38 protein-coding genes and 2 pseudogenes are annotated in these 46,462 nt (G+C 61.2%); 9 read left to right on the plus strand and 31 right to left on the minus strand.

The features are described from left to right. The 11 genes and pseudogenes from ACPYOJ_RS21035 to ACPYOJ_RS21085 form a co-directional block, all read right to left on the minus strand. A partial coding sequence (locus ACPYOJ_RS21035; protein ID WP_481417970.1) for a GMC family oxidoreductase occupies window positions 1–993 on the minus strand: 993 nt, incomplete at its 3' end. Between the two features lie 14 nt (window positions 994–1,007). After that, a complete protein-coding gene (locus ACPYOJ_RS21040) occupies window positions 1,008–1,784 on the minus strand; it encodes a 3-ketoacyl-ACP reductase (RefSeq protein ID WP_481417971.1) in 777 nt (258 codons plus the stop codon). Then, complete coding sequence (locus ACPYOJ_RS21045; protein WP_481417972.1) at window positions 1,784–3,286, minus strand: GMC oxidoreductase; 1,503 nt, start codon at window positions 3,284–3,286, stop codon at window positions 1,784–1,786. Before ACPYOJ_RS21045 ends, ACPYOJ_RS21040 begins: the two co-directional genes overlap by 1 nt. A 33-nt stretch (window positions 3,287–3,319) precedes the next feature. Then, a complete protein-coding gene (locus ACPYOJ_RS21050) occupies window positions 3,320–4,828 on the minus strand; it encodes an aldehyde dehydrogenase family protein (protein ID WP_481417973.1) in 1,509 nt (502 codons plus the stop codon). After that, a pseudogene (locus ACPYOJ_RS21055) lies at window positions 4,828–5,331 on the minus strand (enoyl-CoA hydratase/isomerase family protein); the annotation flags it as partial. The gene ACPYOJ_RS21050 and the pseudogene ACPYOJ_RS21055, both read right to left, overlap by 1 nt. Before the next feature lie 55 nt (window positions 5,332–5,386). Further along, window positions 5,387–6,388: a Gfo/Idh/MocA family protein gene (locus ACPYOJ_RS21060; RefSeq protein ID WP_481417974.1), complete on the minus strand. Its 1,002-nt coding sequence runs from the start codon at window positions 6,386–6,388 to the stop codon at window positions 5,387–5,389. Further along, window positions 6,370–7,422, minus strand: coding sequence for a LacI family DNA-binding transcriptional regulator (locus ACPYOJ_RS21065; RefSeq protein WP_481417975.1), 1,053 nt, complete (start codon window positions 7,420–7,422; stop codon window positions 6,370–6,372). The genes ACPYOJ_RS21060 and ACPYOJ_RS21065 overlap by 19 nt, the downstream gene beginning before the upstream one ends. 422 nt (window positions 7,423–7,844) lie before the next feature. Continuing rightward, window positions 7,845–8,162, minus strand: a complete 318-nt coding sequence (locus tag ACPYOJ_RS21070; protein ID WP_481417976.1) for a hypothetical protein — start codon at window positions 8,160–8,162, stop codon at window positions 7,845–7,847. A gap of 107 nt (window positions 8,163–8,269) precedes the next feature. Continuing rightward, complete coding sequence (locus ACPYOJ_RS21075; protein WP_481417977.1) at window positions 8,270–8,692, minus strand: secondary thiamine-phosphate synthase enzyme YjbQ; 423 nt, start codon at window positions 8,690–8,692, stop codon at window positions 8,270–8,272. Window positions 8,693–8,704: 12 nt separating this feature from the next. Continuing rightward, window positions 8,705–9,058, minus strand: coding sequence for a DUF1428 domain-containing protein (locus tag ACPYOJ_RS21080; RefSeq protein ID WP_481417978.1), 354 nt, complete (start codon window positions 9,056–9,058; stop codon window positions 8,705–8,707). 110 nt (window positions 9,059–9,168) lie between these two features. Next, window positions 9,169–10,392 carry an MFS transporter gene (locus ACPYOJ_RS21085; protein ID WP_481417979.1) on the minus strand — a complete coding sequence of 408 codons (1,224 nt, stop codon included), beginning with the start codon at window positions 10,390–10,392 and terminating at the stop codon, window positions 9,169–9,171. Between the two features lie 353 nt (window positions 10,393–10,745). On the opposite strand from ACPYOJ_RS21085, the gene ACPYOJ_RS21090 reads away from it, so the two are divergent. The 3 genes from ACPYOJ_RS21090 (at window position 10,746) to ACPYOJ_RS21100 (ending at window position 13,775) form a co-directional block, all read left to right on the plus strand. Next, window positions 10,746–11,744, plus strand: a complete 999-nt coding sequence (locus ACPYOJ_RS21090; RefSeq protein ID WP_481417980.1) for an ABC transporter substrate-binding protein — start codon at window positions 10,746–10,748, stop codon at window positions 11,742–11,744. 119 nt (window positions 11,745–11,863) lie between these two features. Next, window positions 11,864–12,751: an ABC transporter permease gene (locus ACPYOJ_RS21095; RefSeq protein ID WP_481417981.1), complete on the plus strand. Its 888-nt coding sequence runs from the start codon at window positions 11,864–11,866 to the stop codon at window positions 12,749–12,751. Beyond that, window positions 12,744–13,775 (plus strand): quaternary amine ABC transporter ATP-binding protein, encoded by a 1,032-nt coding sequence (locus ACPYOJ_RS21100; protein ID WP_481417982.1) that lies wholly within the window; start codon window positions 12,744–12,746, stop codon window positions 13,773–13,775. Before ACPYOJ_RS21095 ends, ACPYOJ_RS21100 begins: the two co-directional genes overlap by 8 nt. On the opposite strand, the gene ACPYOJ_RS21105 is transcribed toward ACPYOJ_RS21100, so the two are convergent. From ACPYOJ_RS21105 to dnaG, 14 genes are all read right to left on the minus strand, one after another. Next, complete coding sequence (locus tag ACPYOJ_RS21105; protein ID WP_168830566.1) at window positions 13,772–14,170, minus strand: DUF427 domain-containing protein; 399 nt, start codon at window positions 14,168–14,170, stop codon at window positions 13,772–13,774. The two genes, ACPYOJ_RS21100 and ACPYOJ_RS21105, sit on opposite strands and share 4 nt — an antisense overlap. Before the next feature lie 90 nt (window positions 14,171–14,260). Further along, window positions 14,261–15,151 carry a DMT family transporter gene (locus ACPYOJ_RS21110; protein ID WP_481417983.1) on the minus strand — a complete coding sequence of 297 codons (891 nt, stop codon included), beginning with the start codon at window positions 15,149–15,151 and terminating at the stop codon, window positions 14,261–14,263. A 71-nt stretch (window positions 15,152–15,222) separates the two neighbouring features. Next, window positions 15,223–16,029 (minus strand): AraC family transcriptional regulator, encoded by an 807-nt coding sequence (locus ACPYOJ_RS21115; protein ID WP_481417984.1) that lies wholly within the window; start codon window positions 16,027–16,029, stop codon window positions 15,223–15,225. Window positions 16,030–16,098: 69 nt separating this feature from the next. Beyond that, window positions 16,099–16,896, minus strand: coding sequence for an APH(3') family aminoglycoside O-phosphotransferase (locus ACPYOJ_RS21120; RefSeq protein ID WP_481417985.1), 798 nt, complete (start codon window positions 16,894–16,896; stop codon window positions 16,099–16,101). A gap of 109 nt (window positions 16,897–17,005) precedes the next feature. Continuing rightward, window positions 17,006–17,167, minus strand: coding sequence for a hypothetical protein (locus ACPYOJ_RS21125; RefSeq protein WP_481417986.1), 162 nt, complete (start codon window positions 17,165–17,167; stop codon window positions 17,006–17,008). A gap of 89 nt (window positions 17,168–17,256) precedes the next feature. Then, entirely contained in the window at window positions 17,257–18,357 is a 1,101-nt protein-coding gene (locus ACPYOJ_RS21130; protein WP_481418003.1) for a DUF930 domain-containing protein, read from the minus strand. Between the two features lie 153 nt (window positions 18,358–18,510). Continuing rightward, window positions 18,511–18,804, minus strand: a complete 294-nt coding sequence (locus ACPYOJ_RS21135) for a GYD domain-containing protein (RefSeq protein ID WP_168830562.1) — start codon at window positions 18,802–18,804, stop codon at window positions 18,511–18,513. A 215-nt stretch (window positions 18,805–19,019) separates the two neighbouring features. Beyond that, window positions 19,020–21,074 carry an RNA polymerase sigma factor RpoD gene (gene rpoD, locus ACPYOJ_RS21140; RefSeq protein WP_168830561.1) on the minus strand — a complete coding sequence of 685 codons (2,055 nt, stop codon included), beginning with the start codon at window positions 21,072–21,074 and terminating at the stop codon, window positions 19,020–19,022. A 458-nt stretch (window positions 21,075–21,532) separates the two neighbouring features. Beyond that, the gene (locus ACPYOJ_RS21145; protein ID WP_481417987.1) at window positions 21,533–21,880 is read right to left on the minus strand and encodes a GFA family protein; all 348 of its coding nucleotides are present in this window, start codon (window positions 21,878–21,880) and stop codon (window positions 21,533–21,535) included. Between the two features lie 13 nt (window positions 21,881–21,893). Next, a complete protein-coding gene (gene tdh / locus ACPYOJ_RS21150; protein ID WP_481417988.1) occupies window positions 21,894–22,931 on the minus strand; it encodes an L-threonine 3-dehydrogenase in 1,038 nt (345 codons plus the stop codon). 194 nt (window positions 22,932–23,125) lie between these two features. Continuing rightward, window positions 23,126–24,313 carry a glycine C-acetyltransferase gene (locus tag ACPYOJ_RS21155; RefSeq protein WP_481417989.1) on the minus strand — a complete coding sequence of 396 codons (1,188 nt, stop codon included), beginning with the start codon at window positions 24,311–24,313 and terminating at the stop codon, window positions 23,126–23,128. A 154-nt stretch (window positions 24,314–24,467) separates the two neighbouring features. Then, on the minus strand, window positions 24,468–24,950 hold the full coding sequence (locus ACPYOJ_RS21160) for an NUDIX hydrolase (protein WP_481417990.1): 483 nt from the start codon (window positions 24,948–24,950) through the stop codon (window positions 24,468–24,470). Between the two features lie 324 nt (window positions 24,951–25,274). Beyond that, the gene (gene recQ / locus ACPYOJ_RS21165; RefSeq protein ID WP_481417991.1) at window positions 25,275–27,131 is read right to left on the minus strand and encodes a DNA helicase RecQ; all 1,857 of its coding nucleotides are present in this window, start codon (window positions 27,129–27,131) and stop codon (window positions 25,275–25,277) included. After that, window positions 27,131–29,116 (minus strand): DNA primase, encoded by a 1,986-nt coding sequence (gene dnaG / locus ACPYOJ_RS21170; protein WP_481417992.1) that lies wholly within the window; start codon window positions 29,114–29,116, stop codon window positions 27,131–27,133. The genes recQ and dnaG overlap by 1 nt, the downstream gene beginning before the upstream one ends. A 659-nt stretch (window positions 29,117–29,775) precedes the next feature. On the opposite strand from dnaG, the gene ACPYOJ_RS21175 reads away from it, so the two are divergent. Continuing rightward, window positions 29,776–30,627 (plus strand): hypothetical protein, encoded by an 852-nt coding sequence (locus tag ACPYOJ_RS21175; RefSeq protein WP_481417993.1) that lies wholly within the window; start codon window positions 29,776–29,778, stop codon window positions 30,625–30,627. A 12-nt stretch (window positions 30,628–30,639) separates the two neighbouring features. Here the strand turns inward: ACPYOJ_RS21175 and ACPYOJ_RS21180 are convergent, their stop codons facing one another. Next, window positions 30,640–31,092, minus strand: a complete 453-nt coding sequence (locus ACPYOJ_RS21180; RefSeq protein WP_481417994.1) for a GatB/YqeY domain-containing protein — start codon at window positions 31,090–31,092, stop codon at window positions 30,640–30,642. Window positions 31,093–31,368: 276 nt separating this feature from the next. Here ACPYOJ_RS21180 and carA point away from each other — a divergent pair, with 276 nt between their 5' ends. Then, window positions 31,369–32,574 carry a glutamine-hydrolyzing carbamoyl-phosphate synthase small subunit gene (gene carA / locus ACPYOJ_RS21185; RefSeq protein WP_481417995.1) on the plus strand — a complete coding sequence of 402 codons (1,206 nt, stop codon included), beginning with the start codon at window positions 31,369–31,371 and terminating at the stop codon, window positions 32,572–32,574. A gap of 139 nt (window positions 32,575–32,713) precedes the next feature. Then, entirely contained in the window at window positions 32,714–33,823 is a 1,110-nt protein-coding gene (locus ACPYOJ_RS21190; RefSeq protein ID WP_481417996.1) for an acyltransferase family protein, read from the plus strand. A gap of 18 nt (window positions 33,824–33,841) precedes the next feature. Here the strand turns inward: ACPYOJ_RS21190 and ACPYOJ_RS21195 are convergent, their stop codons facing one another. Continuing rightward, window positions 33,842–35,230, minus strand: a complete 1,389-nt coding sequence (locus ACPYOJ_RS21195) for an MATE family efflux transporter (protein ID WP_481417997.1) — start codon at window positions 35,228–35,230, stop codon at window positions 33,842–33,844. A gap of 146 nt (window positions 35,231–35,376) precedes the next feature. After that, window positions 35,377–36,625, minus strand: a pseudogene (locus tag ACPYOJ_RS21200) (TCR/Tet family MFS transporter). Window positions 36,626–36,960: 335 nt separating this feature from the next. Between ACPYOJ_RS21200 and olsE the strand changes: the two are divergent. Continuing rightward, on the plus strand, window positions 36,961–37,914 hold the full coding sequence (olsE, locus tag ACPYOJ_RS21205; protein ID WP_481417998.1) for an ornithine lipid hydroxylase OlsE: 954 nt from the start codon (window positions 36,961–36,963) through the stop codon (window positions 37,912–37,914). Between the two features lie 6 nt (window positions 37,915–37,920). On the opposite strand, the gene ACPYOJ_RS21210 is transcribed toward olsE, so the two are convergent. Further along, window positions 37,921–38,847: a LysR family transcriptional regulator gene (locus ACPYOJ_RS21210; protein WP_481417999.1), complete on the minus strand. Its 927-nt coding sequence runs from the start codon at window positions 38,845–38,847 to the stop codon at window positions 37,921–37,923. A gap of 110 nt (window positions 38,848–38,957) precedes the next feature. Here ACPYOJ_RS21210 and ACPYOJ_RS21215 point away from each other — a divergent pair, with 110 nt between their 5' ends. Next, window positions 38,958–39,953: an aldo/keto reductase gene (locus ACPYOJ_RS21215; RefSeq protein ID WP_481418000.1), complete on the plus strand. Its 996-nt coding sequence runs from the start codon at window positions 38,958–38,960 to the stop codon at window positions 39,951–39,953. 57 nt (window positions 39,954–40,010) lie between these two features. On the opposite strand, the gene ypfJ is transcribed toward ACPYOJ_RS21215, so the two are convergent. Then, a complete protein-coding gene (gene ypfJ, locus ACPYOJ_RS21220) occupies window positions 40,011–40,943 on the minus strand; it encodes a KPN_02809 family neutral zinc metallopeptidase (protein WP_168830543.1) in 933 nt (310 codons plus the stop codon). A gap of 182 nt (window positions 40,944–41,125) precedes the next feature. Then, window positions 41,126–42,064, minus strand: coding sequence for a phosphatase PAP2 family protein (locus ACPYOJ_RS21225; protein WP_481418001.1), 939 nt, complete (start codon window positions 42,062–42,064; stop codon window positions 41,126–41,128). Between the two features lie 346 nt (window positions 42,065–42,410). Between ACPYOJ_RS21225 and carB the strand changes: the two genes are divergently transcribed. Then, window positions 42,411–45,896, plus strand: a complete 3,486-nt coding sequence (carB, locus tag ACPYOJ_RS21230) for a carbamoyl-phosphate synthase large subunit (protein ID WP_481418002.1) — start codon at window positions 42,411–42,413, stop codon at window positions 45,894–45,896. The last annotated feature ends 566 nt before the right edge of the window (window positions 45,897–46,462 follow it).

The following is a 46,462-nucleotide window of genomic DNA, read 5'->3' on the forward strand; positions in this document are numbered from 1 at the left end:
CACGGGCCCCGAGCGGAAGAGCACATATTGTAGCCCTGCCCAGAGCGTGCGGTGCAGCTTGGCGACGCCGTCATAGGTGTGGTCGCCGGTGCATTCGGAGATGACGAAGAGATCGAGGTGATCCTGCAGATTGCCGCCGACGCCGGGCAGATCATGCTTCACCGCCACGCCCACCGCTCTCAGATGGTCCGCGGGCCCGATGCCGGATTGCAGGAGCAGCTTCGGCGAGCCGATCGCGCCGGCGGAAACAAGCACTTCGCGCTCGGCCCGGATGGTCTCGGTGCCATTTCGGCCGACAACTTCGACGCCGACGGCCTTTCTGCCTTCGAGCACGATCCTCGTCACGCGCGCATTCATCCGGATGGTAAGGTTCTTCCGATCCCTGATCGGCGACAGATAGCCAAGCGAGGCCGACGAACGGCGGCGGTTGCGCTGCGTCAGCTGGTAGAAGCCGACGCCGGCCTGCTGACGGCCGTTGAAATCGTGATTATAGGGAATGCCCAGCTCCTGGCCGGCCCGGATATAGGCGTCGCAGATCGGCAGCGCGGAAACCGGCATCGAGACGCCGAGTGGTCCACCATAGGCGTGGTAGTCATCGGCAAAACGCTGGTTGTCTTCGGCACGTTTGAAATAGGGCAAAACCGAGCGATAGTCCCAGCCCTCACAGCCGTCCTCGCTTGCCCAGAGGTCGTAGTCGGCCGCATTGCCGCGTGTATAAAGCTGCGCATTGATCGACGAGCCCCCGCCGATCACCTTGGCCTGCGTATAGCGAAGCACCCTGCCCTTCATATGCTTCTGCGGCGCCGTCTCCCAGCCCCAGCTGGCGACACCCTTCGTCATTTTCGCAAAGCCGGCCGGCATGTGGAACAGTGGGTTCCAATCGCTGCCGCCCGCTTCCAGAAGCAGCACCTTGACCTCCGGGTCCTCGCTCAGCCGGTTGGCGAGCACGCAGCCGGCAGGTCCGCCACCGGTAATGATGTAGTCATATGCCATCTCAACTCCCCCGCTCAAAGGCGGCCAATCGAAAGCCCGCCGCCCGCCTCGATTACCGAGCCCGTGGCGAAGGCGAAAATCCCGGATGCAAGCGCGGCGACAATCATACCGATGTCCTGGGCCTCCCCCCAACGTTTCATCGGCACCAGCCCAGCTGCGATCAACACATCGTATTTCTCAGAAAACTTCTCCGCCATCGCCGTGCGGATGATGCCCGGCCGCACTTCGAAGACGCCGATGCCGCTGTCCGCAAGCCGCACCGCCAGGCCCTTGGTGAAAGCCGAAAGGCCGGCCTTGCTGATGCAATAGTCAAGGCGCTCCGGGGAAGTCAGTCCCGACGACACGGAGGTGATGTTGATGATCGAGCGGCTTGCTTGCTCTTTCGCGCTCGTTAGCATCGCCTTGGCGACGGCCTGCGTGAAGAAGATCGTTCCGCGCAGATTGGTGTCGAGCACCGTGTCGAAATTCTCCGGCTTCAGCTCGAGGAAGTCGCCGCGGACCACCGAGCCGACGCCGGCATTGTTCACCAGGCAATCGATTCCGCCGAATTTTTGCAGCACTTGCTCGACGGTTGCGGCATGCCCGCCGGTATCGGCCAGATCCGACTTCAGATAGACGGCCTCAGCCCCGGCCGTGTGCAATGTCTCGATCACCTGATCGACCGGCTCGGCATCCTCTATTCCGGTGATCGCGATATCATGTCCCGCCTTCGCCAGCGCCTCGGCGATCGCCAGTCCGATGCCGCGTCTCCCGCCGGTGACAAGTGCGACCGGCCGTCTTTCGCCCGCCATCACGCCAGCTCCTTCTGCAGGATATGATCCCCAACGCGCAGCGCCTGTGCCGCCACCGTCAGCGCCGGGTTGACCGCAGCCGACGTCGGCAGATAACTCGCGTCGACGACGAAGAGGTTCGGGTGGTCGAAGGCGCGGCACCAGATGTCGAGCGGCGCGGTCGCCGGATCATTGCCGATCCGTACCGTGCCGCATTGATGCGACGGCGTCCGCTTGTCGAAGGCACGCGAGAGCACCAGCGGGAAGCCGGCTGCCTTCAGGGCCTGCTTCAGCTTCTTCACCAGCATCAGGTGCGCCGGCCAGTTCGTGCGCACCCACTGCAGCAGAATGCGCTCGTCCTTGACCATGATGCGGCTTTCCGGATGCGGAATGTCCTCGCTCATCGCGTAGAAATCGATCGCATGCGCCGAGAGCTGGTTCAGCATCCATTCCGGCACCGAAGGCATGTTCCCCTTGAGAATCGCGCCCGAGACGCGGCCGAGCAGTTGGACGTTGCCGAGCGGCGGGCCGCCCTCACCGTCCGAGAGGTAATAATCGTTGAAGCCGAATGTCTTCTGATAGATCGAAGTATTCCGAAAGGTCGGCGAGACGGCGATCACGGCGCTCGAATTGTGATTCATGAAATTGCGGCCGACCTGATCCGAGCTGTTGGCGAGCCCGTTCGAATTCCTGTCATCGGCCGAGCGCAGCAACAGCACGGCGGATTGCACCGCGCCCGCGGAAAGGATCACCAGTTTCGGGGATACCGCTTCCTCGGCGCCATTCCTCCGGTAGTAAACCGTCTCGATCCGCCTGCCATCCGGCGCCGCTTGCAGCCGCGTCACCGGCGATCCGGTCTGCAGGCGTACATTCGGATGCTGTAGCGCCAATGCGAGGCCGATCGTCTCGGCATCCATCTTGCCGTCGAAGCTGTTGGGATGGGCGTCCCATGGCGTCTTTGCCTTGGCGAGCCACCGCTCGATATCGATGCCGAGCGGCAGCGAATAGGGATGCAAGCCGTTCCGCTTCATGCGTTCGCGGACAAGGGCGATCGGCGGCTCGTCAGGCACCGGCGGAAAGGCATAGCCTTGGGAATGCGCCGGTTCGGTGGGATCTTCGCCTGTCTGCCCGCGCACCTGATAAAGCTGCTCCGCGTGGCTATACCATGGCTCCAGCTCCTCATAGGGAAACGGCCAGGCTGGCGAGACGCCCTCCAGGTGCTGCATCTCGGCGAAATCCTCGCGACGGTAGCGCACCATGACCGCGCCGAAGAATTTCGAGTTGCCGCCGACATTGTAGTAGTTGCCGGGATTGAACGGCTTGCCGTCCATCTCGTACCAGAATTCCTTGGGCCGAAAGTGGCCGCGCTGGAAGATCGCGCGCTGGTCGCGGTTTTCGGGCCGGTCCTCGATATGACCGCCTGTCTCGAGGATGAGAATGTCGGCGCCCGAGGGCGCCAATGCGGAAGCGATGGTCGCCCCGCCGATTCCAGAACCGATAATGACGATATCCGGCTGCTTCACTACGCGATCCTCCCAGAACGCAATGCCTGCAGCTTAGCGCGGCATCCACCAGCCCGTGCGGGCGCCGATATGCATGTTGAGCGTCTTGGTCTCCGTATAGTCCTCCACCGCATGTCGCCCCAGTTCGCGGCCGAGGCCGGATTGGCGATAGCCGCCGAAGGGCAGTTCCGCCGCGCCATCCATGAAGGTGTTCATCCAGATCGTGCCCGCCCGCACCTTGCGCCCGATCGTCAGGCAGGTGTCGAAGTCGCGGCTCCAGACGCCGGCGGAGAGGCCATATTCCACTGCATTGGCGATGCGGATCGCCTCGTCCACCGTCTCGAAGGTCAACACCGAAAGGACTGGCCCGAAGACTTCCTCGCACGCAACGGCCATGTTCGGCTTGACGCCGGAAAGGATCGTCGGCGCCATGTACTGGCCGAAACCGAAATCGATATGGCTGCCGCCGAGCGCGATATTCGCGCCGCTGCCTGCCGCCGCGGAAACATAACCCTGAACCTTTTCGAGGTGCTGCGGCGTGATGATCGCGCCCACCTGCGTCGACGGATCGAGCGGATCGCCGACCCTGACCTTCTGCGACAGGGCCGCCACCCGAGCGGTGACCTCCTCGGCGATGTCGCGATGCAGGATCAGTCGCGATCCGGCATTGCAGCATTCGCCCGCGTTGAAATAGGCACCGAAGACGGCTGCATCGATGAAGGCATCGAGATCGGCATCCGGGAAGACGATCTGTGGGTTCTTGCCGCCAAGCTCCAGCGACACCTTCTTCAAGGTCTTCGAGGCGTTCTCCATCGTCAGCCGTCCGACACCGGTCGAACCGGTGAAGGAGACCATGTCGACGTCCGGATGGCCGGTCATCGTCGGGCCGACGGCAGCGCCGGTGCCGACGATGATGTTAACGACACCCGCCGGAACACCCGCCTCCATCAGGATCTCGCCAAGCACGAGCGTCGAGCCAGACGTGAGCTCCGACGGCTTGACCACCGCCGTGCAACCCGCCGCAAGCGCGAAAGGCAGTTTCTGGCTGACGATCAGGAACGGGAAGTTCCAAGGGGTGATGATCGAGACGACGCCGACCGCCTCCCGCAGCACGACGCCGAGCGTTCCATCGCCCAGCGTATTGTAACTCTCTCCATGCAGATCGCGGGCCAGTGCTGCCGCATAGCGCCAGATATCGGCGGCTCCCGCGATCTCGCCCTTCACCTGCGTGATCGGTTTGCCCGCCTCGATCGCATCAAGATAAGCGAGTTCATCGGCGCGCGCGGCGATCATGTCCGCCGCCTTGAGCAAAATGCCGGAGCGCTCGGAAGCCGTCATGCGCGGCCAGGGACCGTCATCGAAGGCCTTGCGGGCGGCTGCAATCGCCTTGACCGCATCATCCTTCGTCGCCGCCTTGTAGCGGCTGACGGCAACGCCATGGCTCGGCGCCACGCGCTCGATCGTGCCCGCCTCAACCCCCTCCACCCATTTGCCATCGATCAGCATGCTGAACTCGCGGACCTTCGCGTCCGCCAGCTTCTGTGGCTTCACCAGTACCGTCATCACCATTCTCCCTTGAATTGTGCCGGGCGCTTTTCGGCGAATGCCGCAACGCCCTCTTTGAGATCGCCGGTCTTTGCCGCCAGGATGGACCCCAGCGCCTCAACCGCGGCGCCATTGTCCTCGCCATTGGCCGATGCGATCAGAAGCTTCGAAATCTCCAGCGCCGCCGGGCCGCGCTGCGCGATGCGCGCCGCATAGTCCTTCGCCGCCGCAAGCGAGGTGCCGGTTTCGACCACGGCATCGACAATGCCGTTCGCCCTCGCCTCCTCCGCCGAAAACATCTCGCCGCCGAGCACCATGCGGCGAACGATCTGCGCGCCGAAGCGCTTGACCAGCCGCTGCGTGCCCGACCAGCCGGGGATCATGCCAAGGCCCGTTTCCGGCAGGCCGATCCTGATCTGCGTTTCGGCGATGCGGATATCCGCAGCACCCGCCAGTTCCGGACCGCCGCCCAGCGCGTGGCCGTTCAGCGCCGCAATCAGCGGCATGCGCAGCGTCGCCATCGCGCCATCCGGGATCAGAGCAGCTGCTTCTGCCGGTGTGATGTGCTTGTTCATTTCAAAGTCCCGGTTCGATCTTGACCGACTTGCCGGTCCTTGCGGCTTCGACGACCGCAAGGCCGGTCGCGAGCGACCAGACGCCGTCCTCCCCCGTCGCGGACGGCTTGCCCTTCCCGGCAACGGCATCGTGGAACGCCTGCAGTACCACCTTGTAGAGGTTGGTGCTTTCGAGTTGGAGCTCGGTCTCGCCTTCCGCATTCCGTAGAGTCACGCTGCCGACCGGACGCTGAGTCATGACGTTGCGGGCGACGATCGATCCGTCGGTGCCATGCACCTCCAGCCCGGTCTCGGCGTATTTCGTGGTGAAGCCGTCATGGAACTGGGCGATCACGCCGGATTTGAAGCGCAGCACGCCCATGACGGCGTCCTCCAGGCCGGCCTTGCCCATGCCGCCGCTCTGGCCGAAGGCGATCGCCTCCACGGGATCGTCGCCGAGCACGAAACGCAGCGTATCGGCATCGTGCACGGTAATATCGAGAATGACGCCGCCACCCGCTTCCGGCCGGTCGAGCCGCCACCCCTGCAGATGCGGCGGCAGATAGACCGCATGGAAGACGCGGGCGCCGAGCGGCGTGCCGATCTTGCCGGCGGCAATCGCGTCGCGTATCGCCCGATGCGTGGCGGCATTGCGCAGGTGATGGTTCGTCGCCAACACCACGCCCGCATCGCTGGCAGCCTTCACCATGGCCTTCACGTCGGCCAGACTCATGGCCAGCGGCTTCTCGCACAGCACATGCTTGCCCGCCTGGATGGCCGCCAGCGTCTGATCGCGATGAAGCTCGTTCGTGGTCGATATATAGACGGCCTCGACGTCAGGATCATTGACGAGATCGGCAACGCTCGTCACCGATTTCGCAATCCCGTTCTCGGCCGCATAAGCCTTGCCGCGCGCCGCATCCGTGCTCATCACGGAGACAACCTCGCCCCCGGCTGCGCGGATCGCGCCGATCACCCACTCTCTCGCAATCGTACTTGCGCCGATCAAACCCCACTTTGCCATCGCACTCCTCCTTGAATGCCTGCGCCGGAGCTTTCGCGAACGACGAGACGCACGCTGCTGATCAGCGTCTCCGGCTCGGTCGTCCCCGAATTGATCTGCTTCAGAAGCAGCTGCGCCGTCCGCCGGCCCATGCCTTGCGGATCGACGGAAACGGTCGTCAGCGCAGGGACCGCCGTTTTTGCCTCGATGACGTCGTCGAAACCGACGACAGCGAAATCGGCGCCCGGCTCCATCCGCCTGCTTCGAAGGCCGTCACAGACGCCGAAGGCGACCGCGTCATTGAAACAGACCGCAGCTGTCGGCGGGTCAGCAAGCCGCATCGCCCGCTCTATCGCATCAACGCCGCCTGCCCGCGACGGTGCCGCGTCGACTGCCAGATCCTCGTCGAAATGCAGGCCCGCCCTGCTCAACGCATCGCGATACCCCGCAAGGCGCTCGTGAAACACCGCGGTATCCGGAAAACCGCCCAGAAAGGCGATGCGGCGATGGCCAAGCTCGGCAAGATGCCGAACGGAAGCCGCCGCTCCCGCATGATTATCCGAAGTCAGCGACGAAACCCGCGCACCGGGAACATTGCGAACCGCCACTACCACCGGAATCCCGGCCTGGGCGAGCGCCCGGAAATCGGCAGCTTCGGTGCCGCGTGCCGGCGAGATGATGAGCCCGGAGATCCCGTGTTCGCGCATTGAGGCTATGACCTCACGCTGCCGGTCGATGTTCTCGCCTGTATTGGCGAGAAATTGCACGTAACCAGCCGATTGCATGACGCTGTCGATACCGACAGCGAGTTCGGCAAAGAAACTATTGGTGAGGTCGTTCACCACCATGCCGACGATCTTCGACTTGGCATTTGCCTGTCTCAGATTGGCGGCGCTGCGGTTATAGACATAGCCGAGCTCGCGGATCGCGGAATTCACCTTCGCCCGCGTGCCGTCGTTGACGAGCGAGCTTCCCTGCAGAACGAGTGACACAGTCGACTTCGAAACGCCCGCAGCGTTCGCAATGTCGATCACGGTCACCCGCTCCCTTCCCATGGCGCTCCTCCTCCAAAAGAACGATCAAAATTTATTGGAACGTTCCAAGTATGTCAAGCAAATTAGCTGAAAATGATGGACTACGGCCCTAAGCTGCGGGAGCATACTATTGGAACGGTCCAACAGCCATTGAAATGTGGGCTCGCATGGCGGACCTGTGACGGCCATTAAATTCAACCTTTGACGCAAAGGCGTACCGGAATGGACGAAAGTGAACTTTGCAGCCGTACTCTACGGTACTAGAGACATCGGCGTCGCTTCCGTTTTTCCCCGAAGCGGCGCGAACTCCAGCCTCGCTTACGCGAGGCTTTTTTCTTTTCGCCGCCCGCCTCCTGACAATAAAAAACCGCCCTTGCCATGATCCGAGGAGAAGTGGCAAAGGCGGTTCTTGCGCCATGTCCGAAGACCGGCGGTCTGCTATTCTAGCGGCGGATCAACGGGCAACCGTGCACGTTTGCGAAGGACACCCGGTCCCAGCCACGGCGGGCACGGCCTTCAACGACGACACGACGGGGTGTGACGTTAACGACCTGCACGTCGCGCAGGCCGGACCAGCGAGCCGCACGAAGAGCCTCTCTCGGCGAGCAACCACCCCGCATCGGCGGCGGCGGGCGATGATACTGAACGTCGACAATAACGCCGCGCTCCGGGCTTGCGGCTGCAGCGCTCGACACGGTGGCCGGAATAGAAGCAATGGCAAGCAATGCCGCAAGTGACGCTTTGGCAATAAGATTGGTCATTCAGGGTTTCCTTAGTTTCAATGTGTGCACGAACCGTCCCGTCGGGGATGACTCGACACTAGACGGCTAAAGCTGAATGATGTTCGAATTGCGCATTCAGCCTCGGTTCAGGCGCTGAGATGCAGCAGGATCTCGCGACTGTGAGGACGGTCGCGATGCTCGAAAAGGTAGAGGCCCTGCCAGGTGCCGAGCGCCAGCCTGCCGCTCGTAACGGGTATGCCGATTGAAACCTGCGTCAGCGCCGCCTTGATGTGGGCGGGCATATCGTCTGGTCCCTCTGCCGTATGGACGATCCAGCGCATCGACGGGTCCGATGACGGCGGCACGAGCCGACGGAAAAAGGCGTTGAGGTCCGTCTGCACGTCGGGATCGGCATTCTCCTGGATCAGCAGCGAGCAGGAGGTGTGGCGCACAAAAACAGTAAGCAGACCTTCGTCGGCGCCGCAGGCGCGGACGAAGGCCGCCGCTTGGTCGGTGAATTCATAAAGGCCCTGGCCGCGGGTCGAGATGGAGATAATCCTCTGGGGCATGGGCCTCCTCTGTCAAAGTTCAACGATTGTTTGAAAGCCGCCGTAGATCATGCGCTTGCCGTCGAAAATCGTCTTCCATTCTTCGCCCTTCAGCCGCGGATCGGCCATGACCTTGGCGAGAATGTCGTCGCGCTCTTTTCGCGAAGGATAGGTTACCCACGCGAAGACGACCGTCTCGTCGTCCGTAGCCTGAACGGCGCGCGGGAAGGATGTGAGTTCGCCATAGGGCACGTCGTCAGCGACGCACTCGACATATTTGAGTGCGCCGTACTCCTTCCAGATCGAGCCCGCGAAGGCTGAGAATTCCTTGTAGGCATCCACCTTGTTCTTCGGGACCGCTACGATGAAACCGTCGACATAAGTCATTTTGCATTCTCCCAATTTGCTGTTGGCGCTTCAAGGACGAATGACGGGCGCGAGGCCCGACAGCCTCGACGATAACATAGGCGTGATCCGGCGTTTTTCAGCCGCAGGGGCTAGCCCTGAAGCGTCCTGACCTTGGCGAGATCGGGGAAAAGACGCGTCCACATCAATACGACGGCAATGGTGCCGACGCCGCCGATGATGCCGGCGACGACAGGTCCCATGAAGCCCGCCAGCATGCCGGATTCAAACTCGCCGAGCTGATTGGACGTACCGATGAAGAGCGAATTGACCGCATTTACGCGGCCGCGCATCTCATCCGGCGTCAAAAGCTGGACGAGCGAGCTGCGCACCACGACGCTGACGGTATCGGATGCCCCGACGACGAACAGCGCGCAAACGGACAGCGCGATATTGGTGGAGAGCGAAAAGACGATCGTCGCCACGCCGAAGACCGCGACGGCAGCGAGCATCTTGATTCCGACATGGCTCCTCAGCGGCCGCCGCGCCAGCATGATCGACATGGCGAGGGCACCGATCGCCGGTGCGGCGCGCAGCAATCCCAACCCCCAAGGACCGGCATGCAGGATATCCCGCGCAAACATCGGCAGCAGCGCGGTGGCGCCGCCGAGCAGCACGGCAAAGAGATCGAGCGAGATCGTCCCGAGCACGACCGGACGGCTCCGGATAAACGAGACGCCGGCAAATACCGACGTCAGCGTCACCGGCTCGCGTTTAGCAGGCGTCCACTGCATGCGGATCGAAATCACATTGAAGCTGGCAACGGCAAAGAGCACGGCAGCAACGGCAAAGGGTGCGACCGGATGGACGCCGTAAAGCAGGCCGCCGAGCGACGGACCGACGATGAATGCCGTCTGCTGCATCGAGGTAGTCGTGGCGACCGCCCGCTGCAGCATCGATCCGGGGACGATGTTCGGCAGCAGTGCTGCCATGGTCGGCCGCTCGAAGGCGGTGGTGGCGCCCAGGATCGTGACGGCAACGAGAATACCCGCCGGCGTCAGCCACTGCTGCCAGGTAGCGATCGCAAGCAACAGCGAGGTCGCTGCCTCGATCAGTTGGCAGACAAGGCCGATGCGGCGGCGGTCGAAACGATCGGCGACGTGGCCGACGACGAAGGTCAGCACAACCATCGGCAGGAACTGGCAGAGGCCCACGAGCGCCAGCGCAAACGCGCTGTGCGTCTGGTCGTAGATCATCCAGCCCATCGCGATCGCGACGCATTGGAATGAAAGGGAGGAGAAAACGCGAGAAGCCGCGAAATTGAGGTAACCGGGATGACGAAGAACGCTACCCGGCAGCGCTTGAACAGTATCCATTTGAACACTTCCGGCCGGCGGAACCCGCTGAGCCATTTATAGGATTTTTATAAGTGTCTGTTCTGCCTGGATGGCTGGCTTGTCAACCAATGGCGGAAAATTTAATCATTGCCACTGAAAGAAAAATCACCGCGCCTGCGGCTTGCGCTCGAGCAAATGGGCGCGGGCGCCTCTGTGGCAGGCAGTGCCGCAAGCAATTTCAGCAATCATTGAAAGAAAGCGTCAATGCGCCATTTTCTGACGCAATCGGGATGGCGCATGGCGGATGAAAGCAGGCTCAATAGGCTTGCTGGCGGACGCGGTGCCGCAGGCGCCCGGGTTCACGTTACACCGCGACCAGAGGGAACAAGAAAATGAAAGTACTTTTGGCTTCCACCGTCCTTGCCGCCGGCCTGCTCGGTCTTGGAGGCGCGGCTTCGGCCGCCGAATGCGGCAATGTCACCATCGCGAGCATGAACTGGCAATCTGCCGAAGTTGCAGCCAATCTCGACAAGGTCATCCTCGAGGAAGGCTACGGCTGTACAGCCGAGATCGTCAGCGGCGATACGGTGCCGACGCTGACCTCAATGGCTGAAAAGGGCGAGCCGGATATCGCGCCGGAAGCCTGGGTGAGCCTGCAGCCGGAACTCGTCAAGCGCGGCCTGGAAGGCGGCAAGGTCGTGGCGGCCGCCAAGATCCTCTCCGACGGCGCCATCCAGGGCTGGTGGATTCCGAAGTACATCGCCGAAGCCCATCCCGACATCAAGACGATCCCGGATCTGTTCAAGCATCCGGAACTCTTCCCGGCTCCGGAAGACAAGAGCAAGGGCGCCGTCTTCAACGGCCCGCAGGGCTGGGGTGGCACAGTCGTGACCACGCAGCTCTTCAAGGCGAACGGCGGCGACAAGGCGAATTTTACTCTGGTTGACACCGGCTCGGCAGCCGGCCTTGATGGCTCGATCGCCAAGGCATACGAAGGCAAGCAGGCCTGGGTGGGCTATTATTGGGCTCCGACTTCCCTGCTCGGCAAGTACGAGATGGTGAAGCTCGGCTATGGCGTTGACTATGATGCGGCGGAATGGAAGCGCTGCACCTCCATTGCCGATTGCCCCGATCCGAAGCCGAACGCTTGGCCTGCGGACGACGTTCAGACGCTGGTGAGCAAGACCTTTGCCGATCGCGCGGGCCCGGCCATGGACTATCTCAACAAGCGCGCGTGGACGAACGACACGGTCAACAAGCTCATTGCCTGGATGACCGACAATCAGGCAACCGGCGAAGATGGCGCCAAACACTTCCTCAAGGAAAACGAAGCCCAGTGGAAGGAATGGGTCTCTCCGGAAGTTGCCGAGAAGATCAAGGCCTCACTCTGATCCCTCATGATCTGGAGGCAGGCGGCGCCTTGACATTGAGGCACCGTCAGCCTGATCCTTTTGCGCGACGGCCATGAGAAGACGATGGCCGCCGCTGCTTTTGCCATGGGGAACTCGACATGGACTGGCTCTGGAAATTTCCAACGATGGATGCCGATACGCTGCGTATCTTGAAAAAGAACGTGGACGAAGGCTTTCGCGCTTTCACCCGCGCTTACGGCGATAGCATCGAATCCTTCTTCAGCCCGCTTCAAAGCTTTCTGATCTGGGCTGAAAGGCTGCTCACCGGAATGCCCTGGCCGCTGGTGATCCTGATTATTGCCGGCCTCGCCTGGCTTGCAAGCCGCAACTGGAAGATCGTTGCAAGCTGTATCGTGACGCTTCTCCTGATCGGCTGGTTCGACATGTGGGAAGACACTATGAAGACCGTTTCCATGATCTTCGTCTGCACTGTGCTTTCGATCGCCATCGGGATCCCGATCGGCATCGGCATGTCGCGCTCCAACCGACTGCAGAGCATCGTCAATCCGGTGCTCGACGTCATGCAGACCATGCCGAGCTTCGTCTATCTGATCCCCGTCGTCATGCTGCTCGGCATCGGCCGCGTACCGGGGGTGATTGCCGTCGTCATCTACGCGTTGCCGCCGATGATCCGTCTCACCAATCTCGGCATCCGCCTGGTGGACAAGGACGTGCTCGAAGCGGCCGACGCCTTCGGCTCATCGAGCTGGCAGAAACTGTGCAACGTCCAGCTGCCGCTTGCACTGCCGACCATCATGGCCGGCATCAACCAGACCATCATGATGGCGCTCGCCATGGTCGTCATCGCCTCGATGATCGGCGTCCAGGGCCTCGGCCAGCCGGTGCTCAAGGCCATCGCCAACCAGTACTTCACGCTCGGCGTCTTCAACGGTCTCGCCATTGTCGGCATCGCAATCATCTTCGACCGCATCAGCCAGGCCTATGGTCTGAGGCTGCAGAAGCACCGGGAAGTCGTGCATGGCTAGTCAATCGATCGAAATACGCAATCTCTACAAGATCTTCGGTCCGCGCGGCCGCGATTTTGTCGAGGCGGTCTCCAAGGGCATGTCGAAGACCGAGCTCAACAAGGAGCACGGGCACGTCCTCGGCCTCAAGGACATCAACATCTCGATTCCCGGCGGCAGCATCACCGTCATCATGGGGCTTTCCGGCTCGGGCAAGTCGACCCTGATCCGCCACATCAACCGGTTGATCGACCCGACCGCGGGCGAAGTGCTCTACGGCGGCACCGATGTCTGCAAGATGAACGAGGACGGGCTTCGCGAATTCCGCCGCCGCAGGACGGCGATGGTGTTCCAGAAATTCTGCTTGCTACCGCATCGCAACGTGCTGCAGAACACTGTCTACGGGCTCGAGGTCCAGGGCGTTCCGAAAGCGGAACGCGAAGACCGCGCCAATGTCTGGATCAAGCGCGTCGGGCTCGACGGATTTGGCGGCCACTACCCGAACCAGCTTTCAGGCGGCATGCAACAGCGCGTCGGCCTTGCCCGCGCACTCACCAACGATGCAGAGATCCTGTTGATGGACGAGGCCTATTCGGCCCTCGATCCCCTGATCCGCGTCGACATGCAGACCGTGCTGCTCAACCTGCAGAAAGAGCTGAAGAAGACCGTGGTCTTCATCACCCATGATCTCGATGAAGCATTGCGGCTTGGCGACAAGATCGCCATCCTGCGCGACGGCGAGGTCATCCAGCAGGGAAGCGCCGCCGATATCGTGCTCAACCCGGCAAACGACTACATCGAGGCCTTCGTGAAGGAAGTGAACCGCAGCCGTGTCATCCGGATCGAAGCACTGATGGAGCCATTGAGCAATCCTGCAAGCGAGACCGTCATCCGCATCCCCGGCCAATTGACCGTCGAGGAAGGCATGCGGATAATGACGGAAAGCAACGTGAACCACGCGACCGTCACCAGCGGCGATGGCCTCCCCGCCGGCCGGGTCTCGCTGGAAGGTCTCGTGCGCTGTCTGGTCGGAGCGGAGCGTTAGAACTGGCCGGCCTCGGGCGCCTGCAACTCCTCGATCGAATCCACCCGATCGGGATAGAAGGCCATGTGGTCCTTTATCTCGCGGACGGCGTCGTTCGGCGCCTCATAGGTCCAGATCGCATTCTTGGAGCGCTCTCCGCCCGGCACGATACTGTAATAGGACGCGTCGCCCTTATAGGGACAGCGGGTCGAATGATCGGTGCGCGCGAGCAGCGACATGTCGACGTCCTTGCGCGGAATATACTGCACCGGCGGATAGGAAGCCTCACATAACGTCAGCGCATCGTGCGTATCCGCAATGACCCAGCCGTCGAGCTTGACGACGACGCGGGCTGGATTGTGTTCGATGGTGATTGGATGATCGGGCCCGGGAATCTTGATCGGCTTGTCTGACATGACGTCCGCCTCCGCAAACTTGTCTGCCTCGTACATAGGGCCGTACTAGAGGCTTCCCAAGGGCGGCCGTCGACGTTTTGAACGTGCCAGTCACGCGCGCCGCACGCGGACAAGCGCGGAAAACCCGAGCCCCAGGACGGCGGTGAGCACGCAGGCGATTCCAAGAAGCTGGTTGAGGCGGACGTCTTCGCCAAGCAGAACGAAAGCGAGGATGACGGCGGAGACCGGTGCGATCGCGGTGAACAGAGACGCCTCGCTGCCGCTGACGCGCTCGGAGCCCGCATACCATAGAATGAACCCGCCGACGGTCGGCACGAGCGCATAATAAAGAACGGCGATCAGCGCCGCGGGTGAGAATCCGCTTGCGGCATGGTTTTCGAACAGGGCCGCAATGCCCGCGACGGCCAAACCGATGCCCGTCATCAGCGCCGACTGCGTCAGCGGCGGTATCTCGGTTTGCATGCGCTTGTTGAGGAGGATGAACAGCCCTTCGCAGAAGACCGCCCCAAGGATCAGCGCATTGCCGGCCAGTGAGCCGCCCGCCAATGCGCCGGGCGTTGCGGCGATCGAGAAAACGCCAGAGGCGGCAAGCGCGATCGCAGCCAGCAAAAAGCGATGCGGCCTCTCGCCGAGAATGAGGATCGAGATCGCCGCCGAGACGACCGGCAGCGTACCGATGATGACGCCGGCGTTTGCCGCCGACGTCAGTCGAAGGCCCGAGATCAGCAGCGTCGTGTAGCCGACGCTGCCAGCCCCTGCCTGCGTCAGGAGGATCAACCAGTCGTGGCGGGACAGTCTTGGCAGCCGGGACCGGGTAAGATGCATCAAAAGGAGGAAGAAAGGGAAAGCCATGGCGAAACGCAGCGCCGTTGCCGTAAACGGCGGAAGACCCGACGCGATGACCTTGCTTGCGATGACCGTGCTGCCCACCGTGATCATCGCCAGCGTCAGATAGATGTAGCCTTGAAATGGTCTCGTCATTGCCCTCTCCGTTTTGGTGGACGAAGAGAACCGCGAAGCCAGAGAAACATCTTGAACGAAATTGCAGGCCGTCAGACCAATGCTCTCGCGTAGGTGCGCGGCGACAGACCGTATCTGGCGACGAAGACGCGTGTCATGTGGCTCTGGTCTGCAAACCCGCTGGCGAAGGCAGCCTCGGCAAGCGGCGTCCCGGAAGCGATCAGGCGGCGAGCCAAGTGGATCCGGGATTGGATGACATAGGCGTGCGGCGTCATTCCCGTTGCTTTTGCGAAGCTACGCAGGACCTGAAATCGGCTGAGTCCGCTTTCCCGCGCGAGATCGGCAAGCGAGAGCTTGGCGAGGGGATCATCGTCGATCAGAATTTTTGCCTTGGCGACAGCCCCCGGAGCCGTTCGCGCGGTCTCCGGCATCGGCTGCTCCCGCATGACGTCCGCGACCAGCGCGAGGAGTCGCTCCTCGCGCGCGAGATCGTCCTGCGCGGGTCCGCCGGTGACGGCAGCAAAGAGGCTGGCGAAGCGCCCCGCTAAGGCAACATTGTGGATGACCGGCTGCGGGATTTCGGAGCGCATCGCCCTGCCCTCACCGATATCGTTCGTGAGGTCACCGATGACGGCCGGGTCGAAGTAGAGGATGCGCCACGACCGCCCCTCGCCGATCGGCGCGCCGTCATGGACTTCATTCGGGTTGACGGTGATGAGGTCACCGGCTTGCGCCTCGACCATGCCACGCCCGCTCAGCGACCTCTGAGCTCCAGCGAAAATCAGGCCAATGCCGAATTGCTCATGGGTATGCCGCGGGAAGCTGTGCCGCGTCCGCGCCTCGACCGCTTCGATCCCGGCTATCGCCGAGCGAAGCATCCTGAATTGGCTCGTTGCCATGCCTACTCCGGGCTACGATCAACGCCAGCCACTGTGCCAGCAGCACAGGCTATCTGCAATCACCGGAAGTCAGAAGAACTCGTCAAGGAGCTGGTAATAATCAAGCCGCGCCGGATCGATATCCGCCATTCCGTAGGCATCGAGGAAGGGCCGAACCAAAGCGGCGCCGAGATTGAACTGGATGCTGCGGCAGGCAAGCGCGATGTCCTGATAGCGGTCGGCAACGCCGAGACGGCTGCAGTCGATATAGCCGGAAAAGCCGCCATTCAGCGCGATGAAGTTCGGCAGACAGGCATCGCCATGCGCCACCACAAGATCCTCGCCGCCAGGCCTCATATTCTCGAGATCGGCAAAGAGCGCTGCCGCGCCCCTGCCCATCCGCACCGCATCGAAGTCCATCTCGTCGACGACGCCGGCCTCCATGCGCGCCTTCGCGACCGCGATGCGCCTTTCCAGCCGATGATCGAAAGAGCAGAGACGGACATCAAGGCGATGCAGTTCGACAAGCGCAGCCGCCGTGATCTCGACGCGCTTCAAGGGGGAAAGCGCAGAATTGCTCGCGAGGTCGCAGCCCGGCAGCGCCGTCATCAGCAACCAGTTCCTCGCTCCATCGGCTGTCTGGGCGACGACATCGGGACAGGCAAGGCCCATGGACTTCAGCCAGCCAAGCCGGGCCGCTTCGTCGCTGAGCTCGGAAAAAGGACCTGCTTTTTCGACCTTCAGGTAAAGCGTCGTACGGCCGTCCGCCTCCAGCCTGAAGACATTTGCGGCGGAACGGCCCATCGCATCGCGCAGCAGCCGATAGCCGGAAAGATGTGCGGCAATTGCCAGCGGCATCCCTTCGCGCTCAGGAAGCCAATCGTTCATGGAAAGTCCCCGAGCTCGCTGCGCAGCATCATGGGCTACCGCAATTCATCTCCGCGGACAATTGCGCAGCAAACGGGCGCTCTCGAAATTGAACGCCTGTCCGGTGATGTCAATGCAGCCTTTCAGGGCGGATTTCGTCGGAGAGGATTTTCAAGGCATCTTCGAGTGCGGCGACAAGAATATCGGTCAGCTCGTCACCCTTGTTTTCGAGAAACGCGTGCCTCGCGGCCTCATCTTGCATTTCGAAGAAGCGGTCAATGTCGATCGACATCTCCTGGTCCTTTCAGTCATCGGAACATTCTGCGATGAAAGCGGACTACAGGGGCTCACTTGCGCAAGGCTGACGCAGCACGCCGCCTGTCAGTATTCCGGAAAGCCGCGGGCCCGCCATTGGCTGGGCGGGATCGGATCGCCGACGTCAACGGCGAACGAGACAACCTTGGTGACGCCCTCGTCCACCTCGCAGCGGTATTGAACGTCATACCAGCCGTCGCGCGTGCGAAAAGCGCCGCGGCGGATATCAAGCACCGTGCCGCGCGGCAGAGCATAATTGGGGACCATCACCGGACTGTAGGCAGGCGAGCTGTGAATAAGCTGCTCGCGAAGCTCCGTGCTGCAAAGTTGGGCGGCCCGCCTGCCCCGCGGCAGGTTGCCCATTGCGGTCCGGGCGATCGGATCATCCGTTTCGTTCTGCGAGAACAGCGTTTTGGCTTCTTTCAGCTCACTCGGCTTTTCAGCCTTCGCCATCTCCGTCTGCTTGGTCTTCGGTTTTTCAGACGGCTTCGCGTGTTCGAGCGCGACCTTCGCCTCATCTTGCGCGCCAGCCGCAGGACCGTCCTTCGGCGTGTCGATATTGGCGACATCCACCTGCGGCAAGTCAACGTCCTCCGGTACGGGATTTGCCGGCGGCTTGTCGGTAACGGGCGGCTTTGCCGCAGCCGTCTCGACTGGCTTGGGCTCCTCGGGCTTCGGCTCATCGGGCGGCGTTACCGGCGGCTTGCCGGCCTCCGCCGCAGCATTGCCCGTGTCGGATTTCCGGGGGCCGGTATCCTTGTCGCCGAATTCGAAGACGGGCCTCAGAACAGGCATGGGTTGACCCTTCCCCTCCTTGCCGGAGAGGTCATTCTTCGCCTCGGATTTCGGCGCTTCAGGCGGCTTTTCTTCCGGCTTGGCCTCTGGTGGCGGAGGTGGCGGTGGCGCTGGCGGGGGTGCCGGCGCCTTTTCCGCCTTCTCCTCTATCTTTGGCATCTCTGGCGGCTTTTCAGCCGGCTTCTTCTCTTCCGGCTTTTTCTCTTCGGGCGGCGGCACCAGATCGACGTTTACGGTCTCTTCTTTGGGCGGTTCGGGCGGCCGGTCTGGTAATTTGACGAGGAAGAAGGCGACAACGGCGACGTGCAATGCAATCGAGGCTGCCACGCCCCAACTGATCTGCCCCCAGCGCTTTTTGACGATCTTCTGCATGCCCACGGATGATGCTCACGACAAGCTACCGATGTGGCCTTTTAAGAAGGCATCATCAAGCCATAAAACAAAAAAGTGCTTTCCGCGCGGCCGGTCGAGAGCCGCGCGGCGGATGGTCCATATCTTTTATTGTTCACGCGCCTGCGATTGCAACTAGCTGAGAGAGCCTATGATTTCACGATAGGCAGCCTCGGGGAATGCCTTCAGCGTCCGCGTACGAACATTGCCGCCCGTCGCAAGTTGCAGGGTAAACCGTGCCATCACGGCATCGTCCGGCGCCTCGCATACGGCGACCATGTCGTAGTCGCCCATCGTCAGAAAGAAGTTCTTGAAGGAGCCGCCCATATCGCCGAGCGCCTTCTTGGCCGCGTCCAGCCGTTTTGCCGAGTCGCGTGCAGTGCGAATGCCTTGATCTGTCCAGTTGATAAGCATGACATAAGTGGTCATTGCACACCTCCCCACGGAGGGTTTTGGTCCACGCAGGTATGTGGCGACCTTGCTCACGCGCTGCGGCCGGTCCCTTCCCCCGTGCGCAGACTATACCATTCCGGCCTGCGGAAAGCGAAGGAATGTGTGGAGCCCAAACGCGAAAGAGCCGGACGAACCCGGCTCTTCAATCATCAAATCAGTCGCACGACGGCTGCCGCGCAGCCGGCACGTGCTTAGCTGTCCAGGAAGCTGCGAAGCTTTCTGGAGCGGCTCGGGTGCTTGAGCTTGCGCAGCGCCTTCGCTTCGATCTGGCGGATACGTTCGCGGGTGACCGAGAACTGCTGGCCGACTTCCTCGAGCGTGTGGTCCGTATTCATGCCGATGCCGAAGCGCATGCGCAGCACGCGCTCTTCGCGCGGCGTCAGCGAGGCGAGAACACGGGTCGTCGTCTCGCGCAGGTTCGCCTGGATCGCGGCGTCGATCGGCAGCAGCGCATTCTTGTCCTCGATGAAATCGCCGAGATGCGAATCTTCCTCGTCACCAACAGGGGTTTCGAGCGAGATCGGCTCCTTGGCGATCTTCAGGACCTTGCGGACCTTTTCGAGCGGCATGGCCAGCTTTTCCGCCAGTTCTTCCGGCGTCGGCTCGCGGCCGATCTCGTGCAGCATCTGGCGCGACGTGCGGACGATCTTGTTGATCGTCTCGATCATGTGCACCGGAATGCGGATCGTGCGGGCCTGGTCGGCAATCGAACGGGTGATCGCCTGACGGATCCACCAGGTCGCATAGGTCGAGAACTTGTAGCCGCGACGGTACTCGAACTTGTCGACCGCCTTCATCAGGCCGATGTTGCCTTCCTGAATGAGGTCGAGGAACTGCAGGCCTCGGTTCGTGTACTTCTTGGCGATGGAAATGACGAGGCGAAGGTTCGCTTCGACCATTTCCTTCTTGGCGATGCGCGCTTCGCGCTCGCCCTTCTGCACCATGTGCACGATACGGCGGAATTCCGAAATCGAGATGCCGGTTTCCGTCGCGAGGTTCTGGATCTCCTGGCGGATGTCGCGGATCGTCGTGTTTTCGCCCTTGGCGAATTCCTTCCAGCCGCGCGCCGCCAGATTGCCGATCGACTTCATCCAGTTCGGATCGAGCTCGGCACCCTGATACTGTTCCAGGAACGAGTCGCGCTTGACGCCGTAGGATTCAGCCAGACGCAGCAGGCGGCCTTCGTTCTGAACGAGGCGCTTGTTGATGTCGTAAAGCTGCTCGACGAGCGCTTCGATGCGGTTCTGGTTGAGCGACAGCGACTTGACCGCCTTGATCAGCTCGTCCTTCAGTTCCTTGTAGCGGCGCTCCTGCGCGGAAGACAGCGTGCCGGTGGCGGCAAGGCGCTGCTCGACCTGCTGGTCCTGCAGCTTGCGCAGCTTCTTGTAGGTCTCGGCGATAAGGTCGAGCGTTTCCATGACCTGCGGACGCAGTTCCGCTTCCATAGCGGCCAGCGACAGGTTGGATTCGTCCTCGTCCTCTTCTTCCTCTTCCACAGGCAAGCCTTCGCCGCCGACATCGGTGATGTCGTCGTCGCCGGAACGCGGGCGGCGCGTCCTTTCCTTTTCCTCGGCGGCCTTGCGGTCGGCCTCGATCTTCTCCGGGCTCTGGAACTGCGGCGCAGCCTTGGCTTCCGGACCGGAATAGGTCGTTTCGAGATCGATGATCTCGCGAAGCAGGGTCGTGCCCTCGTTCAGTTCGTCGCGCCAGATGATGAGCGCCTGGAAGGTGAGCGGGCTTTCGCAGAGGCCTGCGATCATCGTTTCGCGGCCGGCCTCGATACGCTTGGCGATGGCGATTTCGCCTTCGCGCGACAGAAGCTCGACGGAACCCATCTCGCGCAGATACATGCGCACCGGGTCGTCGGTACGATCGGTCGGCTCCTTCTTCTTGGCAGTCGCAAGTGCGGTGCCGCTGGAAGGTGCGAGTTCGCCGCCCTCGCTCTCCTCATCGCCGCCGGCGTCGTCGTCGTCGGTGCTGCCCTGGCCCGCCTCTTCGGCTTCCTCGTCTTCGATGACGTTGATGCCCATGTCGGACAGCATCGCCATCGTGTCTTCGATCTGCTCGGACGTCACTTCCTCGGACGGCAGGACGGCGTTCAGCTCGTCCATCGTCACATAGCCGCGCTTCTTCGCGGCCTTGATCATTTTCTTGACCGCGTCATCGGAAAGATCGAGAAGAGGGCCGTCGGATGCGCCGTCGCGTTCGACTTCCGCTTCTTCGTTCTCTTTGACCTTGGTTGCCATTTATATCGTCGCCTTCCTGACGCTATTCAAACTCGCTACGGTGAATGGCCCTCGAAGCCTGAGCGCGCAAACGCAAGCCTCGAATCACCTTTTTACCCACCTAACGGGATGACCTTTAAAGCCCGATTAACCACAATTGCCGGCCCAGAATGACAGAGCTTCCATGCATCGAAATCACCGGCCATGGTTATGTGCGATCCGCCCTGACCCAGTCCACCGCTTTCAAGTCGAACGGTGATTCCCACAATTTTTGTTCTCGTCAAGCTTTTCCACAAAAAAAGCCGTCAAAAACATGGAAAAAGCCTTATCCACAGGCTTGGAACCGCTCAAGCGATCGCTTCGCTTAGATAGGATGTCACCAGGAAAAGACAAGGGCGCAACGCCCTCGCCCCTCATATCGGTGTTGTCTGCGGCTTTATAGTGGCGGCCGCCACCTCTTCTGCAGGCGGCAGCATAACCTAGTGCGACAGTCCGTCGTAATGCGTCACCTTCAATGCCGCGAGATCGATGGCCGGAATGCAGCGGAGGTTGATTGACGCCATTGCCGTGCCGTCGGGAGCGTCGGCCTCGCCGAACGGTGCGATGCCACAATTCGAGCAGAAGTGATGCTTGATGACATGCTTGTTGAACGTATAGGTCGAGAGGTTCTCCTCAGGCGTTTTCAGCGTCAGCTTCGCGCGCGGCACGAAGCCTAGGAGACCGCCTCGACGCCGGCAAAGGGAGCAATTGCAGTCGAGAGCTTCCTTGAAATCGCCCTCCACCTCGAAAGCGACATTGCCGCAATGGCAGCTTCCCTCGTAAATCATCATCCTATCTCCCTCATATCCAATCCATCACGACCTTGCCGGAATTGCCCGAGCGCATCGCCTCAAAGCCATCCCGGAACTCATCGATCTTGATGCGGTGCGTGATGACCGGCGAGAGGTCGAGCCCGCCCTGCACGAAGGCGATCATCTTGTACCATGTCTCGAACATCTCGCGGCCATAGATGCCTTTCAGGTTCAGCATCTTGAAGATGACCTTGTTCCAGTCGATTTCGAAACCGGCCGGCGCAATGCCGAGAATGGCGATCTTGCCACCATTGTTCATCTTGTCGATCATGTCGCGAAAGGCCGGTGCCGCACCCGACATCTCCAGGCCGACATCGAAGCCCTCCGTCATGCCGATCGCCTTCATGACATCGGCCAGATTCTCCTTCGACGCGTCGACGACGTAATCGATGCCGAGTTTGCGCGCGAGGTCCAGCCGATGCGGGTTGATGTCGGTGATGACCACCTTGCGGGCGCCGGAGCGCTTGGCGACGAGCGCCCCCATGATACCGATCGGGCCCGCGCCGGTGACAAGCACGTCTTCACCGACGAGATCGAAGGAAAGCGCGGTATGCACCGCATTACCGAAGGGATCGAAGATCGCAGCGATCTCGTCGGGAATATCATCCGGGATCGGCACGACATTGCTCTCGGGGATGCAGAGGAATTCACCGAAGGAACCGGGGCGGTTGACGCCGACGCCCAGCGTGTTGCGGCAGAGATGGCCCCTTCCCGCTCTGCAGTTACGGCACTTGCCGCAGACGATATGGCCTTCGCCGGAGACCCGCTCGCCGACATGGTACTTGGTGACGGCCGAACCGATCTCGGCGATTTCGCCGCAGAATTCATGGCCGACGACCATCGGCACCGGAATGGTCTTCTGCGCCCACTGGTCCCAATTCCAGATGTGGACGTCCGTGCCGCAGATAGCGGACTTCTTTACGCGGATCAGCACGTCGTTCGGGCCGACCTCCGGAACCGGAACGTTCTCCATCCAGAGCCCGACTTCCGCCTTCGACTTGACCAGCGCCTTCATCATGTTCGACATCGTTTTTTCCTTGCTTGGCGCCCCGGCCTCATCTCCCTTCTCCCCTGGGGGAGAAGGTGCCCGAAGGGCGGATGAGGGGGCCGCAGACGTCCAAATTAATTGCTCGCCGCTTGCGCTTTGAGCCTTGCTTCGCTCGCCCCCTCATCTGTCCTTCCGGACATCTTCTCCCCGCTGGGGAGAAGGGCGAATTGTCTTCAAACAACACCAAGTTCGCGACCGGCCTCGGCAAAGGCTGCGATCGCGCGCTCGACATCCGCCGTGGAATGCGCAGCCGACATCTGGGTGCGGATGCGGGCCTGGCCCTTCGGCACGACCGGGAAGGAGAAGCCGATGACATAGACGCCCTTCTTCAACATCAGCGCCGCCATGTCCTGCGCCAGCTTGGCATCGCCAAGCATGACGGGGATGATCGGATGCCCCTCGCCCGCCAGCGTAAAGCCCAGCTTCGTCATCTCGGAGCGGAAAAGCGCTGCATTGGCGGAAAGCTTCTCGCGCAACACGTTGCCGTTTTCGATGAGGTCGAAGACCTTGAGCGAAGCGGCGGCAATGACCGGAGCGAGCGTGTTGGAGAAGAGATAAGGCCTCGAACGCTGGCGCAGCCAGTCGACGACTTCCGCCTTGGCCGAGGTATAGCCGCCGGAAGCGCCACCCAGCGCCTTGCCGAGCGTGCCCGTGATGATGTCGATTCGGCCTTCAACACCGCAATGTTCCGCCGAGCCACGCCCATGCTTGCCGACGAAGCCGACGGCATGGCTGTCGTCGACCATGACCATCGCGCCGTATTTCTCGGCGAGATCGCAGACGCCCTGCAGATTGGCGATGATGCCATCCATCGAGAAGACGCCGTCGGTGGCGACCATCTTGAAGCGGCTGCCCTCTGCCTTTTTCAGCTCTTCTTCGAGCGCCTTCATGTCATTGTTGGCGTAGCGGAAACGCTTGGCCTTCGAGAGCCGCACGCCGTCGATGATCGAGGCATGGTTGAGCGCATCGGAAATGATCGCATCCTCTTCGCCGAGCAGGGTCTCGAAGAGGCCGCCATTGGCATCGAAACAGGAGGAATAGAGAATCGTATCCTCCATGCCCAGAAACGATGAGATGCGCGCCTCGAGCTGCTTGTGCTCTTCCTGCGTACCGCAGATGAAGCGGACGGAGGCCATGCCGTAGCCATAGCGGTCGAGCGCCTTCTTGCCCGCTTCGGCCAACTCTTCGTTGTCGGCAAGGCCGAGATAGTTGTTGGCGCAGAAATTCAGCACCCGCTCACCGGAGGCGACTGCGATCTCGCCGGCCTGTTTCGAGGTGATGACGCGCTCGGACTTATAAAGTCCGGCGTCCTTCAGCGAGGCGAGTTCGGATGTCAGATGCGAAAGAAACGCTGATGTCATTGGAAACACCGTGTTCGAGAGATTGCTGTGATCGGCAATTAGTACATAACAGGCGGGGATTTCGCGAGAACGCTACGGAATATTTTTGAACCAGGCGACCCTCCGCCCCTTATGAGAAGGGCCGCAGTCACTCTGCTCGTCCTCTATGAAGCCTTCACATCGGATGGTCTGTCGACTGAAGTTGGTCGAGAAGCGCGCCAAGCATCGCCCGTTGCCCCTTGAGCAGCTTGATCTCGGCATCGGCAAGGGCAAACCAGCCAGCCCTGTCCACCTCTGGGAAAGACTGGATCCTCCCTGACTTTGGAGGCCATTCCATCTGAAACATCGAGCTCTTTATCGCGTCCACGTCCAATACCGGATCCGCCTCGACCGCCCAGACGGTCACGACCTTCCCGCCCGGCTGACGGTACTCTCCGAGATGGACGAACGTCCCCTCGATGGCGACGCCCAGTTCCTCCCGAGCCTCGCGGGTCGCGGCAGTCAACTCGTCCCCGCCCGGCTCCACGAGGCCTTTCGGAATGGACCAGGCGCCTTCATCCTTCTTCGCCCAAAAGGGGCCGCCGGGATGCACCAGAAGAATTTCCAGTTGGCTACTTGATCGGCGGTAAATGAGAAGCCCGGCGCTTCGAACCGGCATCGGCTGCTCCCAGGGTTGGTCCGGGTTCAAGGCACTCGTTGCAGATGCCGCAACCGTCCTCATCCATCGAAAGTCTCGAGCGCTGTCGCTGACAACATAGACAGACCATCGTGTCCCGCGAGGAGCTTTCTTCCCGCTCGGGTGGCAGGATCTCCATCCTCGGGTTTGAAGAAAAGTCAGCCGTCAGCTCGCCCATCTCGATGCTCCGCACAAGTACCGCAACTGAGATAGGAGCGGCAACCGGGGGCGGCAAGTCTGACGGCCGGGATGGACACCGTTATTGCAGCGCTCTTACCGCCCTCGGGAGCCGGGATGACGAAGACCCTAGTCGTCGTGGCTCAGGATGACCTCGATAAACGCATCGCCGTAGCGCTCGAGCTTCGACTGGCCGACACCCGAAATGCCGAGCAGCTCCTTGTGTGTCCGCGGCCGCTCTGTCGCGAAGGCAATGAGCGTCGTATCGGGAAAGACGACATAGGGAGGCACGCCGAGCGATCGCGCAATCGCTGTCCGTTCCGCGCGCAAAGCCTCGAAAAGCACCCCGTCCGCGCCCGACAACACGGATCGGCTCTCGGCTTGTGCCGCCTTCTTGGTCCGGCGCTCGGAGGCCGGACGATCCTTGCGGAAGAAGACCTGGCGATCACGCTTGAAGACCGCACGCGCCTCCGCTTCCAGTTTCAGCGCGCCAAACGCATCATGATCGACGCGGATGAGCCCCATGGCCAGCAGCTGGCGGAAGACCGACTGCCATGTCCGCGAAGGAATATCGCTGCCCGCTCCAAAGACCGGCATGGTCGTGTGGCCGAAGCGCTCGGTCTTTTCATTGACGTTGCCGAGAAGCACGTCGACCACATGGCCCGTGCCGAAGCGCTCGCCCGTGCGATAGATGGCGGCCAGCGCCTTGATCGCCGCATCCGTCCCATCCCAGGTCTCGACCGGCTTCAAGCAGGTATCGCAACTGCCGCAATTACCGGCATGCGCCTCGCCGAAATGCGCAAGGATCGCCTGGCGGCGGCACGAAGCCGTTTCGCAGATGGCGAGCAGCGCATTAAGCTTGGATCGCTCGACCCGCTTGATCTCATCGGCGGCGCTGCCTTCGTCGATCATTCGTCGCCGCTGGATGACGTCAGCCATGCCATAGGCCATCCAGACCTCGGACGGCAGCCCGTCACGCCCGGCGCGGCCAGTCTCCTGATAATAGGCTTCGACGGATCCCGGCAGATCGAGATGCGCCACATAGCGCACGTTCGGCTTGTCAATCCCCATCCCGAAGGCAACGGTCGCAACCAGGCACAGCTCGTCTTCTTTCAGGAAGGCATCCTGATTGGCATCGCGAAGCGCGCGATCCATGCCGGCATGATAAGGCAGCGCCCGGATGCCTTGTCCGTTCAGCCACTCGGCCGTGTCCTCGACCTTGGCACGCGACAGGCAGTAGACGATGCCGCTATTGCCCTTGTGACCCGACAGAAACCGGAGCAACTGCTGGCGCGGCTGATCGCGCTCGACGATTTCGTAGCTGATGTTCGGCCGATCGAAGCTGGTCGTGAAAATCTTGGCATTGTTCAGACCAAGCCGTTCCACGATGTCGTCGCGGGTGTGCGGATCGGCAGTCGCCGTCAGCGCAACGCGCGGCACATCGGGAAAGTGCTCCGCAAGCTTGCCGAGCTCGCGATATTCCGGTCGGAAATCATGTCCCCATTGGGAGACGCAATGCGCCTCATCGATGGCGAAGAGCGCGATCTTCGAGTTGCCGATCGTATCGCGGAACCCCTCCATCAGGATGCGCTCCGGCGTCACGTAGAGCAGGTCGAGCTTGCCGACGGAAAGCGCGCGGCGAACCTCGATAAACCCCTCCCGCGACAATGACGAATTCAGCGCGGCGGCGCGAATACCGAGCTGCTTCATCGCTTCCACCTGATCGCGCATCAGCGCAATCAGCGGCGAAACGACGATGCCGACACCCTCGCGGCAGAGCGCAGGGATCTGAAAGCAGAGCGACTTGCCGGCGCCCGTCGGAAAGAGCACGACGGCATCGCCGCCGGAGACGACATGCTCGACCACTTGTTGCTGCTTGCCGCGAAAGGCCGGATAGCCATAGACACGGTTCAGGATGCCGAGGGGCGAGCGCTCCGCGGCGAACAGCGCATCCCCCGCCGAAAATGCTGTATCTCCGCCGTCCATCAATGGCTTGCCGCGCCCTTCACGCGCCCTGAAAGCACGCCGAAGCCGTCGATGATCGCCTCCTGGTTTTCCAGCCGCAGGCCCTCGAAATGAACTTCCTGCAGCGCGCGCATCAACTGGTCGATGACGTCGCCGTCCCCGGCTTCCGTCGCCTCGGCGATCTCGCGTTCGAGTTCGATCTTCTGCCAGCGCAGCGCCTTGGCGCGCTTGTGGAAGGCAAGCGCCTGACGATACCCCTCGCGAGCATCCTCCATAGCGGCTTCCTCCGTCGCGATCCAGAGACGTGCATTGCGGATCTGCTGCTCCAGGCTCTTCAGCAGCGTCCCGAAGCCCTGCTCCTCCAGCCGCTCGATCAGATATTCGCGCGTCAGATGCGGCCCGGCGACGGCCGCCGCAGCACCGAGCACACCGGACCAGAGGCGTTGAAGCTCGCGATTATCGTAGTCGATCGAAGCGATTTCGTCGTATTCGTCCTGCATCAGCGCAGGATGATTGACGATGGTGAGCGCAAGCACGCTTTCCCGCAACGCCGGAATGTCCTGATGTCCATGCACGAGGCCCGAGCGCGCGAGACGCTCGGAAACACCGCCGCCGGCGATGCGCGCGCCACGCGCCTCCTGCTGTCCACCGCGCCTGCCCGGTCCACTGCCACGCTCGAAGCTGCGCCGCTCGCCGCCACGGTTCTGGAACTGCGGCTGAAAGAATGCGTTCAGCCTGTCGCGGATATCCTGCTGATAATGGCGGCGAACATTTTCGTCGGCAATGACGGCAACCATCTGCTTCAGGCGCGCTTCCAGTTCGGCGCGCGCCTCTGGCGTATCGAACTTGCCTGTGTTGAGCTCGCGGCTCCAGAGCATTTCGGCAAGCGGCTTTGCCTGGCTCATCACCTTGTCGAAAGGCGCGCGGCCCTCATGGCGCACCAAGTCGTCCGGATCCTTGCCGTCGGGCAGCAACGCAAAGCGCACGCTACGGCCGGGTTTGAGGTACGGCAGTGCCAGATCCGCCGCCCGGTTTGCGGCGCGGATACCGGCGCCGTCGCCATCGAAGCAGAGCACCGGCTGCGGCGTCATTTTCCAAAGCAGCTCGAGCTGGTTTTCGGTGAGCGCCGTACCGAGCGGCGCCACAGCATTCTCGACGCCTGCCTGATGCAGGGCAATGACATCCATATAGCCTTCGACGGCGATGATCGTCTGCGCACCGTCCGCACCTTGGATGGACCGCCGGGCACGCGCAAAATTGTAGAGCACGTTGCCTTTGTGAAAGAGCTCGGTCTCATTGGAATTGAGGTATTTCGCCGGTGCATCCGGCGACATGGCGCGTCCGCCGAAGGCGATCACCTTCTCTCTTGAAGAGAGGATCGGGAACATGATGCGGTCGCGGAAACGGTCGTAACTGACCGGCACGTCCGGCCCATGAACGACAAGGCCGCAGGCCTCGATCTGCTCCTTGGCGACGCCCTTGCCGGCCAGGAACTCCTTGAGCGCATTGCGGCTGTCCGGCGCAAAGCCTAGACGGAAGGTCTCGATCGTGCGACCCGTCAGCCCACGGTCGCGAAGGTAGGCGCGCGCCCGCGCGCCCGTTGCTGTCTGCAGCTGGTCCTGAAAGAACGTCGTCGCCAGTTCCATGACGTCCAGAAGGGAGCCGCGCTCCTTCTCGCGCCGCTCCATGACAGGATCGGCGATCGGCATTGCAACGCCCGCCATGTCGGCGATCTGCTGCACCGCTTCGGGGAAGCTGAGGCCCTCGAGGTCTGTCAGAAAGCGAAAATGATCGCCTGTGACGCCACAGCCGAAGCAGTGATAACGGCCCTTGCGGTTTTCGCAGTGGAAGCTCGGAGACTTTTCGCCGTGGAAAGGGCAGCAGGCCCAATAATCACCGCGCGATACATTTGTCTTGCGCTTGTCCCAGCTCACGCGCCGGCTGATGACATCCGAAATCTGGACGCGGTCGCGTATCTCGTCGAGAAAGGAATTGGAAAAGCGCATATGAACCTCTTGCAAGCCCAATCATATACGCAGGTTTGCCGCAGCGTGCCATGAACTTTGCCGCGAACGCGCGCTATTCACAGGTGGCTGACGATTGTTTTAAAAAATACAACTCAAGAAAGCGTGAGCATCCGCATGCGCGCGCTGCGACATTTGTGCACGAAGCCGCGAATTGTTTCGTATTTCCACGTTATCGAAGCGAGTATTTTAAAGAGAAATAACAACAAGAATACAAATGCTTACAAAAACAGGTCGCGGGCGGGGACAAATAGCTGCGACGGACTGTTGGCGTCCCTTCCGCCACCTGTGACGGCCGTGCGACCGAAACATTATATTTTTGTAAGTTGAATCCACTGCTGCGGCGCAATACGGTCCATCTCAACAAAGCGATCCCCGAGCGAGGCACCATCCCTACCCCCGGCGCCGCCTCGCAAGGGTGCCTTTGCAAATAAGCCGCTGGCTGGGCCTCAGCCCTGCGTTGCCAGCGACAGCAAAGTGCAAGAAGGCAGGAGCGCCCCCAGCTCCTGCCTTCTTTGATTCTACGCTTTAACCCTGCCGGTTAACTCCAGCTCCGAATTTTACTCATCTTTGTCAAAAGTGACATTGACAGGCGCAAGCTTCGTATCAGATGGAATACGTGTACCCGTCTGGATTGTCCGATGCCTTTTTGCCCCGAAACACTTTCATCCAATGAGCGTTTTTTTGAAGCAGTACTACTGTGCGCAAATGAGATGCTTACGATCTACCGGGACAGTCCGCGTATTGCGTCGATCTTTGCTTCGCAGCAACGATGGCTCATGGCACATGCCGGATTTGGGCTGCATTACGGCTATCCCGATGACACGAAGAAGGGCCTGTATTCCGGCCGCTTTGTCGAATTCGTCGTCGGCAACAAGATCGCCAGCCGCAACACCGCTGCAGCCTTCGTGCAGGAAATGCTGGTCTATCGCTACCTGAGGACGGTCAGCGGACAGAGCGATCGGCGCACAAGGCTGCTTGAACCAACCGAAACGGCTGAGCACCATTTTCTGAAGTGGCTGCACGCCCATCTGCTCGTTCTCGACGGCCTTGATGGCGGAACCCGGCTCGCGCAGGTCGGCTCGGACCCTTCGGTCTTCGGTAAAATTCAACCGATGATCGCCAAGGCGTTCATCGGGACCGAGGCGGTGCGTGACCCCGGCCGGACCTTCAATCTTTTCAACTGGGCGAATTCCGGGGGGCTGATCATGGATTATCTGATGACGCGCCTGCCGGGGTTCGACCGGTCAAAGGAACGCATGTCGGTCGGCCCCGTATCACTCGGCGAAATCCGCGCGCAGTTCATGATTTCGAACACGCACCTGAAGCGCCTGCTTTCGCATGCCGCTGAAATGGGAAGCATTGGCTGGGAAGAGCCGCCGCGCAAAGGCGATCTCTGGCTTTCGCGCGGCTTCATTCTTGAATACGTGAACTATCAGGCCGCGAAATTCGCGATCGTCGATGCCGCGACCGAGACAGTGCTCGGCCGTTAGCGCCTTTCAAGACTATTTCAGCAGTTCCTTGACGGTGCCGGAGGCCTTGGCGAAGTCCATCTGGCCGGCATAACGCTCCTTGAGAACAGCCATCACCTTGCCCATATCCTTCGGGCCTTCCGCACCGGTTTCCGCGATAATGGCAGAGATATTGGCGCGCACTTCCGAATCGGAAAGCTGCCTAGGCAAAAAGTCCTGGATGACCACTACCTCCGCGCGTTCCTTGGCGGCGAGCTCCGGCCGGGCGTTCTCTTCATAGATCTTCGCCGATTCGTCGCGCTGCTTCACCATCTTGGCGAGGATCTGCAGAATCTCCTCATCCGAAGCCTCGTTCTTGCCGGAACCGCGGTTGGCGATATCGCGGTCCTTGATCGCCGCCTGGATGAGGCGGACGGTCGAAAGCCGCTCGGCATTCCTGGATTTCATCGCGTCCTTGAGGGCAGTGGCGAGCTGATCGCGCAGCATTGATTTCACTCCTGTTGAATGGCGCTTCATAAACCAGCCGGATGGCAGCGATCAAATAAATTGCGCGATTTCCCGCACGAAGCGCAGGAAAAGGCCGCCGATTCGCGCTAGAAAGATTGACGCAAGAGCAGAGCGCGGCTATCTACCGCCACCTGCACCAAAATTCGTGATCAGGCCTGAGACGCGCGGCGACAACCTGCGCCCATACGCTTGCCAACACAAATGGCACTCTGGCGACGGCCCAAGACGTCGAGAGCTGCCGGAAACGGGAAGAAGATGACCGCAACAGCACCCTGGACAACCGACAAGCCGACTGCCCTGCTCGTTCTGGCAGATGGAACCGTGATTGAAGGCAAGGGCATCGGCGCCACCGGCAAGGTGCAGGCCGAGGTGGTCTTCAACACGGCCCTGACCGGTTACGAGGAGATCCTGACGGACCCTTCCTATCTCGGCCAGATCGTCACCTTCACCTTCCCCCACATCGGCAATGTCGGCGCCAATGACGAAGATATCGAAGACCTAGCGCCTGCAGCGCGCCACGGCGCAGTCGGCGTCATCTTCAAGGCGGATATGACCGAGCCTTCCAACTACCGCGCGGCCAAGCATCTCGACGCCTGGCTGAAAGCCCGCGGCATCATCGGCCTCGCGAGCGTCGACACGCGCGCCTTGACCGCCTGGATCCGCGAAAACGGCTCGCCGAACGCCGTCATCGCCCATGACCCGAACGGCGTTTTCGACGTCGACACGCTGAAGGCGGAAGCCAAGGCGTGGAGCGGTCTTGAAGGCCTCGACCTCGCCAAGATCGCCTCTTCCGGCCAGTCCTCGCAGTGGGCGCAGACACCATGGGTGTGGAACGAGGGCTACGGCGAACTCGCGGCTAGCGACGCCAAGTATCACGTCGTCTGCCTCGACTACGGCGTCAAGCGCAACATCCTGCGCCTCTTCGCCGGCCTCGACTGCAAGGTCACGGTGGTGCCGGCGACGACCAGCGCCGACGATGTGCTCGCCATGCAGCCGGACGGCATCTTCCTGTCGAACGGCCCGGGTGACCCGGCGGCAACCGGCGAATATGCAGTGCCGGTCATCCAGAAGTTGATCAAGACCGACATCCCCGTCTTCGGCATCTGCCTCGGCCACCAGATGCTCGGCCTCGCGCTGGGCGCCAAGACCGAAAAGATGCACCAGGGCCATCACGGCGCCAACCATCCGGTGAAGGACCATACGACGGGCAAGGTCGAGATCGTCTCCATGAACCACGGCTTCGCGGTTGACACGAAGTCGCTGCCGGAAGGCGTTGAGGAGACTCACGTTTCGCTGTTCGACGGCACCAATTGCGGCCTGCGCGTCAGCGGCAAGCAGATCTTCTCGGTGCAGCATCACCCGGAAGCCTCGCCCGGCCCGCAGGACAGCCACTACCTCTTCCGCCGCTTCATCAACATGGTGCGCGCGAAAAAGGGCGAGGAATCTCTCGCCGAGCGCTGATCTAAGACCGGCAAGGGCGTTCGCGACTAGACGTGTGCCCTTGTTATTTTTCTCGCCGAACGCGTTAATTGCAATTTAAGGACGCTCTTCTAAGACAGACTCTCAGGACTGAAGCCGACCTTCGCCTGGGATGCAATCTATGCAAGAGAAAAAGCATATACCGAGCCTGGACGGCTTGCGCGGCATCGCTGCGGCTGCGGTCGTGTTTTCCCACATGGATCTGATCTTTCCGTCGCTCGGCCATCTGATGATCGGTGGTATCGGCGGACGCGCCGTTGCAATCTTCTTCTCGCTCAGCGGCTTCCTGATGGCCTATCTCTACGGCGAGAGGCCGATCAGTCGCAAGGCGGTCTCCGATTTCCTGGTCAGCCGCTTCTCCCGCATCTATCCGGTCTATCTGGTGGCGGTCGTCGTCGTTGTCGTTCTGTCCAGCATTCCGGGCTTCGAATTCATCAATCCGATCCATGGCCCGACGGAGATCATTCGACACATCGTCCTACTTGGATCGAGCGGTGTGCTCTGGTCAATTCCGCCCGAAATCCAGTTCTATCTGCTCTTCCCGCTGATCTGGCTGTTCTTCAGCGATCGCAAGCGCTACCAGGCGCTCGGCATGCTGATGGCAGGCCTCTTGGCCGTCAACGCGCTTCTTGGTTTTCCCGGCCCTGGTATCCTGTTGCTATCGAAGCTTGCCTTCTTCCTGCTCGGCACAGCAGCCGGTAGGCTGTATTCTATCCTGGACAAACAACCACCGGGCCGTTCGATGGGCATAATGGCCCTGACACTGCCGTTCTTCATCCTCGTCTCGAACCACGTGTTTCCGACAAACGACAATGCCTGGGGGCTTGAACCTGCCTTCGCCGGCGCCCTCGCCGTGCTGGTCGTCTCGGTTGAACACCCGATCTCAGCTACGCTGTTCGCTGCGCCACCCATGCGTTTCCTCGGAAAAATCAGCTTTTCGCTCTATCTCTTCCACGTCCCGGTGATGTTCCTGATGGCAAATGCTTTGTCAGGCATTCTACCGATATCGATCGTCATTCCCTCGGCGCTCGGCGCGGCGCTGTTGATTGCATGGATGAGCTACGAATGCATCGAGACGCCAGCGCGCCGGGTGTTTGTATCGCTCTGGCGCCGTCATGCGTGGAGCGCCGCAATAGCTACGCTACCGGTTGTGTCGACACAGGTAAAAGGCGAGATCGGTCCGGGCGTTTTTCATCTCGGCTCAGGCGGACAGCCAAACACGCCAGCTTGAACCATCAGTGGCACAGGCCTACGACTCGCGGCGTACGAGAATGTAGAAACGACCGCATAGCATGACCGCTGCCGCCGCCAGACCGACGAGGAAGCCGAACCAGATGCCGACCCCGCCGAAACCGAACGGGAAGGCAAAGAGCCAGGCGAGGAAGAAGCCGATCGGCCAGTAGGCGATCAGCGCCATGATCATCGGCACACGCGCATCCTTGAGCCCGCGGAGCAAACCGTTGGCGATCGCCTGCAGGCCGTCGACCAGCTGGAAGAGACCGGCAATGATGATCAGCGGACCGGCATAGGCGAGCACCTGCGGCGCTTCCGGCCGGCTGACGTCGAGGAACCAGCGCGCGAAGAACTCCGGCATGATTGCAAACAGGATACCGCCGATCGCCGCGATCGCCGCGGCAATGATCAGCACGGCGATCGACGCCCGTACCAGGGCGCGGTGATCCCCCTGGCCGTGGGCAATGCCGACGCGCACCGTCGCCGCCTGGCTCAGCCCAAGCGGGATCATGAAAGCGATGGAGGCCCATTGGAGCGCAATGCCGTGCGCCGCAAGCTCGATCGTGCCGATATGGCCCATCAGCAGCGAGGCCGCGGTAAACAGGCTGACTTCGGCAAGGATGGTCACGCTGATCGGAAGGCCGAGGCGGGCGACATCCCACAGCGCATGCCAATCCGGCCGCCAGAAGCGCACGAGGATTTCGTAGCGCCGCGTCTCCTCTCTTATCTGCACATAGGCGAGGATGAAGAAGAAGCCCGCGGTCTGCACCGCGACGGAAACGATCGCGGCACCTTCGAGACCCATCGCCGGAAACCCGAAATGACCAAGAACGAGGCAATAGGCGAAGATCGCGTTCATCACCAGCATGACAATCGTCACGTTCAGAACGACGGCGGCCTTGCCGATCGCGCTGACGAGCGCGCGCATGACATTGTAAAGAAGCCCCGGCAGCAGGCCGAAATGGCCGATCAGGATATAGCCGTGCGCAAGCTTCGCCACTTCCGGCTTCTGACCGGCGGCGAGCAGTATATCCTCCGCATAGAAGAAGGCTGGCTGCATGACGAGCCAATAGGCTGTGACCACCCAAAGACCCATGCGGATCGACCGGCGCACTGTGACGGTATCGCCCCGGCCATAAGCCTGTGCGACCATCGGGATGACCGCGATGGAAAAGCCCGAGCCGAAAATGAGGATGGTGAACAGAAACTGCGCCGAAAGCACCATGGCCGCCAGATTTTCGGCGCCGAGGCGGCCGACGATCATCACGTCCGTCGTGTTGATGCCGAGCTGGGCAAGCTGCGCGCCGATGAAGGGAATGCCGAGCGCCAGCGTGGCGCGGAAATGCGCACTCCAGCGATTGTCGGTTTGCGGCACAAGCCTGTGCACGTCGATCGGCGCGTCCATCAGAGCCATTCCCGTCGTGGCTGAATCACTTCCGGCCGCAGCTAGCGGCAAAGTAACACCGCGCCTTAGATCAAAGCCTTACGAAGAACCATCCCAAAACAGGCAAATGATGAAAAATTCATCACCGGATCACGGAATTTGATGGCTCACTCCGCCGGCGCCTCCAGGGCTTCCGCAGGTTTTCCGGTCCTGACCTTCGCGAGGAAGACCAAAGCCGCACTGAGAATAAAGAATGCGGCCAGCAGATAGGGAGCGCCGGCAAAAGTCACCGGGGCATCCGGCCCGGTGAAATAGCCGAACAGCTGCGTAAAGATAAGAGGGCCGACAATGGTCGTGATGCTGGTGAGGCTGGTCAACGCGCCCTGCAACTCGCCCTGCGCCGATGGCGGAACCTTGCCAGCGGCTATGCTGCGAAGCGGCGGATCGGCCAGGTTTTCCATGACGGTCATGATGATGACCACGTAGACCATCCATCCCTCCCAAGCGAAAGCATAGCCCGTCAGGCCGATGACCGAAAAGGAGAGGCCGACGACCGCGGTCCTCCGCTCGCCGAGCACCGGCACGATCTTCGGCAGGATAAGCCCCATAACGAGGGCAGCACCGATGCCATAGATGCCGAGCGAAAGACCGATCTGGCCCTCGCTCCAGCCGTAGCGGTAGGTGGAAACGAAGGACCAGACGGCGGGATAGACGGAATGCGCCAACCAGAAGAGGAACATGACGGCGCCGATCCAGCCGATGCCCGGATAGTTGCGCATCTGTTTCAGCGCCCCCAGAGGATTGGCCCGCTTCCACTCGAAGGTTCGCCGATGTTTCGCGTCGAGCGTTTCCGGCAGAAGGAAATAGGCTGCGGCGAAGTTGAGGAAGGAAAGCAGAGCCGCGCCCAGGAATGGAACGCGCGGGCCGAATTCGCCGAGGAGGCCGCCGATGACCGGGCCGATGGTGAAGCCGACGCCGAAGGCGATGCCGATCAGGCCGAAGTTCTTGGCGCGATTCTCGTCATTGCTGATGTCGGCGATATAGGCCGAGCAGGTGGCAAAGCTGCCGCCGCTGAAGCCGGCAAGCGCCCGGCCGACGAAGAGCATCCAGAAGCTGGCGGCGACCGCACAGATGAAATTGTCGATCGCAAAGGTCAGCACCGACAGAAGCAGGATCGGGCGGCGGCCGAAACGGTCGCTGAGGTTGCCAAGGAACGGTGCGAACAGGAACTGCATGGCGGCGTAGACGACCAGCAACCAGCCGCCGTCAAGCGCCGCATCGCTGACGGTGCCGCCCGTCAGTTCCTCGAGGTAGGCGGGCAGCACCGGCATGATGATCGCAATACCGATCACATCCAGAAAGAGGGATCATGAAAACGAGGAAAAGCCCGCGGCGAACGAATTTCGGATCAAGCATGAAAACATCTCTTGAGAGGACTGCTTTCTGGAAAGACGATCTCATCGCCAGGAATGTTACATAGCCAAGGCCAAAAAGTGAAACAATACGTGAACATTTCAAAGTTTTTGATCAAGACGCCAGCGAAATTGATGCACGGGCGGAACAATATGGGAATCAAGCCGTGCGCGCTGCTCTTTCACGAAATAGACGAAGGCGCTGTCGATCGATGCGGTGGACCCAATCAAGCACAAATTTTTGTGCCTTGCGCACGAGGTATGGCCAAACGCCATGGACGCCGCTTGCCGTTGCGCGCTATAGACTGATCCCCGCAACGAGGTTGAAGAAAGCGGCGAATGGCAGCGGACGGCAAGGGCATCCTCTACTCGACAATGTCGCGGTTGCTGTGGCCGATGTTCTTGGTGCTCGGTCTTGTGGGGGCCGATTTCGCCTTCCGGTCGTCGGCCCCGCTCTTCTGGTTCAATGTCGTCTATCTCTCCATCGTCGCTCTCATCGGCTTTGCGGAACGCCTCATGCCTTACGAGCGAAGCTGGCTCTCCAAGGATGGAGAAACGTTCAACGACATCGCCCATACGCTGCTGAGTAAGGGGGGCGTGCAGCTTGTCGCGGCCATCGGCGTGACGGCGCCGATGGGGGCTGCAACGCTCGCCAAGTCGTTCTGGAGCGCGCCCTTTCCCATCTGGCCGAATGACTGGCCGCTGATGCTGCAAGTGATCCTCGGGCTCGTCGTCGCCGAACTCGGCCTTTATGTCGCCCACCGCGTCGCGCATAAAAATCTTTTCATCTGGCGGTTCCACGCGCTGCATCACAGTGTCGGGCGGCTCTGGGTCGTGAATACTGGCCGGTTCCACATCGTCGATTCCTTGTTCAAGATCGCACTCAGCCAGGCGCCGCTCTACCTGATAGGTGCGCCCCTGCCCGTCTTCCTGTGGATCGGCGCCGTCACGGCTTTCATCGGCCTCCTGACGCACTGCAATCTCGATGTGCGAACAGGTCCTCTCGACTACGTCTTCAGCACACCCCGGCTCCATCGCTGGCACCACTCCCGGATTCTTGCCGAAGGAAACACCAACTACGGAGAAAACCTGGTCCTATGGGATCAGCTTTTCGGCACCTATTTCAATCCGCCCCGGCCTTCCTCGATCGATATCGGCATCAGCGGGCGGATATCCGAAGGCTTTTGGGCGCAGCTCTCGCAACCCTTTTCGTCAAAGGGCGCGCGGCAAATTCTGGGACGGGCGCCAAGGGCCGCGGTCGAAATCGCCGAGACACCGCAGCCGGAACAGTAGCGGCTCCTAACGGGTGGCGGCCGGGTTTACGTCGGACAGACGTTGCTCCCGCTTCACGAAATCGACGAAGGCGCGCAGAGCGGATGGCATGTGCCTGCGGCTGGCGTAGTAAAGGAAGGGTCCGGAGAATTCCGTAACCCACTCTTCAAGGACCGGCACGAGTTCGCCGCGCGCTATAGCCGGCGCGAGCGCTTCCTCGAAAGTGCGAATGACGCCGAGACCGGCGATGGCCGCGCTGACCTCCATCTCGATGGCATTGGCCACCAGCGGGCCGGAAGGCGAGATCACCAGCCTTTCCTCTCCGCGCTCGAATTCCCAGCCGACCGTGGCGCCGCTGAGGAAGCGGTGGCGGATGCAGTCATGCCCCAGGAGTTCCTTCGGGTGTCGCGGCACGCCCCGTCTTTCGAGATAGCCAGGTGAAGCGGCCGTTATATAGCGCTGGCGGCGCGGGCCGATCGGCACGGCGATCATGTCGCGCTCCAGTCGCTCGTCATAACGGATGCCTGCGTCGTAACCAGCGGCAAGCACGTCGATGAAGCTGTCTTCGGCAATCACTTCGAGGGTGATCTGCGGATAGCGAAGCAGGAACCGATTGGCAAAATCGGACATGAAAAGCTTTGCCGCGATCGTTGGTACGTTGAGACGCAGCGTCCCGGCCGGGCTGTCGCGAAAATTGTCGAGCTGGCCGAGCGCCGAGGCGACCTCGCCAAGCGCCGGCGCAAGCCGCTCCAGCAATCTCTCGCCTGCCTCCGTGGGTGTCACGCTACGCGTCGTCCGGTTGAGAAGGCGCACGCCAAGGCGCTCTTCGAGACGCCGGAGGGAATCGCTGAGAGAGGAAGGCGAGACACCACGTTTTCGGGCAGCCGCGCGAAAGCTGCGCTCCCTTGCAATGGCCGCGAAGGCGTCCAGATCACTGAGAGGCAAATCATCCATTGTGCGCTTTTCCGTACAGCCTGTTCTGAGTTATCCGGATTTTCGCACAAGCCAGCCTCGCGTAGAAGCACTTTCAAGGGTGTCGTTCGGCATTCGAGAAGGAGAGAGAAATGCAGACCTATCGCTTGGGAAAGACAGGACCGGAAGTATCCGCCATCGGCCTCGGCTGCATGGGCATGTCCGGCATGTATGGGCCCTCGGACCGCGCGGAAGCCATCGCCACTATCCATGCGGCGCTCGATGCGGGCGTGAACCTGCTGGATACGGGCGATTTTTACGGTATGGGCCACAACGAGATGCTGATCGGCGAAGCGCTGAAAGGCCGCAAACGCGAAGACGTGGTGATCAGCGTCAAGACCGGAGCGCTGCGCGATCCGCAGGGCGCCTGGACTGGCTATGATTGCCGCCCTGCGGCGCTCAAGAACTTCGTCGCTTATTCGCTGCAGCGTCTCGGCGTCGACTACATCGATATCTACCGCCCTGCCCGCCTCGACCCGAATGTTCCGATCGAAGAGACTGTCGGCGCCATCGGCGACATGATCAAGGCCGGTTACATCAGGCATATCGGTCTTTCGGAAGTCGGCGCCGATACAATCCGCAGGGCGGCCGCCGTCCATCCGATTGCCGATCTGCAAATCGAATATTCGCTGATTTCGCGCGGCATCGAGGATGCAATCCTGCCCGTCTGCCGCGAGCTTCGTATTTCGATCACCGCTTACGGCGTCCTTTCCCGCGGTCTGATCAGCGGCCACTGGCAGAAGGGTCAGGGAAGCGGCAAAGGCGATTTCCGGACTTTCAGTCCGCGTTTCCAGGAGGGCAATGTCGACCGCAATCTGGCGCTCGTCGAAGAACTCCGGAAAGTCGCCGGAGCAAAGCAGGTCTCGATCGCGCAGATCGCAATCGCCTGGGTTGCCGCCCAAGGCAAGGACATCGTCCCGCTCCTGGGCGCCCGCCGCCGTGACCAGCTGACAGAAGCGCTTGGTTCACGGGCCGTCCAGCTTTCGCCGGACGATATGGCAGCGATCGGACGCGCTGTGCCGAAGGATGCCGCAGCAGGCGCACGCTACCCGGATGCGGAATTGAAGCACATGGATAGCGAAAAATAGATCCTTGCCCTTGCCGGCCTCAGAGCCAAAGGCCGGCGAGGAGCAAAGCCATTTCGCTCAGATCGGGCCGGAGAAGGTGTCGCAGGCGGCGAGCTGGCCGCTCTCGAAACCGCGCTTGAACCAGCGCACGCGTTGCTCCGAAGTGCCGTGATTGAAGCTCTCCGGCACGACATAGCCCTGGCTGCGTTTCTGCAGGGTATCGTCGCCGATCTGCTGGGCGGCGTTCAACGCTTCCTCAAGATCGCCGGCTTCGAGAATGCCCTTCTGCTGGGTAAACTTGCCCCAGATGCCCGCGAAGCAATCGGCCTGCAGTTCGACGCGCACCGAAATCTTGTTGGCATCGGCTTCGCTCATGCGCTGGCGCGCCTCGTTGAATTTCGGCAGGATTCCCAGCAGGTTCTGAACATGGTGGCCGACCTCGTGGGCCACGACATAGGCCTCGGCAAAGTCGCCGGAAGCGCCGAACCTGCTGCTGAGCTCCTCGAAGAAAGCCGTGTCGAGATAGACCTTGCGATCAACAGGGCAATAGAACGGCCCGGTCGCTGCGGATGCGAAGCCGCAGCCTGACTGCGTCGCCTCGGCAAAGAGCACCAGGGGAGGCTCTTCGTATTGCCTGCCCTGCGCCTGAAAGATCCCGTTCCAGGTATCCTCTGTCTCGGCCAGCACTGTCCGCATGAAGGCCGTCATCTCGTCATTCGCAGGCGGGCTGCTTCCTTCCGATTGGCTTTGCTCATAGCCGGTGCCGCCCGTCATTCCGCCGTCGATAACCTGCAACAGATCGATGCCCATAGCCTTGAAGAGCAGATAGATCACGACGAGGAAGATGATGGTGCCGATGGAAAGCCCGCCTCCCCTGCGGCCTACGCCGCCTCCGGACGGAAAACTGAAGCCGCCGCCGCGGCCGAACGGATTACGGCCCAATCCGCCGGGCGACGGATCTCCACGGCGATCCTCGACATTGTTCGACTGACGACGGCCTCTCCATTCCATCTGAACTCTCCCCGGCATGCGCTTGTCTACCCTAGAAGGGTCTATATATCCGGGCAGAACGTGAATTCCAGAAGGCTCATGCGAAGAGCCTTGGACGTGGGCGAAACGCGACGACGGCGCCTATGCCGACAATGGATGCAGCCGTATCACTCCTGATGAGTTTGGTGGTCCTCCGGCTTCGCTCACCGAGCTTGCTCAAGTGCTTGATGGCCGGCCGTTTTGACGCCGCGCCTGCCGAAGATCCCGAAACAAGCGAGGGCAATCGAAACTCCGGCCACCCCAGTCCCGGCGATCACATCGGCGAGATAGTGACTGCCGTGAGAAATCGCAGAAATGGCCATTGCGAAGTTTAGAATTGCAACCGGATACCGCAGCACTCTGTTCCTCCACGCTGCCCACGCACAAATGCAGGCGACGGCCACATGGCATGACGGAAAGGTAAGAATGCCCTCGACTTCGTTGGCCCGCACGACAAAAGGCATGCCACTCCGGACTGCGTTGAACTGCTCAAGGAAAGCATAACCAAAGTGTGGGTTGATGTTCCGCAATTGCGTGGGATCAACCGCAAGGACGGAGTAGGCGCTGAGTGCGGGTGTCCAGATCGAGATAAAACCGGAAATGCTGCAAGCGAGCGCAAAGCAGATTATCATTCCATAAGCTCGCTCTGGCTCATCGAACATGATCAACAGCAGCGGCAAAATCATCAGTTGATAGCCGAACGAGACATAGGCGGCAAACAACAGGCGCGCCAGTAAAGCGTTCGAATCCACGGCTTGAACGAATGCAAGCCAATCAAATCCCAACGCTCTGTCGACATCGAGAAGCCACTCGTCTGCCAGTGGATGGCCGGACGAAACGAAGATGTATGTGCATATTAGCAATGCAGTCGAGAGAATTATCGTCACGTACTGCACTTCGAGTATCAAGGCCATTTTATTCATCATGCGCCAGCGGCAATAACGGCACATTGCCGAGAGCAACACTGCGAGTGCATAGAACAACCCGAACGAATTTACATCGATGGAGATAGTCGTAAAAGGCAAAGCCAAGATCATACCGAGATTGACTAATAACGCTGCAGCGAACAGCATCAGCCGTGCACGTCTCAGTTCCTTGTTCATTGCTGATTACATCCGTCGACATCTCGCATGACAATCAGTATCAGCAACGCCTCTTAAGATTCTCGCAAAGATCCTGCGAAAACTCTCGTCATGATTGAGTCATATGGAAATTTCGCCGTGGCGGCGGCGCGGAGGCACCCAATTTGATGACTATGATTGGCAATCAAAATCGCCATGGCTTTGCTGTCCCTCGAATTCCTGTCGATTCCGTGATTTATGGGGTTCCGTTTGCGGAAGCATTTGCCTATAAGCCGCTTCTAGCCTGAAAAGACCCTCAATGCGCGACCCGACCCGGTGCCCTCCCACCCTGGCCGGCTTTTTGCGCAGCTAGAAACGGATATCGCCCATGCCGAAGCGCCAAGACATCAAATCGATTCTCATCATCGGCGCGGGACCGATCGTCATCGGCCAGGCCTGCGAATTCGACTATTCCGGCACCCAGGCCTGCAAGGCGCTGAAGGAGGAAGGCTATCGCGTCATCCTCGTCAATTCCAACCCGGCGACGATCATGACCGATCCGGGCCTTGCGGACGCAACCTATGTCGAGCCGATCACGCCTGAGGTCGTTGCCAAGATCATCGCCAAGGAGCGTCCGGACGCGCTGCTGCCGACCATGGGCGGCCAGACGGCGCTCAACACCGCCCTCTCGCTGAAGCGCATGGGCGTGCTCGACCGCTACAATGTCGAGATGATCGGCGCCAAGCCTGCGGCAATCGACATGGCCGAAGACCGCGCCCTCTTCCGCGAAGCCATGGTTCGCATTGGCCTGGAAACGCCGCGCTCGATGCTCGCAAACGCCACCGACATCAAGGATGCCGACCGCAAGACGCATGAGGCCCAGCGCGCCAAGCTGCGCGAAAGCCTCTCCGGCCCGGACCTCGATACCGCACTGGACGAGTTGGAAAACCAGTGGAACCTCGGCGAAAGCGACCGCAAGCAGCGCTATTTGAACCATGCGATGGCGATTGCCGCGCAGGCGCTCGATCATGTCGGCCTGCCGGCTATCATCCGTCCCTCCTTCACGCTCGGCGGCACCGGCGGCGGCATTGCCTATAACCGCTCGGAATTCTTCGATATCGTCGGGGGCGGCCTCGATGCTTCTCCCACCACCGAAGTCCTGATCGAGGAGTCGGTCCTCGGCTGGAAGGAATTTGAAATGGAAGTCGTCCGCGATAAGGCGGACAACTGCATCATCATCTGCTCGATCGAAAACATCGACCCGATGGGCGTCCACACCGGCGACTCGATCACCGTCGCGCCTGCGCTGACGCTGACCGACAAGGAATACCAGATCATGCGCAACGCCTCGATTGCGGTGCTGCGCGAGATCGGCGTCGAGACGGGCGGCTCGAACGTCCAGTTCGCCGTCAATCCGAAGGACGGCCGGCTTGTCGTCATCGAGATGAACCCGCGCGTGTCGCGTTCCTCCGCGCTGGCCTCCAAGGCAACCGGCTTCCCGATCGCCAAGGTCGCGGCCAAGCTTGCGGTCGGTTATACGCTGGACGAGTTGGAGAACGACATCACCGGTGGCGCGACGCCCGCCTCCTTCGAGCCGTCGATCGACTACGTCGTCACCAAGATCCCGCGTTTTGCCTTCGAAAAATTCCCGGGCGCGTCGCCGGTCCTGACGACGGCGATGAAGTCGGTCGGCGAAGTCATGGCGATCGGCCGCACCTTCGCGGAATCGCTGCAGAAGGCGCTGCGCGGTCTCGAAACCGGACTTACCGGTCTCGACGAAATCGAAATTCCGGACATGGAAGAAGGCGAGCCCAGCCAGAACGCCATCCGCGCGGCGATCGGCACGCCGACGCCGGACCGCCTGCGCATGGTCGCCCAGGCGCTGCGCCAGGGCATGAGCGAGGCCGAAGTTCACGAAGGCTCCAAGATCGACCCCTGGTTCATCGCCCAGTTCAAGGCGATCGTCGATATGGAAGCCCGCATTCGCGAGCATGGCCTGCCGACCGACGCCGCAAACCTGCGCATGCTGAAGGCCATGGGCTTCTCCGATGCCCGCCTTGCGACGCTGACGGCCAAGCGCCCGAAGGAAGTGGCCGAGCTTCGCAACAGCCTGAACGTCCGCCCGGTCTTCAAGCGCATCGACACATGCGCGGCCGAGTTCGCCTCGCCGACCGCCTACATGTACTCCACCTATGAGACGCCGTTCGTCGGCGCCGCGCGCTCCGAGGCACAGGTCTCCGACCGCAAGAAGGTCGTCATCCTCGGCGGCGGCCCGAACCGCATCGGCCAGGGCATCGAATTCGACTATTGCTGCTGCCATGCCGCCTTCGCGCTGAAGGATGCGGGCTACGAAGCGATCATGATCAACTGTAACCCGGAGACGGTTTCGACCGACTACGACACCTCCGACCGCCTCTATTTCGAGCCGCTGACGGCCGAAGACGTGATCGAGATCCTGCGCGCGGAGCAGGAAAACGGCGAAGTTGTCGGTGTCATCGTCCAGTTCGGCGGCCAGACGCCGCTGAAGCTTGCCGAAGCCCTGGAAAAGAACGGCATCCCGATTCTCGGCACCGCGCCCGACATGATCGACCTCGCCGAAGACCGCGACCGCTTCCAGAAGCTTCTGATGAAGCTCGATCTCAACCAGCCGAACAATGGCATCGCCTACTCTGTCGAACAGGCCCGCCTTGTCGCCGCCGAGATCGGCTTCCCGCTGGTGGTTCGCCCCTCCTACGTGCTCGGCGGCCGCGCCATGCAGATCATCCATTCGGAAGGTCAGTTGCAGAGCTATCTGCTCGACACCGTTCCGGAACTGGTGCCGGAAGACATCAAGCAGCGCTATCCGAACGACAAGACCGGCCAGATCAACACGCTCCTCGGCAAGAACCCGCTGCTCTTCGACAGCTACCTGACCAACGCCATCGAAGTCGACGTCGACTGCCTGTCCGACGGTACGGATGTTTATGTCGCCGGCATAATGGAACACATCGAGGAGGCGGGCATCCACTCGGGCGATAGCGCCTGCTCGCTGCCGCCGCGCTCGCTCTCGACGGACCTACTCGACGAGCTGGAACGTCAGGCAAAGGCCATGGCGAAGGCGCTGAATGTCGGTGGCCTGATGAACGTCCAGTTCGCCATCAAGGATGGCACGGTCTACGTTCTCGAAGTCAACCCGCGCGCCTCGCGTACCGTTCCCTTCGTCGCCAAGACCATCGGCGCGCCGATCGCCAAGATCGCCGCCCGCGTCATGGCCGGCGAGAAGTTGGATGCGACTTTTGCCGCCTACGGCGAAAAGCCCGATCCGCGCGCGCTGAAGCACATCGCCGTCAAGGAAGCCGTCTTCCCGTTCGCCCGCTTCCCCGGCGTCGATACGCTGCTCGGCCCTGAAATGCGCTCGACCGGCGAAGTCATCGGACTCGACACCGACTTCGCGCTTGCTTTTGCCAAGTCGCAGCTCGGCGCCGGCGTCGAACTGCCGCGCGACGGGACGGTTTTCGTCTCCGTCCGTGACGAGGACAAGCCGCGCGTCCTGCCGGCGATCCGCGTTCTGGTCGGCGAAGGCTTCAAGGTGCTGGCCACCGGCGGCACCGCCCGCTTCCTCGGCGAAAACGGCATCGAGGCGACGAAGATCAACAAGGTTCTGGAGGGCCGTCCGCACATCGAGGACGCGATCCGCAACCGCCAGGTCCAGCTCGTGATCAACACGACGGATGGCACCAAGGCGATTTCCGACTCCAAATCGCTCCGTCGCGCCACGCTGATGCAGAAGGTGCCCTACTATACGACCATGGCCGGCGCGGAAGCCGCCGCACAGGCGATCAAGGCCCTGAGGGCAGGAAGCCTCGAAGTCCGTCCGCTGCAGCAGTATTTCTGAGACGACCGGAAGCGGAACCGTACAGCAGCTTTCCGCCTCCAGCGCCGGCCAGGTGGTCGGCGCGGGACAGACACTGATGGGTTCTTGTTTCCGATGAAGCCGAGCTTGTCGTCGATGCGCTTATGCCCTCATGGGGAGATCGGGTTCGTCCATGAGGGCAATGAGTGACGATTAAGGCCGACGCCTTCCCTTTCACACGTTATGGTACCTTCAAGGGGAAAGTCGTTTCTTTGTCGGATGACGCCGTCACCCCTGAAAACGCGCAGGCTCTGCAGGACCCGACAATGGCGGCCGCAGGATGGGTAACAAGCACGAAATCTATGTTGACAATGCAAGCTATGCGTGAAATTTTCCGATTGGGGACTGACCGGTATATTTCGCAAGCGTCGAACCTATTCGGACGATCCGGCAATGGGCCGCGTCGCTGACTGAATGCAAGCCACTCGTTCATCCATGTGACGACCGGATCGAACATCGAGGCGACTGATCGGTTGATGAAGGCGGCAGGTGCGGAGTTTGTTGGGGGTGCGTATGTTGTTTGACGGAGTTGTCAGGCTGCTGACATT

The sequence above is a fragment of the Rhizobium sp. SVR5-9E genome (genome assembly GCF_056755095.1).

What these genes read in the sequence shown, in the direction of transcription:
- ACPYOJ_RS21060 (WP_481417974.1), bottom strand. Translation starts at nt 6,388, where the DNA reads ATGGCAAAGTGGGGTTTGATCGGCGCAAGTACGATTGCGAGAGAGTGG.
- ACPYOJ_RS21080 (WP_481417978.1), bottom strand. Translation starts at nt 9,058, where the DNA reads ATGACTTATGTCGACGGTTTCATCGTAGCGGTCCCGAAGAACAAGGTG.
- ACPYOJ_RS21215 (WP_481418000.1), top strand. Translation starts at nt 38,958, where the DNA reads ATGCAGACCTATCGCTTGGGAAAGACAGGACCGGAAGTATCCGCCATC.
- ACPYOJ_RS21110 (WP_481417983.1), bottom strand. Translation starts at nt 15,151, where the DNA reads ATGACGAGACCATTTCAAGGCTACATCTATCTGACGCTGGCGATGATC.
- ACPYOJ_RS21090 (WP_481417980.1), top strand. Translation starts at nt 10,746, where the DNA reads ATGAAAGTACTTTTGGCTTCCACCGTCCTTGCCGCCGGCCTGCTCGGT.
- ACPYOJ_RS21125 (WP_481417986.1), bottom strand. Translation starts at nt 17,167, where the DNA reads ATGTCGATCGACATTGACCGCTTCTTCGAAATGCAAGATGAGGCCGCG.
- ACPYOJ_RS21100 (WP_481417982.1), top strand. Translation starts at nt 12,744, where the DNA reads ATGGCTAGTCAATCGATCGAAATACGCAATCTCTACAAGATCTTCGGT.
- ACPYOJ_RS21065 (WP_481417975.1), bottom strand. Translation starts at nt 7,422, where the DNA reads ATGGGAAGGGAGCGGGTGACCGTGATCGACATTGCGAACGCTGCGGGC.
- ypfJ (WP_168830543.1), bottom strand. Translation starts at nt 40,943, where the DNA reads ATGGAATGGAGAGGCCGTCGTCAGTCGAACAATGTCGAGGATCGCCGT.
- ACPYOJ_RS21190 (WP_481417996.1), top strand. Translation starts at nt 32,714, where the DNA reads ATGCAAGAGAAAAAGCATATACCGAGCCTGGACGGCTTGCGCGGCATC.
- ACPYOJ_RS21115 (WP_481417984.1), bottom strand. Translation starts at nt 16,029, where the DNA reads ATGGCAACGAGCCAATTCAGGATGCTTCGCTCGGCGATAGCCGGGATC.
- rpoD (WP_168830561.1), bottom strand. Translation starts at nt 21,074, where the DNA reads ATGGCAACCAAGGTCAAAGAGAACGAAGAAGCGGAAGTCGAACGCGAC.
- ACPYOJ_RS21135 (WP_168830562.1), bottom strand. Translation starts at nt 18,804, where the DNA reads ATGACCACTTATGTCATGCTTATCAACTGGACAGATCAAGGCATTCGC.
- ACPYOJ_RS21145 (WP_481417987.1), bottom strand. Translation starts at nt 21,880, where the DNA reads ATGATTTACGAGGGAAGCTGCCATTGCGGCAATGTCGCTTTCGAGGTG.
- ACPYOJ_RS21225 (WP_481418001.1), bottom strand. Translation starts at nt 42,064, where the DNA reads ATGAACAAGGAACTGAGACGTGCACGGCTGATGCTGTTCGCTGCAGCG.
- ACPYOJ_RS21130 (WP_481418003.1), bottom strand. Translation starts at nt 18,357, where the DNA reads ATGCAGAAGATCGTCAAAAAGCGCTGGGGGCAGATCAGTTGGGGCGTG.
- ACPYOJ_RS21070 (WP_481417976.1), bottom strand. Translation starts at nt 8,162, where the DNA reads ATGACCAATCTTATTGCCAAAGCGTCACTTGCGGCATTGCTTGCCATT.
- ACPYOJ_RS21085 (WP_481417979.1), bottom strand. Translation starts at nt 10,392, where the DNA reads ATGGATACTGTTCAAGCGCTGCCGGGTAGCGTTCTTCGTCATCCCGGT.
- olsE (WP_481417998.1), top strand. Translation starts at nt 36,961, where the DNA reads ATGGCAGCGGACGGCAAGGGCATCCTCTACTCGACAATGTCGCGGTTG.
- recQ (WP_481417991.1), bottom strand. Translation starts at nt 27,131, where the DNA reads ATGGACGGCGGAGATACAGCATTTTCGGCGGGGGATGCGCTGTTCGCC.
- ACPYOJ_RS21210 (WP_481417999.1), bottom strand. Translation starts at nt 38,847, where the DNA reads ATGGATGATTTGCCTCTCAGTGATCTGGACGCCTTCGCGGCCATTGCA.
- ACPYOJ_RS21095 (WP_481417981.1), top strand. Translation starts at nt 11,864, where the DNA reads ATGGACTGGCTCTGGAAATTTCCAACGATGGATGCCGATACGCTGCGT.
- ACPYOJ_RS21175 (WP_481417993.1), top strand. Translation starts at nt 29,776, where the DNA reads ATGCCTTTTTGCCCCGAAACACTTTCATCCAATGAGCGTTTTTTTGAA.
- ACPYOJ_RS21105 (WP_168830566.1), bottom strand. Translation starts at nt 14,170, where the DNA reads ATGTCAGACAAGCCGATCAAGATTCCCGGGCCCGATCATCCAATCACC.
- ACPYOJ_RS21195 (WP_481417997.1), bottom strand. Translation starts at nt 35,230, where the DNA reads ATGGACGCGCCGATCGACGTGCACAGGCTTGTGCCGCAAACCGACAAT.
- ACPYOJ_RS21120 (WP_481417985.1), bottom strand. Translation starts at nt 16,896, where the DNA reads ATGAACGATTGGCTTCCTGAGCGCGAAGGGATGCCGCTGGCAATTGCC.
- carB (WP_481418002.1), top strand. Translation starts at nt 42,411, where the DNA reads ATGCCGAAGCGCCAAGACATCAAATCGATTCTCATCATCGGCGCGGGA.
- ACPYOJ_RS21040 (WP_481417971.1), bottom strand. Translation starts at nt 1,784, where the DNA reads ATGGCGGGCGAAAGACGGCCGGTCGCACTTGTCACCGGCGGGAGACGC.
- ACPYOJ_RS21075 (WP_481417977.1), bottom strand. Translation starts at nt 8,692, where the DNA reads ATGCCCCAGAGGATTATCTCCATCTCGACCCGCGGCCAGGGCCTTTAT.
- ACPYOJ_RS21155 (WP_481417989.1), bottom strand. Translation starts at nt 24,313, where the DNA reads ATGACATCAGCGTTTCTTTCGCATCTGACATCCGAACTCGCCTCGCTG.
- ACPYOJ_RS21160 (WP_481417990.1), bottom strand. Translation starts at nt 24,950, where the DNA reads ATGCCGGTTCGAAGCGCCGGGCTTCTCATTTACCGCCGATCAAGTAGC.
- ACPYOJ_RS21180 (WP_481417994.1), bottom strand. Translation starts at nt 31,092, where the DNA reads ATGCTGCGCGATCAGCTCGCCACTGCCCTCAAGGACGCGATGAAATCC.
- tdh (WP_481417988.1), bottom strand. Translation starts at nt 22,931, where the DNA reads ATGTCGAACATGATGAAGGCGCTGGTCAAGTCGAAGGCGGAAGTCGGG.
- ACPYOJ_RS21050 (WP_481417973.1), bottom strand. Translation starts at nt 4,828, where the DNA reads ATGACGGTACTGGTGAAGCCACAGAAGCTGGCGGACGCGAAGGTCCGC.
- dnaG (WP_481417992.1), bottom strand. Translation starts at nt 29,116, where the DNA reads ATGCGCTTTTCCAATTCCTTTCTCGACGAGATACGCGACCGCGTCCAG.
- carA (WP_481417995.1), top strand. Translation starts at nt 31,369, where the DNA reads ATGACCGCAACAGCACCCTGGACAACCGACAAGCCGACTGCCCTGCTC.